This window comes from Paenibacillus violae (genome assembly GCF_032461945.1).
GTDB classification, from domain to species: Bacteria; Bacillota; Bacilli; order Paenibacillales; family NBRC-103111; genus Paenibacillus_E; species Paenibacillus_E violae.
Genome location: NZ_JAWCUD010000003.1, coordinates 173,014 through 230,684, shown reverse-complemented (window position 1 = coordinate 230,684; position 57,671 = coordinate 173,014). Strand labels below are relative to the sequence as shown.

The 57,671-nt window shown below is 45.7% G+C and carries 41 protein-coding genes (2 of these 41 only partly in view); 36 read left to right on the top strand and 5 right to left on the bottom strand.

Features of this window, described 5'->3' with window-relative positions:
- The 6 genes from RQP52_RS12320 to RQP52_RS12295 form a co-directional block, all read left to right on the top strand.
- Positions 1-1,985: the end of an AAA family ATPase gene (locus RQP52_RS12320; protein WP_315952236.1), read on the top strand. 2,488 nt of this gene lie to the left of the window's left edge; only the last 1,985 of its 4,473 coding nucleotides appear in the window; its start codon lies off the left edge, out of view; it ends in the stop codon at positions 1,983-1,985.
- Between the two features lie 200 nt (positions 1,986-2,185).
- Positions 2,186-7,279 (top strand): Ig-like domain repeat protein, encoded by a 5,094-nt coding sequence (locus RQP52_RS12315; RefSeq protein WP_315951788.1) that lies wholly within the window; start codon positions 2,186-2,188, stop codon positions 7,277-7,279.
- Positions 7,280-7,290: 11 nt separating this feature from the next.
- The gene (locus RQP52_RS12310) at positions 7,291-13,692 is read left to right on the top strand and encodes an S-layer homology domain-containing protein (RefSeq protein WP_315951787.1); all 6,402 of its coding nucleotides are present in this window, start codon (positions 7,291-7,293) and stop codon (positions 13,690-13,692) included.
- Positions 13,693-13,841: 149 nt separating this feature from the next.
- On the top strand, positions 13,842-14,009 hold the full coding sequence (locus RQP52_RS12305; protein ID WP_315951786.1) for a hypothetical protein: 168 nt from the start codon (positions 13,842-13,844) through the stop codon (positions 14,007-14,009).
- Positions 13,999-14,145 (top strand): hypothetical protein, encoded by a 147-nt coding sequence (locus RQP52_RS12300; protein ID WP_315951785.1) that lies wholly within the window; start codon positions 13,999-14,001, stop codon positions 14,143-14,145. Before RQP52_RS12305 ends, RQP52_RS12300 begins: the two co-directional genes overlap by 11 nt.
- A gap of 197 nt (positions 14,146-14,342) precedes the next feature.
- Positions 14,343-14,825 carry a hypothetical protein gene (locus RQP52_RS12295; protein WP_315951784.1) on the top strand — a complete coding sequence of 161 codons (483 nt, stop codon included), beginning with the start codon at positions 14,343-14,345 and terminating at the stop codon, positions 14,823-14,825.
- Positions 14,826-14,895: 70 nt separating this feature from the next.
- On the opposite strand, the gene RQP52_RS12290 is transcribed toward RQP52_RS12295, so the two are convergent.
- On the bottom strand, positions 14,896-15,876 hold the full coding sequence (locus RQP52_RS12290) for an aldo/keto reductase (protein ID WP_315951783.1): 981 nt from the start codon (positions 15,874-15,876) through the stop codon (positions 14,896-14,898).
- Between the two features lie 242 nt (positions 15,877-16,118).
- Here RQP52_RS12290 and RQP52_RS12285 point away from each other — a divergent pair, with 242 nt between their 5' ends.
- Genes RQP52_RS12285 through RQP52_RS12275 form a run of 3 tightly spaced genes read left to right on the top strand, consistent with a single transcriptional unit; the run spans position 16,119 to position 18,259 of the window.
- Positions 16,119-16,712 carry a CBO0543 family protein gene (locus tag RQP52_RS12285; RefSeq protein WP_315951782.1) on the top strand — a complete coding sequence of 198 codons (594 nt, stop codon included), beginning with the start codon at positions 16,119-16,121 and terminating at the stop codon, positions 16,710-16,712.
- A gap of 43 nt (positions 16,713-16,755) precedes the next feature.
- Complete coding sequence (locus tag RQP52_RS12280; RefSeq protein ID WP_315951781.1) at positions 16,756-17,763, top strand: DUF3231 family protein; 1,008 nt, start codon at positions 16,756-16,758, stop codon at positions 17,761-17,763.
- A gap of 22 nt (positions 17,764-17,785) precedes the next feature.
- Positions 17,786-18,259, top strand: a complete 474-nt coding sequence (locus RQP52_RS12275) for a hypothetical protein (protein WP_315951780.1) — start codon at positions 17,786-17,788, stop codon at positions 18,257-18,259.
- Between the two features lie 72 nt (positions 18,260-18,331).
- On the opposite strand, the gene RQP52_RS12270 is transcribed toward RQP52_RS12275, so the two are convergent.
- The 3 genes from RQP52_RS12270 to RQP52_RS12260 all read right to left on the bottom strand — a co-directional run bounded on the left by RQP52_RS12270 (position 18,332) and on the right by RQP52_RS12260 (position 20,525).
- Positions 18,332-19,381 (bottom strand): ATP-binding protein, encoded by a 1,050-nt coding sequence (locus RQP52_RS12270; protein WP_315952235.1) that lies wholly within the window; start codon positions 19,379-19,381, stop codon positions 18,332-18,334.
- 33 nt (positions 19,382-19,414) lie between these two features.
- Positions 19,415-19,777, bottom strand: coding sequence for a PAS domain S-box protein (locus RQP52_RS12265; protein WP_315951779.1), 363 nt, complete (start codon positions 19,775-19,777; stop codon positions 19,415-19,417).
- 169 nt (positions 19,778-19,946) lie between these two features.
- Positions 19,947-20,525 (bottom strand): TetR/AcrR family transcriptional regulator, encoded by a 579-nt coding sequence (locus tag RQP52_RS12260; RefSeq protein ID WP_315951778.1) that lies wholly within the window; start codon positions 20,523-20,525, stop codon positions 19,947-19,949.
- A gap of 267 nt (positions 20,526-20,792) precedes the next feature.
- Between RQP52_RS12260 and RQP52_RS12255 the strand changes: the two genes are divergently transcribed.
- From RQP52_RS12255 to RQP52_RS12225, 7 genes are all read left to right on the top strand, one after another.
- Positions 20,793-21,452 carry an HlyD family efflux transporter periplasmic adaptor subunit gene (locus RQP52_RS12255; protein WP_315951776.1) on the top strand — a complete coding sequence of 220 codons (660 nt, stop codon included), beginning with the start codon at positions 20,793-20,795 and terminating at the stop codon, positions 21,450-21,452.
- 20 nt (positions 21,453-21,472) lie between these two features.
- Entirely contained in the window at positions 21,473-22,789 is a 1,317-nt protein-coding gene (locus tag RQP52_RS12250; protein WP_315951774.1) for an efflux RND transporter periplasmic adaptor subunit, read from the top strand.
- An 11-nt stretch (positions 22,790-22,800) separates the two neighbouring features.
- Positions 22,801-24,366 carry a DHA2 family efflux MFS transporter permease subunit gene (locus tag RQP52_RS12245; RefSeq protein WP_315951772.1) on the top strand — a complete coding sequence of 522 codons (1,566 nt, stop codon included), beginning with the start codon at positions 22,801-22,803 and terminating at the stop codon, positions 24,364-24,366.
- Between the two features lie 34 nt (positions 24,367-24,400).
- Positions 24,401-26,698, top strand: a complete 2,298-nt coding sequence (locus tag RQP52_RS12240; RefSeq protein WP_315951770.1) for an S-layer homology domain-containing protein — start codon at positions 24,401-24,403, stop codon at positions 26,696-26,698.
- Between the two features lie 52 nt (positions 26,699-26,750).
- Positions 26,751-26,915: a hypothetical protein gene (locus tag RQP52_RS12235; RefSeq protein ID WP_315951768.1), complete on the top strand. Its 165-nt coding sequence runs from the start codon at positions 26,751-26,753 to the stop codon at positions 26,913-26,915.
- A gap of 448 nt (positions 26,916-27,363) precedes the next feature.
- The gene (locus RQP52_RS12230; protein ID WP_315951766.1) at positions 27,364-27,687 is read left to right on the top strand and encodes a hypothetical protein; all 324 of its coding nucleotides are present in this window, start codon (positions 27,364-27,366) and stop codon (positions 27,685-27,687) included.
- Positions 27,688-27,844: 157 nt separating this feature from the next.
- Positions 27,845-28,336, top strand: a complete 492-nt coding sequence (locus RQP52_RS12225) for a HEAT repeat domain-containing protein (protein WP_315951765.1) — start codon at positions 27,845-27,847, stop codon at positions 28,334-28,336.
- Here the strand turns inward: RQP52_RS12225 and RQP52_RS12220 are convergent.
- Entirely contained in the window at positions 28,330-29,682 is a 1,353-nt protein-coding gene (locus tag RQP52_RS12220) for an MATE family efflux transporter (RefSeq protein ID WP_315951764.1), read from the bottom strand. The two genes, RQP52_RS12225 and RQP52_RS12220, sit on opposite strands and share 7 nt — an antisense overlap.
- A 144-nt stretch (positions 29,683-29,826) precedes the next feature.
- Between RQP52_RS12220 and RQP52_RS12215 the strand changes: the two genes are divergently transcribed.
- The 20 genes from RQP52_RS12215 to RQP52_RS12120 all read left to right on the top strand — a co-directional run.
- Positions 29,827-30,522, top strand: coding sequence for a TetR/AcrR family transcriptional regulator (locus RQP52_RS12215; RefSeq protein ID WP_315951762.1), 696 nt, complete (start codon positions 29,827-29,829; stop codon positions 30,520-30,522).
- Between the two features lie 139 nt (positions 30,523-30,661).
- Positions 30,662-31,426 (top strand): SDR family oxidoreductase, encoded by a 765-nt coding sequence (locus tag RQP52_RS12210; RefSeq protein ID WP_315951760.1) that lies wholly within the window; start codon positions 30,662-30,664, stop codon positions 31,424-31,426.
- A gap of 104 nt (positions 31,427-31,530) precedes the next feature.
- Positions 31,531-31,761 carry a hypothetical protein gene (locus RQP52_RS12205; RefSeq protein WP_315951759.1) on the top strand — a complete coding sequence of 77 codons (231 nt, stop codon included), beginning with the start codon at positions 31,531-31,533 and terminating at the stop codon, positions 31,759-31,761.
- A gap of 197 nt (positions 31,762-31,958) precedes the next feature.
- On the top strand, positions 31,959-32,141 hold the full coding sequence (locus RQP52_RS12200) for an S-layer homology domain-containing protein (RefSeq protein WP_315951758.1): 183 nt from the start codon (positions 31,959-31,961) through the stop codon (positions 32,139-32,141).
- Between the two features lie 445 nt (positions 32,142-32,586).
- A complete protein-coding gene (locus RQP52_RS12195) occupies positions 32,587-34,386 on the top strand; it encodes an exo-alpha-sialidase (protein ID WP_315951757.1) in 1,800 nt (599 codons plus the stop codon).
- A 14-nt stretch (positions 34,387-34,400) separates the two neighbouring features.
- On the top strand, positions 34,401-37,532 hold the full coding sequence (locus RQP52_RS12190) for an exo-alpha-sialidase (protein ID WP_315951756.1): 3,132 nt from the start codon (positions 34,401-34,403) through the stop codon (positions 37,530-37,532).
- A 623-nt stretch (positions 37,533-38,155) separates the two neighbouring features.
- Positions 38,156-39,790, top strand: coding sequence for an extracellular solute-binding protein (locus tag RQP52_RS12185; protein WP_315951755.1), 1,635 nt, complete (start codon positions 38,156-38,158; stop codon positions 39,788-39,790).
- Positions 39,791-39,940: 150 nt separating this feature from the next.
- Positions 39,941-40,795 (top strand): ABC transporter permease, encoded by an 855-nt coding sequence (locus RQP52_RS12180; RefSeq protein ID WP_315951754.1) that lies wholly within the window; start codon positions 39,941-39,943, stop codon positions 40,793-40,795.
- Positions 40,796-40,809: 14 nt separating this feature from the next.
- Positions 40,810-41,685 carry a carbohydrate ABC transporter permease gene (locus RQP52_RS12175; protein ID WP_315951753.1) on the top strand — a complete coding sequence of 292 codons (876 nt, stop codon included), beginning with the start codon at positions 40,810-40,812 and terminating at the stop codon, positions 41,683-41,685.
- 24 nt (positions 41,686-41,709) lie between these two features.
- The gene (locus RQP52_RS12170) at positions 41,710-44,217 is read left to right on the top strand and encodes an alpha-mannosidase (protein ID WP_315951752.1); all 2,508 of its coding nucleotides are present in this window, start codon (positions 41,710-41,712) and stop codon (positions 44,215-44,217) included.
- 5 nt (positions 44,218-44,222) lie between these two features.
- Positions 44,223-45,152, top strand: a complete 930-nt coding sequence (locus RQP52_RS12165; protein WP_315951751.1) for a dihydrodipicolinate synthase family protein — start codon at positions 44,223-44,225, stop codon at positions 45,150-45,152.
- Positions 45,153-45,296: 144 nt separating this feature from the next.
- Positions 45,297-47,633, top strand: coding sequence for a helix-turn-helix transcriptional regulator (locus RQP52_RS12160; RefSeq protein WP_315951750.1), 2,337 nt, complete (start codon positions 45,297-45,299; stop codon positions 47,631-47,633).
- Positions 47,634-47,792: 159 nt separating this feature from the next.
- The gene (locus RQP52_RS12155; RefSeq protein ID WP_315951749.1) at positions 47,793-49,394 is read left to right on the top strand and encodes an extracellular solute-binding protein; all 1,602 of its coding nucleotides are present in this window, start codon (positions 47,793-47,795) and stop codon (positions 49,392-49,394) included.
- 23 nt (positions 49,395-49,417) lie between these two features.
- Entirely contained in the window at positions 49,418-50,053 is a 636-nt protein-coding gene (locus RQP52_RS12150) for a D-sedoheptulose-7-phosphate isomerase (protein ID WP_315951748.1), read from the top strand.
- On the top strand, positions 50,050-51,021 hold the full coding sequence (locus RQP52_RS12145) for an ROK family protein (protein ID WP_315951747.1): 972 nt from the start codon (positions 50,050-50,052) through the stop codon (positions 51,019-51,021). The genes RQP52_RS12150 and RQP52_RS12145 overlap by 4 nt, the downstream gene beginning before the upstream one ends.
- A 68-nt stretch (positions 51,022-51,089) precedes the next feature.
- Positions 51,090-52,778 (top strand): ribulokinase, encoded by a 1,689-nt coding sequence (locus RQP52_RS12140; protein WP_315951746.1) that lies wholly within the window; start codon positions 51,090-51,092, stop codon positions 52,776-52,778.
- A 492-nt stretch (positions 52,779-53,270) separates the two neighbouring features.
- Positions 53,271-53,771 (top strand): NUDIX hydrolase, encoded by a 501-nt coding sequence (locus RQP52_RS12135; protein WP_315951745.1) that lies wholly within the window; start codon positions 53,271-53,273, stop codon positions 53,769-53,771.
- Positions 53,772-53,889: 118 nt separating this feature from the next.
- Complete coding sequence (locus RQP52_RS12130) at positions 53,890-55,416, top strand: copper amine oxidase N-terminal domain-containing protein (protein WP_315951744.1); 1,527 nt, start codon at positions 53,890-53,892, stop codon at positions 55,414-55,416.
- A gap of 862 nt (positions 55,417-56,278) precedes the next feature.
- A complete protein-coding gene (locus RQP52_RS12125) occupies positions 56,279-57,157 on the top strand; it encodes an ABC transporter permease (RefSeq protein WP_315952234.1) in 879 nt (292 codons plus the stop codon).
- Positions 57,157-57,671, top strand: partial view of a carbohydrate ABC transporter permease gene (locus tag RQP52_RS12120; RefSeq protein WP_315951743.1) — the 5' portion only. It continues 355 nt past the right edge of the window; only the first 515 of its 870 coding nucleotides appear in the window; the start codon lies at positions 57,157-57,159; the stop codon falls past the right edge of the window. The genes RQP52_RS12125 and RQP52_RS12120 overlap by 1 nt, the downstream gene beginning before the upstream one ends.

Here is a 57,671-nt window from a genome sequence, read left to right as displayed (position 1 = left end):
TGGATATGAATTTATTCGTCGTGATGATTTGCCGAAGCATACGTTTGATGCTTGAACACCATGCGGCGTACCGATTTCCGGAAATCATTGCGATTTTTGCCTCGTATATTTCCAGTGAGGAAGGGAAGCACAAGGAAGGATGCGAGCTTTCGGAAGCAGCACTGCACCTAGGTGATGCTGCTCATTCGCCATTGAAGGCGAAGCTTTCGTTTATTTATGCGTTATCTCACTTCTGGCGCATGAGCGCTCAGGAAACGTGGCCGTTATTTAAAGAAGCTCATCGGCTAAGTCTCGCGAGCGGCGATATGTATTATGCCGGTTTTTCGCTTCGCGGCATGAAGTTCAGCTTGTTTTTCGGTGGACATCTGGAAGAACTGTACGAATTTTGCCAAGTCCAAGGTGGCGCTTTTCATAAAAAAGATCCTTTCCTCATGAAATCGTTCACGTTATATCAGCAGTTTGCCAAATGTCTAAAGGGAGAGACGGCAGGTCGTCTAACGCTGAGTGATGACGCGTTTGATGAGGTTTCTTTTCTTCATTCGATGAGTCCTGCAGAGACCCGTATAGGACTTGTGTTTGAATATTACATTTGCAAAATTCAACTGCTGTACCTCTTCGGCCGCTATCAAGAAGCTGCAGAGCTTTGGGAACAGACAGAGCACAGCGAGCGATACTACAAGTATCATTCGCATTTGCCCGAGGGCATGTTGTACGGCTTTTTAGCCATGTCCAGTGTGTATTGTGACCAATCGGCGAAGCAACAGGAGTTGGCGGACGGAAAGATTCGAAGTATGCTGGGGCAAATGCGAAAGTGGTCCGAGTTAGGGCCAAGTCACTTCCTGCCTAAGTTATTACTGATGAAGGGAGAAGCAGCCCGTCTGAAAGGGCGATGGGAGCAAGCTTTAACCTGTTACGATGAGGCGATAGACGCGGCGCGTGAGAATGGATATACCCATCTGGAAGCCATTTCATGCGAACTTGCCGGTAAATTACTTTTAGCCATGGGTAAAAAGAAGTTTGCCAAAACATACCTATTGGATGCGTATCATGGTTTTAAGGTATGGGGGGCTATCGAGAAGTGCTTGCAGCTTCGCGAGCAGTATTCCGATTTATTTGAAAGGTCGAGTGAGGAAGGCCGAGTATGGGAGCAAGATTTGAAGCTCACTCGCGCGTCCGCTCAAACGGACTACAAGGATGCGAACGAGGAACCTTCTGTGGAAGTGGAGCGGGATATGTTCAAGAAAGCGGCAGCCCGACTGACACAAGCGTACGGTTTCGAACAGCTGCTTGGTCATTATTTAGTGACGCTTATGGAAAATGCCGGAGCGGCCAAAGGGTTCTGGATCGTTAATAAAGCCGGCGATTTGTGGATCGAAGCCGAGCATGACATTAATCGAAACATTTCCAAGAGCGGCCACTCCGCTTCGCTAGAAAGCTGTTTTGATTTACCGATTTCAGTGATCCGTTTCGTAGCTAGAACCAAGCAGCCGCTTATCCTGGAGGATGCGCATCTGGACGACTTATTCGCTTGGGATCCGTATATTCGCAGTGTTCGTCCGCGTTCAATGATTTGTTTGCCCGTTCAGCAGCTGGACCGATTAGCCGGAATCGTTTATTTGGAAAATGAAGCGGTGACCGGGGCGCAAGCCAGCCAACGTTTGGAGCTGATGCAGATGATGTCTGCCCAACTAGCAGTGCTAAATCGCTTTGCAAGTGAGGGTACCATTGTGAAAACGGAGCCGCTTGTTATGGATACAGGAAAGCCGAAGCTTGACGCCAGTCTGCTCACCCAGTCGCTGACCGAACGTGAGAAGGATGTCATGCAGCTCATGGTGAAAGGCTTATCGAATCCAGAGATTGCGCAAAGACTTGAGCTGGCCGTAGGCACAGTCAAAAACATCACGTTGTCCATCTACGGCAAACTACAAGTAAACCGTCGCACACAGGCGGTTGCCAAGGCGAAAGATTGGAATATTTGGGAGTAACAAAATGTCGGTAACTATAAATGAGCTAGGCAGATTCTTATCTGCTTAGCTTATTTTGTTTTCCAGGGAGTTCTAGTGTGCGTTAGGACTTTTCTCATGTTTTATTTCGGGAAAATGACCTTTGGTACTATCGATATTTGTCGAAATTCGCGTAGAATGTGGGGGTTCCAAATAAGCAGGTTTGATCAAAAGGAGGCTTTATGAGAAAAATTTGGGGGCTCTTCACAAGTATGGTGCTATTGGCAGGTGTCGTCCTACCATTTCCGATAACGGTAAGGGCAGCAACCTTAGCGCCTGCTGGGGCTGTCAAGCAGCCTACAGCTGTCACGATTAGTTCAATCGGGGCCACGGTTTCTCCGGTAAACGGCAAATATTTTTTTACAGCAGGACAGACGATCAAGATGAATGTTCCCTTCGAATCGTCGAACCCCTCTGTGAAATGTGATATGGAATCAACGATTCCCATTTCCATGAACGGTACGCAAGACTGGATTCGTTTGTATAATGCCGTGTTTGAGGGATACTCCTCTCCGGTATATGCCAGAGGGATTACCGCGGATATGCCCTCGGGACTTGTCGATATTCAAAGAGGCCCGGACGGCTGCGGTCCTTCGGATGGTGTGAATATGCCTACGAATATTTGGAACGCAACCTCGAATGGGACGACTTATTTTACGGACGGCACGTCCTTGAATAATGTGGCTTACTTTAAGAGCTTGGTCCAGACGCCCATCTATATCGACAATGCGCTGCCTACTATCACGTTCGGCAATCTGCCGGCAGATACGAACTATAAGAAAACATTAGGAATAACCGTAACCGCCAGTGACTTACCGCTGAACGAAAACGTTAAGCTTACTTATACGTGGACGCAAAACCAGACAGCACCTGCTGCGGCAGACATCAATACGGTTATCACGAGCGGTGCTGCAGCCGTAGATCCTGCAGCACCTGGCATTTATTTCCTTCACGCCAAAGCGGTGGACGTTGTAGGACATGAAGTGATCCAAACCAAAGGCCCCTTTTATTTGGATAACACAGTTCCAACGCTCACTTTCGGCAAACAATCGGATGCCACTTATAAAAAAAGTCATGGTGTGACAGTTACGACCGCAGATACACCGTCAACAGCTAACACGAGTCTCTTCTACGTGTGGTCACAGAGCGCAACGCCACCGGCGGCAGCAGGTATTTCAGGGAGTCTCATTAACGGGGCTGCCCCCATTGATCCGACAGGGACAGGTGCATATTATTTGCATGCAAAAGCGGTCGACCTAGCAGCGAATACGATCATTCAAACAGCGGGACCTTTTAATTACGATAACCAAGCGCCAACCATTGGCATGAATCCGACATCGGGAACAGCCAAGACGAGCCATACACTAACCTATACGGTTGCAGATCCACATTCCGGTATGAAACAAGTCAGCTACGAATGGTTTAAAGACGGGGTTTCTTATTCAACCGGGACGGGGAGCATCAGCGGCGGTACGCTCAACGTACCGAATAGTGTGGAAGGAAGCTACAAGCTGAAGCTAACGGCTACGGACAATTTGAATAACGTGGGCACATTGGAAAGTTCCAATTTTATCATTGACAAGACAGCACCGAGCGTTACATTTACGGCGCAGGGCAATAGCGCGCCAGGCACTGCCCGCCAAGTAGGCGTTACGTTACTGGATGCGAAAGGTACGTTAGGGCAGGCCTTTTACTTATGGGGAACGAGTGTAACGACGCCTGCAGCGAATGATCCCGGTTGGCAGATGTTTTTTGATGGAACCGGCAACAAAACAACTTCAACGACAACGCTCTCTTCTCCCACAGGCGCTAACGGTACGCAATATTTGCATATTAAGACAACAGACAGTGCAGGGAACATTGGATATGCGAAGACAACGCAGGGCTTTGTTCTCGACAATACGAAACCTACAGTAACGTTTACGCTTCCTAGCACGGCAGCCTACAGTAAGACACTGTCGACGGATTTGAATTTGACGGATAACATGACAACAAATCTAGCTAATTTTGTGATTAAATATGCGGTAACAACACAAGCAACGACAGATGGGAACGATTCGGCATGGGCGACGTCAACGATTAGGACCCTTTCCATAACGAATCAAACCGGCATTTTTTACATTCATACCAAGGTTTATGATGAAGCAGGCAACTGGACGCTGGTAACCGGTGGGCCCTATAAGCTGGATAATGAAATGCCAACAGGTGCTATAAGCATCCCGAAAAAGTTTACGAACATTACGACAGTGCCCGTCCAGCTGAGTGCCACGGACTTACAAGGCACGGTAGATAAGATGAGATTCGCGGTGGATAGCGGTATATGGGGGAGTTGGGAGACGTTTACGACTGACAAAACGATCACGATCCCTGCCACACAAGGCAAGCGAACGATAGCGGTTCAGTTTATGGATTCGGCGGGAAACATCTCAACGACATATTCGGATACGGTAACTTTTGATACGACGAAACCTGTATTGACGAATATTACTTATAGCACAACCGCATGGACGAATCAGCCTGTATCTGCGACATTGTCAGCCACCGATAATGCGACACCATCCGCTGACATAACGGTAGATGGACTTACAGGGTTGACCTATATCTTTCAGACCAATGGCACCTATACGTTCAATTTCCGAGATAAGGCAGGCAACGTGAACACGGCTATAGCGACCGTAACTTGGATCGATAAGACCAAACCGGTCATCACGTTAAGCACCAATGGATCATCTCAGCAGAAAACTGTGAGCACGATTGTTTATGCTACGGATTCAGGGGCTCCACAGAGTGAACTGACGTATGCACATGCCTGGTCGACGTCCAATATGGCGGAGCCAACAACGTGGACGCCGTTAGGCGCAGATCATAAAGCGGATAAAAATGAAGTGACCGGTACTTGGTATTTATGGGCGAAAGTAACCGATAAAGCGGGGAATGTGACGACATTTTGCAGTAATCCGTTTCTGCTCGATAACACAAGTCCGGTAGGTACGATATCTTACAAACCTGCCGGCTTGACCGCCAATAATGTGACGGCGACGCTCACCACCAACGAGCCTGTCGTCGTAACGAATACGGAGCTTGGCAAAAAAGAGCATGTATTTACAGATAATGGACAGTTCCAGTTTGAATTTAAGGATGCAGCGGGGAATGTTGGGGTCGCTATGGCCAATGTCGAATGGATTGATCGCAGCTTGCCATCCTCAGATGTCACGCTCACGCCGAGCGATTGGACGAACGGACCTGTCCGCGTCACGATCGATGCGTCAGGAAGTCCTGAGCGTGAATTAATGGATTTGACGATCACGGGTGAAGCGCAAGTCATCAGTCAGACGGTAACGAAGGTTGTTTATGAATTTACGACGAACGGATCCCTCCACTATAAAGTGCGTAATGTGAGTACAGGCATCGTAAGCAATGATGAGGTCTATGTTGACAAAATCGATCAGCAGCCGCCAACAGGGGAGTTGGTCTACACCACGGAAAGGCCGACGAATCAGGATGTTACCGTTACGCTGATTACGTATGATGACAATAACGGGATAGTTACGATTCTCAATAATGGCGGAAGCCCTTGGTATACCTTTACAGAGAACGGGCAATTCACATTTGATTACGAAGATGAGGCAGGCAACATCGGCCATCGGACAGCGGCGGTGAGCTGGATCGATAAGGAGGCGCCTCAGGCAGAGCTCAGTTTCAGCAGATCGACTTGGACCAAAGATAATGTCGATGTAGAAATATCCTTCACGGATCAATCTCCAGTGACCGTAACGAACAATGGGGGCAGCAAGCGGTATACGTTTACAGACAATGGTACGTTCTTGTTTGAATATCGTGATGCTGCTGGCAATGAAGGACAGACGGTCGCTTCTGTTACCTATATCGATCGAGAAGCTCCTGAGGCCATTGTTACCTACAGCCATATAGGGTGGACGAATCAAGATGTCGTGGCAACGTTGACCGCTACAGATAACTCGGGCGTACCTGTACAGATTCTTAGTACGGGGAACAACACGCATACGTTTACGCAAAATGGGTCCTTTACTTTTATGTTCCAAGACGTTGCTGGAAATCAGCGTGAGTTGGTCGCCACCGTTGATCGGATCGACAAGACACCGCCTGTCGTCTCCATTCAATATTCGGAAACGACAAAGACGAGATCTGATGTGCGGGCAACCGTTCTAGCGAATGAGCCCATCACCGTGATCGGCAATAATGGCAGCACGGCTTATGATTTTACAAGCAATGGGACCTATTCATTCGTCGTTGTAGATCGGGCCGGCAATCAAGCTTTCGTTCAGGCGACGGTCAACTATATCGATCGAACACCTCCTACACCACGATTATCTTACAGTACGACAGCAGCAACAAAGGAAGATGTCATCGTAACGGTAGATGCGGATGAGCCGTTCTATGTATTGAACAATAACCGTGCGAAGCAGGTTGTGTTTAAGGATAACGGTACGTTCACCTTCTATTTGCAGGACGTTGTAGGAAATTTAACGGAGATTCAAGCTACGGTAAATAACATTAATAAGACAAAGGCAAAAGTGACCTATACCTATAGTGAAACAGCACCAACGATAAATAATGTGAATGTAACGATAACATCCGATCAAGCACTTACATTCACAGGTATGAGTGGAAATGTAGTCACTTTTACGAGCAATGGCACACGTTGGATTGACGCTGTAGATATGCTGGGGAATAAATATGCGTTACGTATCGATGTAAACAATATTGATCGCGAAGCACCGAAGTTTACCTTTATCGGCGGCGAGCCATTGCTGCTTGAAGTGGGAGCCGTGGTGAAACCACTGGCAGACGTCACAGCGACAGATTATGTGGACGGCGATATGACAGCCAAGATCAGCGTAACTCAAAATACGATCAATTCCCAAGTACCTGGTGAATATTCGGTCGTGTATAAAGTGAAGGATCGTGCAGGCAACGAAGCGGTAGTGACCCGGAAGGCGGTTGTCATCGCACCGACGGAGTTCACCGTTTACGTCAATTCCGTGAAAGTGCAGGATACCGATGTGGTTGTGTACGGCGATGCGATTCAACTTTCGTTGTTCGGCATTCAAGGAGCGAGCTCTGTGAAATGGGCGAGAGGGCCGAAGAGCATCGGAGATTTCAAGGCAAATGCCAGTCTGCTAACAAATGGTATTTTACCTATAACGGAATATGGCTATTACACTTTACTCATTCAAAATCAAGAACGTCAGTTGAAGCTCATTCGTGTGTATATTTTACCAAGACAAGCTTCTTAGGAGTGTGAGCAATGATAAAGGATCGATTTCAGATAGGCAAAAAAATAGCGCTCATTGGAGCTGCGTTTGTCCTGCTCTTTCCGATCGGAAGCGGGTTGGCGTTGGCCGCACAAGAGGAGATGACACCTCTTACAGTTTCCAATACATTCATGGAAGTAAGTGTGAATAAAGAGACCGGAAGGTTCAGTGTCAATACAAAGCAAGGCTCCCCGTTAAAGAGCGGCGACGATAACAAGGCGCTGCTCTTTAAGGAAAAACTGCCGGAGACTTCTTTTACGACGTTTCGCATTAATGGGAAAGATTATATTTTCGGCAACGGGTATGGCTTCCTAGGATCGAATGGAAGCTTTACCTCCTCCCCGGCAAATCAGGGATTGACGAATAAGTCGGTATGGAACATCGAAGGTCTGGACATCACGCAGACGCTAACACTCGTCGACGATCCGACGAATCCTAACGCAGGTAATATGAAAGTTTCGTATCAAGTGAAAAATAAAACCAACCAAAATCAGAGTGTTGGCTCTCGGATTTTGCTGGATACGATGCTGGGGCCGCAAGACGCTTCCCCCATTTCGGTAGCTGGCGGGAATACGTACATTTCCAATGAGAAGGTTATCACGGGACAGCTCCCTTATTATTGGAGTGCGACGGACAATCCAATTAATCCAAAGGTCATGTCATACGGATTTATGCAAGGCTGGGGAAACAAAGCGCCGAATCAGATGATTATTGCTCATTGGAATGGCATTTCCCAAACTAAATGGGACTACACGGTGAATCCGCTGCTCGATTTTACGAACAAGCAGAACGCTTACGGTTCAGCTGATAGTGCAGTCGCGCTTTATTGGGACCCGGCTAACATTGCCCCGGGTAGTGAGGCTGTATTCGAGACGTACTATGGCTTGGGCAGCTTTTTCACATCAAAGAAAGAAGCTACTTACCGGTTGCAAGTTGGTGCGCCTAAGCAGTTGACGCTTAACGATGATCGTAACGGCTACAAGGAAAATGAGTTTGATATACGCGTTGATATTGATAATGCCATTGACCGTTCAGTGAATATGGAAGGCGTGCAGGTCACACTCGGCTTGCCCGATGAGTTGGAGCTCACACCCGGACAGGGAATAACGAAAATTGTAGGCAATATGAAGGTCGGCGAGACACAATCCGTTACATGGCGCGTAAAACCTAAAGTGCAGCTAGCGTATAAAGCAGCGCAATTTCAAGTCATCGCTCAAGCGGCAGGCGGAGAAGAAAGCATTCAAGCTTCTTATGTTGTTCTTCCTGCCTTGACGGGGGAAATCCCCAGCATGCAGCTGATGGAGGTTTTCCCGAGAAAACTGTACACGCTCGATGAGAAACCTGCTCTAACGCTGCAAGGAGCAGGGTTTGAGATTTTGAAAGGATCGTCAGGTTGGAACCTTGATGTTATCCGGGATCGCGATGGAGCAAGTGTAGCGATTCCTGCCTCGGACGTATCTATTCAAGATGATAAGCAAATTACAGCTCGATTGAATTTAACCAGTGACCTGTGGAAGCAGCACAAGCTTGAAGTGGGATCCTACACGGTAAGATTGACGGCAGGCAGCAAAGTATTTGAGAAAAAAATCGAGTTTACGCTGGATAAAAGCTTTAAATCGAAAGATTACGGTATTCTGCTGGTTGTTGGCGATAACATGACGCAAGAGGCGGGGCAAACCTACAGTTTGCTGCCTGTAAAGAGTGAGACCGAGCTAGCGAATTATAAAATGGAATTCGAACGCTCAGGCGGCCGCCAAGTCTCGCTGCTGGAAATCCGAGGTTCCATCCTGGCGAAAAACGGCGATGGCGGGAAAGTTGTTTATGAGATTGATAAAGGTTCGACGATCAACTCAGTCATTCACCACGATACAACAGAGATGTTAACCGCCATCTTCGGAGAGGCTTCGCAAAAGATAACCATTCAGAAGAGTGCCAAAGACAGTACGCATGATCAGGATTATATCAATTTGAAAGGGAATGGGGCTCTTTCGATCCCGAACTTCAAATTTGCCTATGGGCCTTTCAGCGTTGAGTTGGAAGACGGTAAAAAATATGCTCTGGAAGCAAAGGAAGACGAGCAAGAAGAGAAGATTGAAATCAAGTGGGACGTATTAAAAGGTTTATCTATTATTCAACGACTCGCTTGGTTTCAACTCAATATAAAAAATGCTGTCATTGGAACAGAGAGCGTCTCATTCGGTGGCCGGCTTGCCTTGGACTTCGAGCCTGGCCCTAAAAAAGACACGGGGAATGAGGGGGATTCAGGCAATCCGTCGAATCCACCGAATCCACCGAATCCACCGTCGAATCCGCCGACAGATATAACGGAGAATGTAGACGGAGAAGACGATGGGGCAGGGTCCGTGTTGGTCTCGGTCGATTTGGATGAGGCTAAGTTCGGTGTTCGGCAATATGACAATGCCTTTGGTCCGGCAGGAAAATTCGGGTTTCTGGGTTTACGAGCCGAAGGGGAAGCGGGGCTGCCGAAAAATCTAGTCCCGGGACTTGATTTGGGGGTAGACGGTGTTGTTCGGGTAGATACGTTCGAGAAGAAATATGAAATTGAAGCAAATGTGCAATTTAAAGTGGTCGAATTGAACGGAATGCTGACCATACGATTAACCGATACGAATTTTCCGATTATCGATAATTTCCGCTTCGTTGTAGGCGGGGAACCGGGTATTCCGCTGATTCCAATCGCTCCGGTTGCCTATATCACAAAAGGTGGAGGCGGAATTTATAATATCTACGATACGTTAATGGGCAATTATCAGTTTCTGCCTCCGCTTAAATTAGAAATGACTGGCGGCTTGAGCATCGCAAAAGTGTTTAAAGCGGATGATGCCACGGTAGGGCTATCGATGCGAGGTGTTGAGTTTTCCGGCGCATTCGAGGTGCTCGGGATACAGCTTTTGGAAGAAGTATATGGAAGCGTACTGCTCAAGGACTCCTTCTCGCAGTTTGGCGTTGAACTCAAGGCTGGGGCCAAAATTAATATCAAAAATTTGCTTACCGGCGAAGTCTACGTGGTTTTCCGTTACGATCCGGAGCAGCATGGCAAGCTCGGACCGGTTTATTTGGCAGGCGGCGGCAATTTGCAGGTGAAGCTTCCGAGAGGTTTGGTGCTTGCAGCGGCCGAAGGCGAAATTAGCTCGGAGAAAGTGGCAGGAAACGTAGAATTTATTGGTATTCCTTGGGGCTTCGAGTATGAATGGGGCGACAAAAAGCCGTCCATCACGTTGGGCAAGCGTAACTTAATGAGCAGCAGAAGCCTATTGGCTGGAGCGGAGTTACCAAGCAACGAACCAACGAATTCCGATCTGCCAGCTAAGAGTCTCATTGAACAGACGTATTATGATGAGTCAGGAAGTGTTTCTGGAACGATGAGCTTCGGAACGAACATGAAGCCCGTTGCCAGCTCAGGGCCAAGAAGTAATGTGCAGCAGCCAACGAGAAGATTGCTGAAAACTGCCAGTCCGAACGTTTACTCCATTCCGTTTTCTTCGGAGCAAGAGATGGCCTTACTGGACATTACGTACTCAGGGGATCCCACTGAGCTTCAAGTTACGGATCCAGCCGGCAATTCTTACCCGCTTGTCTCCGGTGAAAATTATGACATTCAGGAAATTTCGGCTGAAGAATCTGCTTCCGGAGAGCGTGAGCAAAGCGTTTTGATCTCGATGAAGCATCCCATGGCCGGCACCTGGCGAGTAACGACAGATCGTGAGCTGGAGTGGACACTTGAAAATGTTACCGTACCTCCAACATTCACCAATGTCGACGTTCAACAACCGGATGCCACGAAGCCGCAACAGATAACAGTTCATTGGCAAAGTGATCATACGACGAATGAAAAAGTTTCGTTATTCCTTAGCACCAACAATGAGAACGACCCTGGCAGTCTGCTTGTTCAAGATCTTGACGTTTCGGCCGGTTCTGCGCAAATCGTCTTGCCGGACTCGACGCCTAGCGGCACGTATTATGTGAAGGCAGTTTTGTCACAGGGCGAGACGAACGTAACCAGCAAATACAGCAGTCAACCCTTGCAAATGGTGAATCCGCATCAGCCGGCTTCTCCCAGTCAGGTTCAATTGACCCCAGCAGGCAATGGACTGTTCGAACTTTCCTGGAATGAGCAAGCGGTTGATGGATACACAGTACAAGTGCTGGACGAGAGTGGCAAAGCCATACCTAGCTTGGGTGTCATTGAACTGGCTGGCGAAGTTCACAAGGCTAGAATCGGTGGGACATTAAATAACGAAGCCGGTGAAAAAGTCGGTATGCTGCCGGGCTCCTCTTACAGAGTGTCCATCGGCGCTTACAAATTAGTTGACGGCATCAAAGTCTACAGCGAACCTGCGGTTACGGCTGCAGTCCTTTTACCGCAACCAGAGCCTGCCAATGTACAGCTGTCGGTGCTTCATGCCAATCATGAGCCCGTTACCAATACATTTTCGCAGGATGGTACGACAACCTATATCATGAAAGAAAACAATATGCTTTTGCATATGCATGCGAATCAGACGGTATCGTCCGATATCATTGTAAACAACGTGAAGCAAGAACCGCAATCAGGGGCTGATTGGGAACAATCCATTTCGTTAAATGAAGGGGAGAACGTCATCCAATTATTCTCGACGAATTCGCAAGGCGATATCACAGCTTCCAGCGTTCGTGTGATTTCGGATACGACTGCGCCTGATTTAAAAGTGGAAAGTACACGCACTGCATCTGACCAACAAACGGTAATCGTGAAAGGGATGGCAGAGCCAGGCAGTACGGTAACGATAAATGAGGAGCCAATTGACGTTCAAACGAGTGGTGCCTTTGAGAAATCGATACCTATGGAGGGCTACTTGTCCAAGCCTGTCGTTGTTACTGCGAAAGATATCGCAGGGAATGAAAACATGCTGAATGCCGAAGTTGTAAATAGTCAACTGAGTTCCTTAACCAAAGTGGAGCTGCGTGCGAAAGAGGGTCGGCTGGAAGATGGCGTTCTGCAGGTAGAAGCGGGCAGTGAACAGTCTTTGGAACTTATAGGGACAGACAAAGAAGGCAAATCGTTTAACATTGATCCTAGCAGTGTGAAGTGGAGCGTACTCTTAGGGGAAACGAACGGGAATATGTCGGAGCAAGGGCGTCTACAGGCTGAATATGAAGGAGATATGGTCATCAAAGCTTCCTATTCGGTCGCGGATGATTTTGCTTTTGAGGATACGATCGCTGTAAAAGTAACCAAACCGCGTGGAGCGCCGGAGACTCCTCCTGTTCAATACGATGATTGGTATGTGCCGCCAACGTCCGACACCCCTGAACATGACGCTGGCAGTGGCAGTGAGTCGACGGATTCAAAGGTAGAAGATACGCTCCAGAGAATTTTACAAAGGTTAATTGAGCAGGAGCAGGGCGTTGATTACATTACGTCCGCTATTCTTAAAGACAATCAGGAAAGTGTGGTTAAGATTCGCGATCGTGCCGTCATTCGCATACCGGCTCAGCCGCTTCAGGAAAGCGTAGGACTGGGCATCGGCGCCGTACGGACTCCGAAGAAATATGAGACAGGCCGGTTAAAAGTGATTGGCGAGATTTATGAGTTTAAGTTCGATAAACCGACGGTACTTCATAAGCCTGCAGAACTGACAGTTCGCTATAGTCTGGAAGAACTTCAGGATCCAAGTCGAGCAGCGATATACTGGTACAATGAACAGACGTATAAGTGGGAATATGTCGGTGGTCGCGTAGACCCGGCAGCAGGCACGATAACCGCTTCGTTACCGCATTTTAGTAAATATGCCTTAATGTATAACGGTGATCTGCCGGTGTTCGAGGATATGCCTCCAGCTCATTGGTCCCATGATATGGTGTACAGATTAGCTTCAATGGGAATCGTGAATGGCGTTCCTTCCGGTAATGGTTTAGCCTTTGAACCAGAGCGTTCCATTACGCGGCAAGAGTTTGCCAAAATAGCCGTTGGTGCCGAGGGCACAGCGTCCGTTTCAACCTTACACGAGATCTCACCTGAGTTCGTGGATCAAGAGCTTGTCGCTTCCTGGGCAAAGCCTTATGTCACAGCGGCCATTGAACAAGGATGGCTCGGAGGTACGACGAGAGATGAGAAACGATATCTGGACCCTACGGTACCGATATCCAGAGCGGAAGCCATTGCGATAATCGGCCGCATGATGAAGGTGGATACAGTTGCAGCGGGTGCAGAAAATTCCTTCACCGATACTGTAGCCATCCCTGGCTGGGCAATGCCATATGTGTCAATGCTTGTGAAGTTAGGCGTTATCAGTGGCTACCCGGACGGCTCGCTTCATCCGGAGGCACAGATTACTAGAGAAGAGGCCGCCGCTATGATTAGCAAAATGCTGGATGCCAAGAGAAGCAAATAAATAATTAGTAAAGACAACCCATGCGGTTGTCTTTTGCTTTGAGCAGATAGCGAAGAAATAAATATTGGCTCTATTCAAACTAAGATGTGGTAGTGTACCATGGAACTACACATTTTTCTTGTTGGGAAGTATAAATGGGGGCTAACATCGTGCTAAACAGTATTTGGATGAAAAGACGAAGCGTTATCTTAACCTGGCTATTTTCTTACGTTGCCATTTTGTTTCTGCCGATTCTAATTGGTGTGTTTGTATATCGTGAATCGAACGCGGCTCTGGAAGATGAAATTCATAGGGCATCAAGTGGCGATGGATTTTAAACTGTATAAAACGTTTTATCCTCAAATTACTGACTTCTATGTGTATTACTCATTGGGAGATACCGGCATCATGCCTGGGGTGGTACGAAGCGGCAAGGATGTGTATGAGCAAGTCCATAATAACCCTGATTTTTAGCTATCAGGACTGGCAATCCATGTTAACTTCGAGAAGGTAGTTTTCCGGTAAACGGTTGGAATGGCGATTAACCATCTCCAACTGTTATCGGTTATCACCAATAAAGTAATTTATTTTGTGAAGCGCACATTCGGATCTTGTCTTCTCAACATATGATGACAAGAATAGGGATATCATGAAAAGGATGTGAGAGCAGCATGAAAACTTATCCTCACCCCACAAGAAAGCACGGCCGCGTAAATGTTGGACAGAAAGGACGATTAGCATCGTCGTCAAAGATCGCCGCTCAAGCTGCAGCTAATCTAGGAACACCTGTATGCGTAGTACTCAAGGACGGTTCTGTCTATTATGGTGTTCTGAAAGAAGTGCAGGTTAGTCAAGTTATTCTTCAAGGATTTAAAGGCGACAAGAAGATTCCACGAAAAAAAGTTAGATCTAAAGCGCATATATCCAGTTTTGGTGGTTTAGGTAACATACTTGGGCTTCTTGGCGGCGGAGGACTTGGCGGTTTATTTGGAGGGGGTTCCTCAGGTGGTGGATTACTGGGAGGTCTTGGTCAAGGTGCTGCCAAAAGCGCAGGCGGGTCAGGCGGGTTGTTTAGCAACATAGGCAGCTTTATGAAACTTGGCATGGGTGCCATTTCATTTATTATGCCGTTAATGAAAGGTTTTTCGATCTAAACATATAGCAAGCCCAATGCCCGGGGATTTCCATCCACGGGCTATTTGGCCTTTCATCCTATTTGAAGTTTTAAATCGCTCCAACTACGGGATGGGGAACATACAATTCCTCCAATGACGTAATTTCATCAGGCGTTAACTTCATGGATAAAGCGCCTACGGCTTCTTCGAGCTGAATCACATTCGTAGCGCCGATAATAGGAGCCGAGACGGGCTCCTTCTGCAGCAGCCAAGCAAGCGCGATATGAATACGGGGAACACCGAGTTTTTCTGCTATGGCTGCTACACGTTCCACAATGAAGCGATCCGTATTCGCTGTTGCATCGTACTTCTTTTTTTGCATGTGATCGGTTTCGGAACGAAGCGTGGTAACCGATTCATCACGTACCAGTCTTCCTGAGGCAACTGGACTATATGGAATCACACCGATTTTTTCTGCCTTGCAAAGCGGCATCATCTCTCTCTCCTCTTCACGGTAGATGAGATTCATATGATTTTGCATCGACACAAACCGGGTCCATCCATTTTTCTCGGCTACATGCAGCGCCTTCAGAAATTGCCATGCGTACATGGCGGAAGCACCAATATATCTGGCCTTACCTGCCTTTACAACATCATGCAACGCTTCCATCGTTTCTTCAATGGGGGTATGGTAATCCCAACGGTGAATTTGATATAGATCAACATAATCCGTTCCTAGCCGCTTCAGACTTTTATCGATTTCACTCAAAATCGCCTTACGGGAAAGGCCGGCGCCGTTTGGACCCTGATGCATACGTCCATGCACTTTTGTCGCGAGGACAATTTCATCCCGATTGGCGTAATCCTTCAAAGCTCGTCCGATGATTTCTTCACTGGTTCCATCTGCATACACATTCGCTGTATCGAAAAAAGTGATGCCTAATTCAAGGGCTTTTTTTATAATAGGGCGACTGCGCTCCTCATCAAGTATCCAAGGATGATGCCACCGCTCTGCTGCACCAAAACTCATGCAGCCAAGGCTAAGCCGAGATATATCCAAGCCAGTATTTCCAAGTTTCACATATTCCATGTCATGTTTCGCTCCTTTATTTCAGCGGGATAACCATATTATGCAACAGATGAACAGGGGGGCGTTATCTCATTTATGCCGAATTATTGCCTAATCCTCTCCATGCACTTATGAACGGAATCAGCCTATGCCGCGGATGTTTTATTTGTCCAAAATAACACTTCCCAACGATACATATTTTTGTCTTCCTGTTTAATAATAAAGAACAAGAATTTAAGTTTGAAGCGAATAGGGAGAAAGATATGCCTAATGAAATAGAGGAATTAAACACGAAAGAGAGTCGAATGGAGTTCGATTACTGGCTGCATCAGGACGTTTTTTCGTTCCAGTGGTGGGTTATCGTCATTGCTAATCTGGTGGTTTTTGTGCTGCTGCTCATCTCTATGGATCGTAAAAGGACACTCAGCACCGTATTAGCCTTCATGACGGCATTTATTATTGTCGGGGCGGTCGATCAAGTCGGCAAGTTTTTCGACTTGTGGCGTTACCCGCATCAACTAATTCCATTTACTGAGAACTTAAATGCTGTCGACTTCTTTGTGGTTCCCTCTATTTTTGCCTATTTGTATCAGAGGTTTTCCAGCTGGAAATCATTTCTGATTGCTGGTGTAGTGGCCTCGCTAGTCATTTCGTTTATCGGTGAGCCCATCTTTGTGTCTCTTGGCATGTATCAACTTATGAGATGGTCCTATTGGGAGTCGTTTATCATATTGGTTCCTATTACAATTCTGGTGAAAGGATTCGTTGACCTGACTCAGAGCAACGTGCTCCATATTAACGTCGATCGGGAATTGGTCATCAATTTTAATCCAAGGAACAAGAAGAAAATAAGATGAATAGAGGGCTCCGTAGGACTGCTCTTTAACTGGAGATGAAATAATGACAAAGCAAGCAGACTGCATAAGCTCTTCAGAGCTCGGGACACTTTGGCTTACCTATCAGCAAAAGACACTCATTCTGCGGGTGTTGGATTACTTCATCGCGAAAACGGATGATCATGAAGCAAGAAATATTATGGGTGGCTTATGGCAGGATCTCGATCATTATGTGAATAAAATTATCAGATTGTTTGAAAATCAAGGCATTGTCGTACCTGTTGGTTTTACCAAAGGGGATGTCAATTTAGAGGCGCCGAAACTGTACGACAATGGATTTGATATCATGTTCCTCCGCATTTTGAAAGAAATAAGCATGGGCATGTATACCCTCAATTTAAATATGTCCTACCAAGGTGAGGTGATGGATATTTATGAGGGATTAACCGTCGTTACACAGAATATCTATAAAAGATCGACCGAATATTTGCTAAAAAAAGGGATTCTCACCACACCTCCCAAAGTGACAATGCCTATTGTCAATGAGTTTATTGAGAGCAAAGACTATTTAAGCGGATTCAATCTCTTTGGAGAAAAAAGGGCTTTAAATACAATCGAAGTCGGCATTCTGCATCATGGGATTGAGACAAACAATGTCGGGTTGCAACTCATTTCAGGCTTTGCCCAATGTGCGAATACCCCGGAAGTAAAGGAATATTTTGTGAAGGGTATGGAACTTGCAAAGAAACAAATTCATACTTTCGAAGAAATTCTCCTCCAAAGCAACATTCAGTTCTCGGCCACTTCCGGGAGTACCGTAACAACTTCTACAATGGCCCCGTTTTCAGAGAAACTCATGATGTTTTGCATTCACCTTCTTAATACGTTCGGCATGGTTAGCAGCAGTTTTGGCGCTATTTTCACGCTTCGAAATGATTTGAATTTAAAGGCAGGATTAATCGCCAAGGATATCTATGTCTATACTCACGATGGCATTAAGCTGATGATTAAACATGGTTGGTTGGAGGAACCGCCGCAAATGGAGGACCGCAAACAACTCATCAAGCAGTAAAAAAAATAAAGAAGAGACCCCTATGACAAAAGATGAACTTGAGAAAATTTTATGGAGCATCGCACTGCCAGGATTCCCTCAACTTTTGGATGGCAAGATTGCAAAAGGCGTTCTTTTCATTGGATTAGAAATATTAATCAATGTCCAATCCAATTTTAATACAGCTATCATGTTAAGTTTTCAAGGGAAAATGGAGAAAGCAGCTGAGCTGACCAATTATCAGTGGTTAATGTTTTATCCTTGTCTCTACTTTTTTGCTATGTGGGACGCTTATCGAGACGCGATTGGTGAGAAAAAGCCATTCATGTTCATGCCATTCGCTTTCTCTGCCTACTTGGTTACGGTCGGAGTGATGTATTCCACAACGTTCCGTATAAAAAATGTGCTGCTTGGCCCTATATGGCTTCCTATGATTTGCGCACCCATTGGTTTAGGTGTCGGGCTCATGTTGATGAAAGTAACGAAGCGATTTATACGATCCGAGGATCAGAATTAAGGAATAGTCCAGTGAAAAAGACCGGCTCATGGGTTTGAGGCGGTCTTTTGATTCCTGGATACTGCAGGATAGTTAAGTGGAAAAAGGCAGCGTTATTTCGATGAGAGTGCCTTTATTGACTTCACTTTCAACTTTGATTTTACCGGCGTGATTTTCTATGATTTTTTTGCTTACCATAAAGCCCAGGCCGGTTCCGTTTTCTTTGGTTGTATAAAAAGGTTGACCTAGCTTGGAGAGGGCTTCTTTGGGAATTCCACAGCCTTGGTCAGCTAGCCGAATCATCATCTCTTGATCATTATCACTGCTGACTTCAAGTGTTATTTTACCGCCGTCACGCATGGATTCAATGGAATTTTTGATGAAATTGATAAATACTTGCTTTAGCTGATTTTCATCGCAGTATAGATGCGTAGCCCCGGGCTTGAATTCAGCCAAAAATTCAACATTGTTCAGGATCGCTTGTGAATCCAAAAGCGTCATAACCTGGCTCAGCAACACCCGAATATCTTTTCTCTCAAATTTAATCGATTGCGGCTTCGCCAGTATTAAGAGTTCGCTAAGAATCAATTCGATCCGTTCGATTTCGGAAGTCATGATATCGAAATAGATGGGTTTTTCTCCAAACCCAGATTTCATCAATTGAATGAACCCTTTAATAGAGGTGATCGGATTCCTGATCTCATGGGCGATTCCAGCGGCTAACTGCCCGGCTACTGATAATTTCTCGGAATTTTGCAGATGTTCTTGGGCAATTTTCCACTCCGTAATATCCCTGAAGATGACGGACCAACCGATCTGTTTCCCTTTACCGTCAAGAATAGGCGAAGCGGTTAATAATACGTTCACCAGATTCCCATTTTTATGTAACCGCTTCGTATCTACACCATTTACGGACCGTCCGGTCAGCACTTGCTCACGGCTATGCTTGAACTCCTCTGAACATTCAGGAGGAATGAAGGGGAGGAGATGTAACTCAACGCCAATGACTTCTACCTTCGACCACCCGAAAATATGGACAAATGCTTCATTTACTCGTTGAACAAAACCTTCGTTATTAAAAATTAGAATGGCATCCGCATTATTTTCAATAAACGATTCCAGTTGCTCGGTTTTCGCTTTCAGATCCTCTTCGGCTAACTTTCTTTCCGTAATGTCCTAAATTTGCGTTATAAAATATAAGGGCTGTCCATTTTCGTCCCTCATGCAATTGATAGCCAATAGTACCCATACGGTGTAACCATTTTTGTGGATAAAACGTTTCTCCATTTGGAAGTTATCCATGTTGCCATCTAAAATTTGATCCCTTACATCCCACGTTTTGTCTGTATCATCCATTTGAATGATGTCTTGAATCGTCATGTCAAGAAAGTCTGATTCCGTATAACCAGTAATTCGGCATAAAGATGCATTCACTTGCAGCCATTTTCCTTGCGTTGAGAGTAAGGCTATGCCAATCGGGGAATATTTGAATACTTGAGAGAACAGTTCGGGCTGTGAAACATCCAAATTCTTTGCCATATATCCTCCTAAATCACGTAAGATCCATATTAAAAGAATTGGACAAAGAGCAGCGTTTTTCCTTTCAAAATAATGGCTATATTCCTGAACGAGAAAAGTTTCATTGCGCACAAAAAGCCCCTTACCCTGATGCTGATGGGAGCGAGGCTCTTCGTATATGTTTCAGCTGTTAACTTCGAATTCCCTTGTAAATAAACTCAATAACTTCTTTCTCAATCGGATAGTCGCCGACCTCTTTTTCTCCAATGATCACTTCGAGCATCCCCGTATTGGAGACCGAGATCATGCTCATGCATCCAAGGATAAAGCGCAAAGCATTCGATATGGATTCAAATTGAAAAATACCTTGATCCCGTCCATTCTCGAGAATGCTCTTTAATTTATTTGTAGAGTTTTGAATAAACGTAATGATTTTGTCCGCTCTTGTGCTATTCATAGCTAGTTCTTGTCTAACAATTAATGAAATTTCCCGATCTTGTTGATAAAAAGCCATCATAACCTCTAGATATTTCTGCAAATCTTGCTTGGGATCCCCGGTTTCGGCAGAAAAGGGCAGTTTCTCTAGCGGTTCAAGAATAGCCAGAAATACGTTTTCCTTGCCTCCGAAATGATACGAAACCAACGGCAATGATACACCAGCCTCGTCACAAATCTTTCTGACGCTCGTCCCTTCGTAACCTTGTTCGGAGAACAGCTTTTTGGCAGATATGATAATTTTTTGTTTCACATCGATTTCTTGTTTGTTCATATAGGAATCAACTGCACCTCCGTATAACAGTTGTTAGCAACACCTGTTCTAACGAATTTTATAGGAGAATATCACAATAGTCAAACGCCTGCGACTCCATATAAAGGAGTGCGGGTTATTTCATTTTTGGGGAATCGATTGTCGGAAAAATTTTCATTGACGGCTCTAATCCCGAGGTCATATAATAACGTCCATAGAGTTTAACGTTTGTTAAAAACAAATGTTAAAAACAAGTGTTAAAACGGAAAATAAGAAAGAGGAGAAAACATGAAACGAAAAATTATGTTGTATGTCATTTTAACCGTTATCGTTCTTGGCGGAGGCAGTATTGCCGGGTATTTCTGGTATGAAGGACAGAACTTCATCTCAACCGAGGATTCCCGACTGGCCGGCGACATCTATAAAGTGATGCCACGTATTACGGGGAAAGTGACGTCCCTGCAGATCGATGAAGGTGCGCATGTGCTTGCCGATCAGATTGTCGGACAACAGGATAGTAACAATTTGGCCACGAGCAGCTTGGATCAAGCGGCATTAAGAGCTCCGATAGAAGGCACGGTGATCAAGACTTTGATTAAAACCGGTGAAGTGGCGTCAGTCGGCCAGGCTGTAGCGATGATTGTAGACCCTACTAAGTTATTTGTGTCAGCCAATATAGAGGAAACTGCCATCAATAAGATTCATGAAGGACAGAAAGTTGAAATTAAATTGGATAATTTCCCAGGTAAGGTCTTAACAGGGAAGGTCAAAGAAATAAGCAAAGCCACCTCATCGACCTTCTCGTTGCTGCCTTCAACGAACACAAGCGGGAATTTCACGAAGGTCACTCAGCGTATTCCAATCAAAATATCGATTGAAGACAATCAAGGGCTTAACCTATTGCCGGGAATCAGCACAACCATCAAAATCCACTTGAAGAGCAATTAAACAAAGAGGAGCCAGTTCAAATGAATAGATTAAATCAATTAATAGTTCCCGCTGTTTTTATGCTTGCTACCCTTGCTGTTCTACCTGCATGTGGGGCGATAGAAGCAGAAGAATCAAGTGCGTCGGCCGTTCCTGTTCAAATCATCAAGCTGGGGCAAGGAGCAACTGCGGGCCTGAATGGCAAAATCATTCCTGATCAGAGTATTAATATCGTTTCGAAGGCGTCCGGTAAAGTAGCAGAAGTTCGCGTGCAAGAGGGCAGCAAGGTGAAGAAGGGGGATGTGCTTGTTCAGTTGGAGACGAGCGAGTTGACCCAACAGGTCAAACAAGCCGAATACTCTTCCACCGCAGCTCAAGCAAAGCTTGCTGATACGCAAGCGGGTGCCCGTACCCAAGAGATTACAGGACTCCAGAGTGCTATCCTTGCAGCAGGTGGGGCTTACCAACAGGCAACAGCGGCCGTAGAGCAGGCTAAAGCAGGCTTGGATCTTGCTACGAGCGGTTATAATCGTCTTCGCAATGCGTTCGAGAGCAGCTCCAATGTATCGCAAGATGATTTGGATAAAGGGACGCTCGATTATGAAAAGGCAAAGGCCGGTTACGAGCAGGCTTTAGGCGCACAGAAATCTGCCGAAGCCCAATTGAGAGGGGCCGAAGCCAAGCTGGAGCTTGCTAAAGTCGGTCCGACAGAAAATACGGTTAAAGCACTCCAAGCGGATGTTGAGCGGTTGAATGCTACGCTTGAGCTCGCGAATAGCGGGCTGAGCAATGCGACAATTACGGCACCCATCGATGGAGTTATTGTGAAAAAAGGCATTTCGCCAGGTGAGTTGGCACAGGCCGGGGTGCAGATCCTCTCGCTTGTTAATATGGATCAAGTCCAAGTAGAGCTTAGTGTGATGGATAGCCAGATTACACAAGTGAAAGAAGGCATGGCCGTAGCAGTGAAGGTGCAAAATGTGCCGGATAAAAGTTTTCAAGGTGTGATTTCCTTCGTCAGTCCGGTAGCCAACAGCAACAGCAACACATTTCCTGTGAAGGTAAAAGTCGATAACAAAGACGGCTTGTTATTTGCCGGCATAGTGGCGGAAGTCCAGCTGAATGCTTCACAGATGAGCCGTCTGGAAGTGCCGAAGAGCGCAGTGGTCAAAAAGGATCAAAAAGAATATCTGTTCACCGCAGAGAACAGCACAGCGCATCTCGTTGAAGTGAAAACAGAAGAGAAAAACCAGGATTGGCTTTACGTGATGCCTAACGATAACATCAAAGCCAATCAACAAATCATCGTGAAGCCTGCAGATAATTTAACTGAAGGCACGAAGGTAAAAGCCGAATAGGAGGCGCTACGATGGCCGATGAATCGGTGGTTCCACAACATAAATCAGAAGGCAATGGCCAGATGTGGCTGTCGCTGGTTGCTATTGTTACAGGTACGTTTGTCGCTGTATTGAATAGCAGCTTAATGAACGTAGCCATGAATAAATTCGTTGCCGTATTCGGCTCGGATCTCACGACCATGCAGTGGATTATTACCGGATATACGCTGGCTTCCGCCATGGTCATTCCGATGAGTGGATATTTGGGCGCGAGATTCGGCAATAAGAATTTGTTTATCTACTCCGTAGCCGGGTTTACGATATTTTCTGTCTTATGCGGTTTGGCGTGGAGCGCCAATACCATGATTATATTTCGAATCATTCAAGGGTTTGCCGGCGGCTTCATCATGCCGGTTGGGATGTCGATTATTTTTACCACTTTCCCGAAGGAAAAGACAGGTACGGCCATGGGACTATGGGGGATTGCTGCCATGGTGGCTCCCGCGCTCGGGCCGACTTTCGGAGGGTATTTGATCCAGAATTTCAGCTGGCGGCTTCTGTTCTTCATCAATGTGCCGATCGGGATTCTGGCTGTCGTGCTGGGCAAGATACTTATGAAGGAATCACCTCGCACAACAGGATTAAAATTTGATACACCAGGGGCTATCTTGTCCATGATGTTCTTCGGGAGCTTGCTGCTGGCTTTAAGCAAAGGGCAATCCGAAGGTTGGACTTCATTGTTCATTGTCAGCCTGCTATTTATTGCTCTCTGTAGTTTAATGCTCTTAATCTGGGTGGAGCTAGGAGCCAAGCAGCCTGTTCTGGACTTGAATTTATTCAAAAATGTTAAATTTACGATTAGTGTCATCTCGGGTAGTTTGGTCATGATGGCTATGATGGGCGGAACTTTTTTAGCCCCTGTGTATTTGCAAAGTATTCAAGGGCTTAATGCCATGCAGACGGGGATCCTGTTAATGCCGCAATCGATTGCCATGGCTGTGATGATGGCGATCAGCGGGAAGCTGGTTGAGAAATTCGGGGTTGTTCCCATCTGTATTGCCGGTCTGGCTGTACTGGGGATCACTACGGCGGAATTGCATCTGTTGACGGCTGATACGCCGAATCATTGGCTGAATGCCCTATTAACGATTCGTGGGATTGGCATTGGTGTTTGCCTGATGCCGCTAACCTCTGCCGGCATGAACGCAGTGGCTCCGGAACAAATTAGTAACGCCTCGCCGCTTTCCAATGTTCTCAGGCAGGTGGCGGGTTCGCTAGGCATTGCGATATTTACCGCTATCATGGGCAACCGCCAGATCGTGCATTATCAGCACATTTCGGAAAGTGTAGCTGTGGATTCCGTTATGGCAAATAACACCGTATCCGCACTCACCGGGGAGATTTATGCTTGGGCGGTAGACAGGGCTACGGCTGCTGGTGCAGCGAGTTCTTACCTCGCCGGTTTTATGCAGAAAGAAGCCTATGTCAGGTCTATCGCAGATACCTTTTATATCTCAGCCATACCGGCCTTTATATGTATTCCTTTCGTTCTATTTTTTATAAAGCGAAATAAAAAAACAGTTGAAGTACAAGAATAGCAGCATCAAAGAATTCGTCGGGAGGCACAAGACAATGAAAAAGAGTTTAACGGTTATAATTAGCGCGTGCATGGCCTCTACCTTGTTAACTGGGGCTGCGCTAGGTGCCGCTTCTCCTAAATCCTCTGTAGATTTCAATGATTTGGGTCAATTGGATGCGGGCACGAGGGCTAAATTTGATGCGATGATTGCCGCAAGGATTTTTGATGGTGTGAGCGAGGGTGTGTTTGGTCTGCATGATAAAATGAACCGTGCCCAGTTCGCGAAAGCTGCTGCAATGATTTTCAACTTAAAGGTGGACACCTTGAGCAGCACTTCCAGCTTTCGCGATGTGAGCGCTGCGGATCCAGCCAACGGTTATGCGCTTCCATATATTGAGGCATTGAAAAAAGCAAACCTGACGGATGGGTTTGGCGAAGGCACCTATAATCCTGCTGGTGAGGTAACCAAAGAGCAATTAGCCGCATTCTTGATTCGAGGTTTGAATAAAGAGGCAGAAGTGAAACAGGATGCAGCGTCAAATGATAGCACGGTATCCAGCTGGGCCAAGGGGTATGTTGCTCTGGCTGTGCAAATGAATTTGATGGGGAACCAAACGGACGGTAAGTTCGGCGGAATGACGCCAGCCATTCGAGAACTGTTAGTTACCTCTTCTTATGAAGCGAAACGCCTGTATGTGCCTGTAACACCGGCTGTAGCTGAGATTCCCGTAGAAGATATGAAAGCTTTCAATCTGACAGAAAATACGCAAGCTCAAGTGAAAAGTGTTACCCAAGAAAAATCGGCAGAAGGCTGGAGAGTCGGAGTGGTCGTTACATTAAACAACACTTCCGGTTTTACAAACCGAATTCCCGATTATGAGCTTCGCATCCAAACTGCGGAAGGGACCGTTTATACCCTTCAAGCGAGCGCAAGCAATTCTCGTTCCATACCTCCGCAGGGGAATGTGACCTTAAGCTATATGACTGATATCGGTGTGAACAAGGATATCCAGTTGACGAATCTTCTTTTGGTAGATGTCAATCAAAAAGTGTACCCTAAAGTAGAAACGCAATTAGCGGATGCTGCTATTAGTTCTATCGTATGGCGTGGCCAAGACGCCAAAATAGACGATCCATCCCGATTAGGCGATTGGGGCGCAAGATTCTCCCTTCCTGGTATCCACTCCGATTTGAAATATTCTGCAGTGAAGCTGTCGAAGCAGTTTACGGGTCAAACACCGAGCTATATCGTGGAAATTCAAGCGGAAAACGAAGGAAGCTATGCGGAAACAATACCGGATTTTACCTTGAGCGGGAAATCGGAGGGACAATCCTTCATCGGCAAAAGGGTGGAAGAGACGCCAATTCGTCTTGATGCAGGAGCCAGGAAGTCCATTCATTTTGCGATTACAACCGATATGAATACGACACTGCAAGCCTTCTATGTACTTTCACCTGAGAGTTTCTTGAAACAAGGTCAGACTGTGCCGATTCCCTATTTCACCGGGCGCATAGGATTCCGACTCCCTGCGAACGAAGGTACCGTTACAGGGCCAGCTGCAGGTATCTATGTTTATGGCACGCCGATCGCATTCACACCAAGGAATGATTTCATTAATCCGAATTTAACTATTTCGCTAGAAGAGCTGCATGTAACAGATAATGAAGAAACAGGAAATAAAACGGGCGTGGCTAAATTTAAGCTCTTCAATAAAAGCGACAAACCTATTCCTGTGCCGGCTTTTGGAGCGGAGTTAGCGGGTAAAGATGGCAACGCGTACGCGGGAAAACGCCAGACTGTAAGCGCAACAGATATTGCACCTGGAACAGGAGTCGTCGTTAGCTATGGATTCACCCTTCCAACCACGGAGCAAAGTGAACGATTCCAATTGAATGTACAAGAAGTGCTATCAAATTCTGCCTACAAATCTACAATTGCCAGCTACCCTGTAAGTGTTCAGAATGAGAACGATCATAACAATATCTCGTTATTTCCATTCAAGCTAAACTTGAAAAACTGGACTTTATCGCAGTTGACGGCGATGGGGACCACTGGATTTGCATACACGTATAAACTAAGTTTGGATATGGACATGCAGCGGGAATCCGAAGTGGTCTTAGATAATGCCTTTTCCAAGTTGAAGTTTGAGTTAGTGGACTCGTCAGGGCGTTCCCTGGGATCGAATTCATTTCCTTTTACCGGGGCAAATCGGTTGGTGAGCGGTTCCCAAATGCTGACCTTCAGCAACCTTACGCAAGACCAGGTTCAATCCCATATTTCCGTTAAAGTTTATGAAACCATCACTACGCCGACTGGTGAAGTGGATAGGCTTATTGCGGAATTGAAATAACATGAAAGAGACGTCTTCTAATTGAAGGCGTCTTTTTGTATATAAGCGTACTATGTCAATTAGCTCATGCCAATGGGAAAGCTTCGCTAACCCTAACCTGAACCCGAGTCCGAACCCGAACCCGAACCCGAACCCGAACCCGAACCCGAACCCGAACCCGAACCCGAACCCGAACCCGAACTCGAACTCGAACCCGAACCCTTATTGGTGTTTGTAGGTGGAGTAACTGGATTTTCTACTGTTAAAAGTGTCGCGGAGTATCTATTAGATGAAATAACTGGAAATTGTGCAGTTGTTTCATACGATTCGCCTCATCTCAGACGGAATTTGAGGAATTACCTGTACAATTTCCATTTAATAGGTTGAAAGTAGCGGGAATGAACAAATTAGCAGCACTTTTTCCCGTTAAAATTTCAGGGAATGCGTGTTGAGGGGATGAGTCGTTGTTTTGCGGGAACTACGGTCCGCTATTTTGCCGAAAAAGCACACCTTCCACGTGCAAGTGGAACTATGGGGCGCTATTTTGCAGATTTCACCTGTATAACGCGATATTGCGGACAAATAAGATCCTGTAGTTCCCATTGGGAGGGGGAAAGCTTGTTTTTCTCCAAATAGCGGACGCCAGTTCCCTTGAGTAGACACTTTACCAGGGGAAAACCTGGTACGTGCTGTACCATCATTTGCTGCCGTTTATTTGGCCACTGGTGCGCACGAAATTCATAATCGCTTTCCAAACAGCGGTTGCAATGGAAGCGAGCCTGTCATTTCTGGGTGTAGGGAATCCAAGTACGGTCTCCTTAGGTAAAATGCTTCTGGACGCTTTCTCGCGTACGCAAACTTTTTTGAACGATGCCTGGCAGTGGATGATTGTACCGCCTGCTTTGGTCATTCTTTTTGTCACTGTTGCGCTTGCTCTGATTGAGGAAAAAGCCGTGACAGCGAATTGCAGCGGTATAGAGCTTCCTGGAAAAGAGCGCCTTTTTGGTTAGGGAGTCTGCGAGAACTAGAAAATGAAGCTGCCGAGATGATCGGCAGCTTCATTGCGTTAACAGGCGGAAAATAATCTACTGACCCCCACCTTATCAAGGGTCAGAACTTCTATATATAATAAGAATTAAGTTAACTATTATTTTGTGGAGGGATCTTATGGGAGATTACAGACGGTACATTCCACTGTTAGCAACGAAAGAAGGCTGGCAAGCAGCATACGCCATTTTAGACAATGCCGGGAAATTAGCTTTAGATGATATTCTGGAAGGTCTTGAAAATCAAAACTGGAGAATAAGGAAATGGTGCACGGCTTTGCTAGATCACAATGCTGATCAACGCTGCATAGACCCCCTGGTCGCCCGATTAACTGATTCCTATGCGGATGTCAGGAGGCATGCCGTTCATAGCATTGGCTGTCAATCTTGCAAAGATGAATTGTTATGCTTGGATATCATCGCGTTATTAATCGAACGTGCGACGAAGGATACAAGTATTGCGGTTAGACGCAGTGCTGTTCATATGCTGGGCAATCAACCCTACGACATTCGAGCTTCAGAAGCGCTTGAGAATATGATTAGTAAGGAAAAAGATAGGAAACTAGTATTCAACGCAATGTGGTCATTGAAACAACAAAAACACTTTTACTGAACCAGACTCTCTAAGTCCGGCTGCAATTTATTCCGCAGAACATACAGCATGACGGCACCAACAAGGAACGCGGCAGCATCTGAGATGACGAGCGACCAGACAACTCCGTGGAAACCATTCATTTGATTGGCAATATACAACACAGGAATCAACGTAACCCCTTGAATAATGGACATAATAAATGCGGCGGTACCTTGCGCTGTTGCTTGGAAGATTCCTGTAAACAACGCGGTTATTCCTGTTATGAACAAGGATAAAAACGTCACATGCAGAATGTAACTGCCCATTTGAATTAATTGCGGGTCATTCGTAAAAAGACCGATTAAGTGGTCGGAAATTAGAAAAACGATGATGCCGAAAACGACGGCTAACGCCACAATCGCTTTGATTGTGAATTGAATGGTATGTTTCATGCGTAATTTATTCGCTGCAAAAGAGAAGGCAATCAACGGCACGACACCCTCGCATAAGCCCATCAGAATAACCTCAGGAAATTGCAATAAACGTGATGAAATTCCGAATGAAGCTACAGCCTGCTCACCATATTCGACCAGATAACGGTTAAAGATAAGCGACATTGCCCCCAAGAAAATACTCATAATAAAGACGGGAAATCCGATTTTGAATACATTGCTTAGTATATCTTTAGAAGCCTTGAACCATCTTAAGGAGACAGTTAAGAATTGGCTTTTATATCCGATATGGAAGGCATAGAATACACCCGCAACCAAGTTAGCAATGACGGTAGCAGAAGCTACTCCGATCACGCCCCAATGGAAGACGAAGATGGCTAACGCATCAAGAATAATATTGATGACAACACTGAGAATCATACCGACCATGGACGTGATTGCCGAGCCCTCAGCGCGCACAATATTCTCAAGCGTGAAAAATAAGACGATAAATGGTGAGCCAGCAATCATAAGTGTGACATAGTCTTTCGTGAAGCCGAAGGAGTCAGGCGTAGCTCCCAAACCATGAACGATGGAATCGATGTACGGGAGGCCGACGGCCATCAAAATAAGACCGAGCACTATGCTGCTGTAAAAAGCGAACGAAGACACATGTTTGGCATCATCGTATTTTTTCTCTCCCAGCAAACGGGAAATGAATGCACTGCTGCCCATGCCAATCAAGTTGCCTAAGGCCATGATGGCCGCGAATAACGGCAATGTGAGTGCGAGTGCGGTTAACATGGCCGTATTGTCGAGTGTGCCAAGGAAAAAGGCGTTTAAGATGGAATATATGACACTCATTGACATGCCTAGCATCATTGGTACAGCGAAGTGAGCTACGGCTTTTGCGATGGGGGCTTTTTCAAAATAATGAAGATTTTCTGTATCCATATGCGTCACCACTTTCTCATTTATTTTGGAGGGGATCGATCCAATCTTACAGTGTTAGATTGAACCTTACAGTGTTAGATGTTATCATATGCGTATGCACCTGTAAAGAACAATCTTACACTGTTAGATAAAGGGCGGATATCGATGAAAAAGCAGCAGCCTCAGATTTCGGAAGATAAGATTTTGGAAACCTCGTGGGAGCTTCTTGGAGAAGATGGCATCGAGAAGTTCAGCATGCGACGATTAGCCGACCGTCTTGGGATTCAGGCACCTTCTTTGTACTGGTACTTCAAGAGCAAGCAGAATCTCTTTCAGCGTCTGGCCAATCAGGTATCGAAAATGATCGTGGAGGAGTTCCACTCCGAAGGGGACTGGAAAGAGCAGCTGACCGCGTTTGCGGTTACGGTGCGTCGTGTGCTCTGTCGATACCCCTGCTCAACGCAGCTCATGATGCTGACGATCCCCATCGAGCCGGACATGATCCGTTTCACCAACCGCATGCTGCTCTGCTTGGAGTCGACACCACTGGAACAAGAGCAGAAATTACAAGCGGTTCTTACGCTAGTGAACTATGTCTTCTACTTCGTGCTGGATAATTATCAGCATCAGCGCCTTTTCTCCACGGTCATTAAGGAGCAGGAAGAGCAACTCGGCGGGGAGATGATTCGTCTGCTGGACTCCATGAGTGAGACGGATGCCGGGCAGTTCCGAAGCATGTACAAAAGGGGGCTGTTCGAGCTCATAGGGACCGATAAGTCGTTTGAATTTGGCTTAAAGCTGATTCTGTTGGGAATTGAACAGGTAATAGAAGAGCAAAATGAACGCGGAACGACAGCTTAATAGATGAGCTTAACAAGGCGGCCAATAGGAATTGGCTGCCTTATTTATGTTGAATTCTAAGAATAGGAGAGCAACATTTCATAATTCCCCTTGTGTTATAACTATCGTGTACTTATTTGCCACAGGAGGAGATTAAAAGATGAGTAGATTAAATGGTAAAATCGCTTTGGTTACCGGTGCAAGCCGGGGAATTGGTCGTGCTATTGCAACACGGTTAGCACAAGAAGGAGCCATAGTAGCTGTTCATTATGGCACGAACCAGGCCGCAGCCGAAGAAGTAGTACGAGGTATCGAGCAAAATGGAGGGACTGCATTCACCATTGGCACGAAACTCGGTACGATCGAGAGCATAGAGACCCTTTATAAGACATTGGATGAGTTGTTGCAGGAGCGTACAGGTGACACCCATTTTGATATCTTGGTGAATAACGCAGGGATTGCCCTAGTAGCCCCAATTGAGGATACAACAGAAGAGGCATACGAAGAAATGATGAAAATAAATGTCAAAATGCCATTTTTCCTAACACAACATGCTTTGCCGCGTTTGAGAAATGATGGTCGCATTATTAATTTGTCGTCCTCGATAACAAGAATTTCACTGCCTGCTATTCCTGCTTACAGTATGAGCAAGGGGGCAATCAACTCCTTAACGCTTGCTTTATCCAACCAACTTGGTTCACGTGGAATTACGATTAATGCCATCCAACCTGGATTTGTTGCCACGGATATGAATGCCGCCATGCTGCAAGATCCTGCCTCACAACAATATGGCGCTGATTTTTCTATCTTTGGCAGATGGGGGCAACCAGAGGATGTCGCGGATATAGCAGCTTTTCTGGCTTCTTCCGACAGCCGCTGGGTAACAGGGCAATGGATTGACGCCAGCGGGGGCTCTCATTTGTAAGTGGCAAAATAGGAGAAGAAGAGATTTCATTCGGAAGGAATTAAAAATTTCTGCTAGAATAATATGCATAAACGCGATGAGTTCAACAATTAAAGGAGATAGACATGAAAGAAGAAGACGTTAAGCAGCGTATTAAGGATTACCAGCAGGCAGAAGGCGTGAAATCTCTTACTTGTGGAAACAACAGCAGTCACGATAAACTATATCCTAAGGTGCTTGAACAAGGGGTGGTGCTTCTATGCCCTAATTGCAACTACACGCAGACGTACATCCCGGATCTCTTTTTCGATGACGGGTTTTATGACTGGCTCCGGGGTATGAAAAGTTTGATTTAAATGGAAGCGGGTTGTGTATGTTTTAGGATGAACAGTTGTTGGAGCGTTTATAGATTAAGAAGACCGGAACCGCTGGAGCTGAGGGTTCCGGTTTTTTGTTATGGAAGTTTCAGAAGGCTTAGATAAAGAAAGATCACAAAATATATCAAGGTAATCACTAAATATATCAATGAAAGCGCATTCTTATATTTTGTATGATGGAATTAGTAGATCAAGACCAATTGTCGGACTATGCCCGTAGTGCATTATCAGAAGCCGTTGGAAAGGGATTGGTGCATGGGAAAACAGAAACAACGTTTGCTCCGCAAGATATAGCCACTCGTGCTGAGGCTGCGGTGATGATCAAACAAGTCTTGCAATTTTTAAAGCTGATCAATTAGACGGTATTGAACAATGATGTGCCCGGTTCAACTGAAGTTGAGCCAGGGCACATTTTTTTATTTTCCAGGATGTGCGTAATCATCCCGAAGGAAATGGGACATTTTCAAAAACTTATCGGGCAATCTGACTTTTTGCATCATAGCGGAGAAATGAATCATGGTCCAAATAGCGGAGAAACGGAACTTTGAACGCCAATTTGGCTATTCAAATGGTCAAAAATGGTATGCTATGCTCCTCGTGTAAGACAAACCAATGACATGGGAGGATTTATTCTATGAAATAAAAACGGGCGATGTTGATTTACTTTCATTATTTGTAAACGTATACAATTGTAAAAAAACAAGACTTAAAGGGTAGGTTTTATTAACAATTGAAAGGACGTGACCCTGTTTGAACAAGATGAAGCAAGTGACTCTGTTAGTATCATTATTGTTAATTCTTAGCATGTTTAATACGGTAATTGCGGATGCAGCAGCACCAGAGGGTATTAGTCATGCTAGAATGATGCCTGTCGACAACATTGCCAATCATGGTTCCACGATGGTAGAACTGCCCGATGGCACGCTCTTCTCGGTATGGTTTAACGGCGTTGGAGAAAGAGATGGGAATTTAACGAAACTCATCGGTTCTCGTTCGAAGGATGGCGGGAAAACTTGGACTGAACCCTTTATTGTTTATGATACATGGGATTTTCCGGATAATAACCCGGTTCTTTTCGTCGACAGTCAACAGAGATTGTGGTTGTTCTACGGCGTTATCTACAATGGCCAATGGGTATCTACGCAAACTAAATTTATGTATGCCGATATGGGCAACTATGAATATGCCGTTCGCAATGGCGGAAATGCAAAATGGCACTATCCACAGCCGTTGTACACGAATGTAGGGGAAGGCATGTTTGGCGAAGGAAAGTACTCCAATGGACAGTGGAACTATGGCATCAAGGGTGCTGAAATTAAGTTTGTAAATCCAAGCTCTGTGACGGCTGCAACCTACTTGGACCCGTCTCAATATGTACCGGTCACGACAAGGTTTGGCGGCGCTACCCGTTTTATTACAGACAGCTTCGTTGTCTCGATGAGAAATAAATATGATCAGTACGTTGCCTATTTGAAATCCGCCAAGCCATACGACGATGTTTATGCGGGCAGAACGGATGAAATTATCACGATGCTGACCACGGGAGTCTCCGTAAAAGAGCCCTCCATTATTAAAAATTCAATTGAGCGTTCATCCGGCGCAGACAACGATGTCAATACTTGGGGACCGATTTACCGCAGGCTTGGATGGCAAACCAAAAATAAGCCGATTGAAGTCACGCTTGCAGATGGCGTCACCAAAAGATTAATTTTGCCGTTGTATTCCGATTCATTGGCGAATTCCGTTTGCGCGTACACCGATGATCACGGCATCACCTGGAAGTTTAGTGACCCGATTGTAGGATCAGGAACGATCCAAGGCTCGCTGATTCAAAAGAAAGATGGCACGATTCGCGGTTATTTTAGAAGCGGTAAGTTAGATGGCCGAAACGGGCGCATGGCTTGGCACACGACCTACTCGGAGTCTACCGATTTCGGAGTTACGTGGAGTGTTCCGAGAGTTGATCCTTATTTAAAAAATGACGGCGGCTTTGAACTTTCCAAGCTTCCAAATGGCGACTGGTTGATAGCTACCAATCAAGAAACCTCACGCAGTGTAGTGAAGAAAACGCTGGACGGAAATAGAAATTCTTTCAGTTTATTGCTCTCTACCGATGAAGGAATGAACTGGAAACCGATCATGATTAAGGATGGCATGAATAATGGCGAGAGCTACGAATACCCATCGGTTCTCGTTGATAGAGCCGGAAATGCGTTGATGAATTATACGTACAAAATCCCTGGAGCCGGGGCTACGATTGGTTTCTCCAAAATTGCAGGCAGCGAGCTGGGGAATTTGTTTAATTCGGTTATAACTGCAACTTATGGCGCTGGAAGTTCGCTGAATTTTGATAGTGTTGTAAAGTTGCCGACAATTGAACTGAACGTTGGACAAAGTACACAAATGACCTACAACCTAGCAATAGGCGGACAATCGTTCGATGCAACAATGGATACCCTTACATTGACATCCGATCTGCCTGCTGTAGCCACAATTAACACAAGCGGAACCGTCACGGCCATTCAAGCGGGAACTGCCATGGTAACGGCTGTAAGCAATAAATACGGAACCATATATAAATTTATCGTGAAGGTTACCCAATGAAAGGAGTCATGCAGATGAACAGGAAATTCAAGCTATTAATTTCTATGACGGTTTGTATCGCGATATCTGCAACAAGTCTAATTCCTGCCTTGGCTGCAAGTACGGGAACATTCAACTTTTCCGATCAAGCGGTGAGTATTTTTAAACCTATTAAGGATAATGGGGCTACGGGTGATCACGTACATGGCTCCAGCATTGTAGAATTACCAAGCGGAGAGTTGCTGTGCGTATGGTTTCAAGGGAATGGCGAACGGGATGCGACAACCACACGGATTATGGGAGCACGTTCTACCGATGGTGGAAAAACATGGCTGAAACCGTTCGTAGTCACTGACGCTCAAGATATCGCTGACATTAATCCCGTCGTATACGTTGATTCCGGGGACCGTCTCTGGTTTTTCTGGTATCCGGTCCTTGCGGGCAGATGGCAAACTTCCCAACCTCGCTATGCGTATGCGGAAAAAGGGAGTTATGAGCTTGAAGAGGTCGGCAACAAAGCGCCAAATTGGACTTTTTCAGAAAATGTCGGGATTAAGCTTGGTAAAAATATTGGCGGTGTAGTCAATCCAAGCAGCGCAGACGATAATATTAGTCAGTCGCTCGATGATAGAGCAGGAGCCACTTCTAGACCTTCTTGGGCTACAGCACCTGTTGTCGCGCGTCCAGAGTTGGCCAAAGGTTTCGTGAACACGATAAAGGCTAAGCTTGATGAGCAAAAAGAGTACTTGTTCAAACCGGTTGCAGATGGCGGAGCAGGGATGAGCCGGAAAATTAATGAAGCTGAATTTGATGGTTTAGTCACGCAAACCATGCAGTTAATTGGCGGCGATCCAACCAAATATTTGTATGCTCCGACAGTTGCGGACACCATTACGGAACCTCGTTCCGGCTATCCGTACGCCCGCCGACTCGGCTGGCAAACCAAAGATAAGCCTTTTGCAGTCGATTTAGGCAATGGCAAAGTTCGTCTGCTCCTGCCTCTCTATTCGGACATGTTGGAAATGAGCATTATGGCTTTTACAGAGTATGACCCTTCCAAACCTCTTGCGGACAATTCGGTTCGGTGGGAGATGAGTGAGCCTATCGTAGGTATCGCCAACATTCAGGCCACGATGGCTCAAAGAAAAGATGGCACCATTGTAGCTTATATGCGTGACAACGGACCAAGACCTTATCGTGTGGTGGCTTCCGAGTCCAGAGACAAAGGATTGACATGGTCAACGGTCAAGGATGTGCCGGAACTGCAGGATCCGGGTGTAGGACATGATCTTTTGCAGCTTAAGAATGGCAATTGGGCATTCGTTCACGTAGATACGGAATCAAACCGGAACACATTGGCTGTCGCCCTTTCGGATGATGAAGGAAAAACGTGGAAATACAGAAGGCATCTTGCCCTGGATACAAGAAGCAGCACGGGAAGCTACCATTACCCTGCCATTACGCAAGCACATAACGGAGATATCCTGATCAGCTTCAGCCGGTTCTTCTCGTCGCTTGATATGGACGCTGCCAACCAATCTTTGGGAAGTTATAAAAACATTACATTCTCCAGAATAACGGAGGACTGGATTAAGCAAGGTGACCCTTTAACCGTTATCAGAGAATATGAAAGCATCGATCGTGAAATCGCCGTGCCTGCTTCGTTCAATATCAGTACGGCATCCGATAGTGCGATTAAAGCCCTTTTCCCATCTACAATTAAAGCTTATACCTCCTATAAACAAGGGGCAGAAAATGCGGTTCTTCCTTCCGTCGATTTGCCGGTGGATTGGGATGTTGCTGCTATTAAGGTGAACTATAAGCTTAATTCCTTCATTAGCAACCTTACCGGCGTTGTGAATGAGAGCAAACTGCCGCAGGGGATAACAAGCGATATGCTGCCATTTTTCAAAGCACCGCTCAGGGTATATCTCTACAATGATCCCAATGCGGTTGCGGCTCAAAGTTTGGCGTTAAATAAAGATGACCTTAATCTGTTCAAGGGGCAGTCTGAAGCCTTAATCGCTACAGTACTCCCAAGTCAAACCACGAATAAGACAGTGCTGTGGAGTTCAAGCGATTCCAGTGTTGCAGTAGTGAATAATGACGGTATCGTCACCGCTGTTAATAAAGGAGCAGCTGTCATCACGGCGAGAACACTTGATGGTAACTTTACGAAGGCAGCTAATGTTGAAGTAAGAATACCTGCTGCAAGCGTTACTGTCACACCGGGCGAAATTACGCTAAATAGCGGACAATCAAGTGTTTTGGCAGCAGCAGTATCGCCGGATGACTCAACGGTTCAATCAATCAACTGGAGTTCAAGCGATGAGAATGTTGTTTTAGTGAATGATAAAGGGGAAGTTACAGCCAAGAGTGTTGGTCAAGCCATTATTACGGCAAAAGTCATTGATGGAAGCAACATAGCTTCTGGAACGGCGATCGTCAAAGTACTAGGAAGCAGCGGTGGTGGTAGTGGTAACGGTGGTAACAATGGTAACAGTGGAGGCAGTGGTACTGGCAGCAGCAACTCAACAACTCCACCTTTAGTGCCGCCTGTAACGGAGCAACCTCCTGTTAATCCACCGACGAAGCAGCCGGACACAACGCCAAAGCAAGTATTTAAAGATGTCAATGACAACTATTTATGGGCAAAAGAAGCCATAGAAGCGTTGGCCAGCAAAGGAATCGTTAACGGTACCTCCGAGACGACATTCTCGCCTGAGAAAAATATTTCGAGAGCTGACTTTATGACAATGGTTGTCAGAGCGCTTAATCTGAAGGCGGATATGACCAGTAACTTCGATGATGTGAACAAAAGCGATTATTATTATGAAGCGCTGGCAATAAGTAAAGCTTTGGGGATTGCGGATGGAGTAGGCGGCAATACCTTTAATCCTCAGGGTGAAATTAGCAGACAAGATTTAATGGTGCTTGTTTCCAGAGCTCTTCAAAAAGCAGGAAAGCTGCAGTCTAAAGGCAACCTTGACGAACTGAATTCCTTTAAGGATGCATCCAGCGTTGCGGAATATGCCAAAGAAAGCGTCGCATTACTCGTGGAGGCTGGAATCATTGAGGGCAGTGACAACTTGATCAATCCGGAAGGCAAAGCAACAAGAGCTGAAGTGGCAACTATTGTTTATCGCATTTTTAAATTGCTAAACTAATGGCAAGAGGGTGTCCCCGAGTAAGTTGGGGACATCTTTTTTGTGTTGTGTGGTGTTTACCATGTAAACCTAGCAACCCTATTGGGCAGCGACAGTTCGGTCCGGTTCCAAGGTGGACCACCTTGGGCGCGATCTTGCCAACCAATTCTAACGGACACCACAGCCGTTATTATCGTGAATATGGCCCTGTTTCATATCTAACGGACTCAGGAAGCGTTATTTGCCGATTTCGAGGCGAAATCACGGTAGAAACAAGCAAATAACTGCGCTGGTGTCCGTTAGATTTTCAAAAGGGCTATATTTCGCCGAATAAGAGCTGCTGTGTCCGTTAGACGGTCGGGTGACTGTCCCAACCACCCCGCCTGTCCAGTCTCAACTCCACATTGCCCATCTGCATCTGGAAGCGAACGGTCCGTTAGATTCTCAAATAGGCCAACACTCGCCGAACAAGAGCAGCCAGATCCGCTGCATGTTGACTATTTGCATCATGGCGGAGAAATGAATCATTGCCGGATAAGCGGAAAAACGGCACTTTAAACGCCGAATTGGACGTTCATCTGGGCAAAAATGGTGTGCTATGATCCTCGTGTAAGGCAATCCAATTACATAGGAGGATATATTCGATGAAAGCAAAAAAGGGGATTATGACAGTAACCGGTTCATTGCTTTTGCTATCAAGTGTGCTTAGCGGTTGTGGAAGCAGTTCAACCACTTCGCCAGCTTCAACCAATAATTCTTCGACTCCGGCTCCGGCAACGACAACCGGTGCGGCAAGCACATCGGCAGCAGCCCAGCCGCTATCGCTGACCTGGATGAGGTATGAACACCCTTCTCAAGCGATTGTAGCTAATTCAAAAGCTGTTCAGGAAATTGCCAAGCGCAAAAATGTCAAACTCAATCTCCAAAGTGTTCCTCAGAGCAACTACGATGATAAAAAGAAAACGCTGATCGCAACGAATACCCTGCCGGATATCATGCTCGTCAAACAAGACGATATTCAGAACTTTGCCGACACGGGAACCTTTCTTGATCTGACGCCTTATTTGGACAAAATGCCTAATCTGAAGAAAGTCATTTCCCAACAGCCGGAAATCAATAAAAACAAAATTGACGGGAAGCTGTATGGATTTCCTCTCGTAGCCAATTGGCAGGGGGTTGGCGGCCAGCTTTCGATGATCCGTATGGATGTGCTTGACAAGTTAGGTTTGAAAAAGCCGACAACTTACGATGAACTATATCAAGTGATGAAGAAAATGAAAGAAGCGAATCCGGATTCCTATCCGTTCACAGCCCGTGCCGCCAATGGACTTACAGGGACAGAAAATTTAATCAATCCCATTTCGTTCGCATTTGGTAGCGGATACACAACGTTTAACGGTACGAAGGTATACTACGAGCCAAAAGATAAAACTTACAAATTCGGTCCGGCGATGCCAGAGTTTAAAGAGGCTATTACCTGGTTGAATAAACTGTACAAAGAAAAGCTTCTTGATCCGGATTATGCTACGGCTACATCGCAAATTTGGCAAGAAAAGCTAAACTCGGGTAAATCCTTCTATTTCCAAGATAATAACGGTTTCGCAAGCACATTTAACATCAATCTGCAGAAAAAGGATCCGAATGCGAAGTTTGATATGTTGGATACCATGACGACGCCAAGCGGTGCAAAACGGAACCTGATCTACGCACTTGGTCACTTGTCGGAATCCTACGTTGTTAATGCGAAAGTTAAGAATCCGGAACAGGTTGTTCAATTCATGGATTGGTTCTATTCCCAAGAGGGTATCGAAGTTACCAACTTCGGTGTCAAAGGGGAAGATTTCACCGGTGAAAATGGCGATTACAAATTGACGGACGCTGTTGTGAATAAATACAAGGACAGACAGCCGAGCGCGTTTTATGCGCTGCAATCGGAGTATGGCACAGGCTACCTGGGACTTGGTTTGAATAATGATGATCATGCCGGATTGCCGTTCAATACGAAAGAATGGGTAGATTGGAACAACAAAGCATCCAAAGGTTTGGCTGCAGGCGAGAATGTTCAATTCGTTAATGACCCGCCATTTACCAAGGAAGAACGCGAGAAGCTCAAGCAAATCCGCACACAGCTGGATGCTTACCTGGCTCAAAACATGGATAAATTCATTGTGACAGACGGTGCGCTCAAGGATTGGGATAACTTCGTGAAACAACTCAAATCGAAGGGTGCAGACGATATCGTCAAAATCTATAACGATGCCTTGGCGCGCGTGAAATAAGAAGCCCAAAGTTCAATTCATATTGTGAGAGGGTAGGTTGCTAAGGCATACCTGGCAGCCTGTCCCTTTATTTTCCGGGAAGGAGTGAAGATATTGACGCCAGCTGTTGAGATTAAAAAGAATATCCGCAAGAGCATGCCCTTATATCTCATGTTTTTATTACCGTTTGCCTATTTTGTCATTTTTCATTATGCGCCAATGGTTGGGAATCTGATGGCATTTGAAGATTATTCGATCGTCAAAGGCTTCTTTCACAGCCCATGGGCAGGGACGAAGTATTTCCGCCAATTTCTGACGGATCCGTATTTTTGGCAAGTGGTGCGCAATACTGTACTTATCAATTTGTATTCTCTCATTTTTTATTTCCCATCATCCCTTATTTTCGCCTTATTGCTGAACGAGCTGCAGCAAAAAGTTTTCAAAAAGTTTATTCAAAGCATCACGTATATTCCACATTTTTTATCGACTGTCGTAGTCGTAGGGATGTTGGTTAACTTTCTCTCCATCGACGGACTTATTAATGAAGTCGTGAAGCTTTTTGGCGGGGAAGCGAAGACATTTATGTCTATGCCGCAATGGTTCCGAACGATTTATGTAGGCTCTGAAATCTGGCAAGGGATCGGTTGGAACTCCATTATTTATTTGGCGGCATTGACTACGATCGATCCACAACTCTATGAGGCGGCAACGATGGACGGAGCAAACAGATGGCGTAAATTGCTGCACATAACACTGCCTGGAATTTCAACGGTCGTTACGATTATGCTGCTTTTAACGTTGGGCAAAATGCTTTCCGTCGGATTCGAGAAAATTTTATTACTGTACAGTGGTCCCACGTATGAGACGGCCGACGTTATCCAAACATTTGTTTATCGCCGTGGGTTGATTGACAGTGACTTTAGTTTCGCTGCAGCCGTAGGCATTTTCCAATCGGTGTTGGCTTTTGCGCTTGTCATATCAGCGAATCAGATATCTAAAAAATTGAATGGATCCCGGTTGTTCTAGCAGGAGGAATTGAGATGCGACTTCGTAACTTTTCTGTTTTCGATACGATTAACTTGGTTTTTATGTTGGCTATGATCTTTATTACGCTTTATCCACTTTACTACATGGGAATAATTTCCATTAGTTCGGGGTCATCCGTTAGCAGCGGCGAAGTATTTTGGCGACCTATAGAGATTAATTTTAAAGCCTACAATGTTATTTTTAATGATCCCGCGATTTTACGTTCCTACGGAAATACCATTTTCTATACGGCTGCCGGTGTGCTTATTAACTTGGCGATGACGGCTCTTTGCGCCTATCCTTTGTCCCGTAAGCATATGTATGGACGTTCTGTTCTTGCCTTGTTCGTGGTATTCACCATGTTCTTCGATGGTGGTCTTATCCCGCGGTATATGGTGGTTCATGCGTTAGGAATGGTCAATACGGTATGGGCGATATTAATTCCGACTGCGATCAATGTTTTCAATATGATTCTCATGAGAACATTTTTTGAAGATATTCCAGAAGCGCTGCACGAGTCTGCCATTATGGACGGCGCTGGAGAGTTTCGAGTTTTCACCAAAATTGTGCTGCCGCTTTCTTTGCCTGTTATGGCCACTATGTTTCTTTTTTACGCGGTGGCGCACTGGAACAGCTTTTTTCCTGCCCTTATTTATTTAAATGAGAAAAATCTGTACCCGATGCAAATCATCTTGCGCAATATCGTCATATCGGGAGATATGGCTACACAATCCGCACAGCTTGGGGCAGCAGAGGCAGGGATGGCTGTCATGACGGAAAATATCAAGTATGCCTGCGTGTTCGTTGCGATCTTGCCCGTGCTTGTCATATATCCGTTTGTGCAAAAATACTTTGTACAGGGGGCAATGCTTGGTTCTGTAAAAGGTTAAAGTCTACTCATTTAGGGGGATAACATGGCTGTCGAAACGAAGCTTCATTTAATAGGTAACGCTCATTTGGATCCGGTTTGGCTATGGCGCTGGCAAGAGGGATATGCAGAAATCAAGGCGACTTTTCGTTCTGCGTTGGATCGATTGAATGAATACCCTGATTTTGTGTTTACTTGTGCTTGCGCGGCGTACTACAAATGGGTGGAAGAGAATGCCCCGGGGATGTTTGCCGAAATTAAGCTGCGTGTTGCCGAAGGAAGATGGGTCATCACAGGTGGGTGGTGGATACAACCGGATTGCAATTTGCCGTCGGGTGAATCGTTTGCGCGGCACAGTTTATACGGACAACGATATTTTATGGAAAAATTCGGGGTGATGGCGCGGGTCGGGTACAACGTGGATTCGTTCGGCCACCACGGCATGATGCCGCAGCTATTGAAGTTAGGCGGGATGGATTCCTACGTATTTATGCGTCCAGGCGCCCATGAGAAGACGCTGCCGCACGATTTATTTTGGTGGGAATCGGAAGATGGCAGCCGCGTGATGACGTTCAGGCTAGCCGACAGTTACGGGAATTGGGCGAGCAATGGCATGGAAGATAAGATTCGCAATCACAGAGCTGTGGCAGCTGCAAGCGGGCATGCTTTCATGTCCTTCTACGGAGTTGGCAACCATGGCGGTGGACCGACCATTCATAATCTTGAACTCATCCATGAGCTTCAAGAACGACCTGACATGGACGGCATCCAGTTAAGTTCTCCGAATCGATATTTCTCAGAAATGAAGCAGATGAATCCGGATATTCCCGTCATTAAGGATGAAATGCAGATGCATGCCGTCGGCTGTTATTCCACGCACTCTGAATCCAAAGCCGCGAACCGCAGAGTCGAGCACCAGATGCTTACGGCTGAGAAAATGTCTTCCTTGGCTAATTTGATGCGAGGTTTGCCGTATCCTATGGAAGCGCTTAATCGAGCGTGGGAAAACGTGATGTTTAATCATTTTCACGACATTATGGGCGGCTGCAGTATTAAGGAAGCTTTTGACGATGTTCGGGATTTTTACGGCGAGGCATCCAGTATAGGAGCAAAAGCAATAAACGCCGCCCTTCAAAAGATATCTTGGTCCATTCATACGATGAAACCAGGCGTAAAATCGTTAAGCAAAGAGAAGGACTGGCAGCTCTGGGAGCAAGATGATCTAGGTTCGCCTCTTGTGGTGTTTAACCCTTTATCGTGGGAGGTGGAGGCACCCATTGTCATAAATAAGAAGGTGGCCGGTGTGACAGATGCTGCAGGCATTCCTCTGCCTTTTCAAACGGTCAGGGCCTCACGGACCAATACCAGTGATAAATGGGATACCTTCATTAAGGGGAAAGTTCCGGCTTTTGGCTATCAAGTATTTTGGGTCTATCGGGATAAAGCCTTCTACGTTGTAGAGCCAACGGATGCCGTCAGGGCAGAGGGATGTTTGCTGGAGAATAGTCATATATGCCTTGAACTTGATCCAGCTACGGGGTATATCCGTCGTTGGATTGACAAGCGGAATGGCGGCAGAGACGTACTAGTCGGCGACGGAGCAGTGCCAATTGTCTTGGATGAGAGTCACAGCGATACCTGGGGACACGGTCTTACGCACTATCGCGATGAGCTGGGACAATTCGGAGGCGCTGAATTAAAGGTGCTGGAGCATGGACCGCTGCGAGCGACGATAAGAGTAACTAGCTATTATGGAAATTCTGTACTTCGCCAGGATATCAGCTTACAGCCTGACAGCTCTGATGTGCATGTCAAGGTAAGGCTGGACTGGAGAGAACAGCATAAAATGCTGAAGCTTGCTTTCCCTGTTCATGTGGAGCAGCCTCATGCCGTGTTTGAAATTCCGTATGGATACATCGAACGCCCTGCTAATGGAAATGAAGTGCCTGGACAAATGTGGGTGAATCTATCCGGCGATGAGCCAGGTACAACGGACAGTACGGAGTCAACTACGTTCGGTCTTTCATTAATCAATAATGCAAAATACGGATACGACGTGCAGGACAATGAGCTAAGGATGACAGTGGTACGAAGTCCGATCTATGCCGACCATTTCGGCGAACGAGATGAAGAAGTGGAATTTATGGATCAAGGTGTACAGGAATTTGTATATGTCCTTTCGCCACATAGCGGATCATGGCAAAATAGCGGAGTTGTTCGTAAAGCCTACGAATTGCATAATCCGCTGCTGCAAGTTTGGGAAACGTATCACGATGGGGATTTGCCTCAGATTTCGGAGGGGATTTCCATATCGTCAGACCATGTGATGGCAGTAGCCTTCAAGCCAGCCGAGGACGGGAATGGATGGATTCTCCGCTGCCAGGAGATTTATGGAAGGGAAGTAGAGACGGAATTGAGCATGCCCTCCTTGAACCGCAGTTGGCGAAGCACGTTTGGAAGATGTGAGATTAAAACGTTTTTCCTGCCTTCCCTACTGCATGAGCCGGTTGTGGAAGTGAATTTTATAGAAATGAAACATACGGAGGAGAGATAGAACCAATGAAGATTAACAACCCGAGTGGCGTATGGCCGACAATGATAACTTTGTACAAGGAGTCAGGCGAAATAGATTTTGATGCGATGGGACGTATGGTTGAATGGTTTATTCAAAACAAAGTTGACGGATTATTTGCTGTCTGTCAGTCCAGTGAGATGTTTTTCTTGAGCTTGGAAGAGCGCGTGAAGCTTGCCGCTTTTGTCGTGGAGAAGGCAGCGGGAAGGGTTCCCGTCATTGCGTCGGGACACACCGCTGACTCGATTGAAGATCAAGTTCGAGAAGTGACGGCGATGTCAGAAACAGGTGTAGAGGCGGTAATCCTGATCTCGAACCGATTGGCGGACGAAGATGAGTCGGATGAAGTGTGGAAGGATAATGCTCAGAAGCTGATCGAACGACTGCCGGAGCATATTGCGCTTGGGATCTATGAATGTCCATTTCCTTATAAGCGGCTATTGACGCCATCGACATTGAAGTGGTGTGCGGATACCGGAAGATTTTTCTTCTTAAAGGATACTTCTTGTGATGTGGAGATGATCAAAGAAAAGCTGGAAGTGATCAAAGGAACTTCATTGAAGTTATTCAATGCCAATACCGCTACGCTTTTGGATACATTGAAGCTGGGCGTTGACGGTTACAGCGGGGTTATGGCCAACTTTCATCCGGATCTATATGCTTGGCTTTTGCATCATTGGGAGGAGCGGCCTGAAGAAGCGCAGTATTTGAGCGATTTGCTGAGTGTAGCTTCATTTATTGAACGGCAGTTATATCCAATTAATGCGAAATATTATCAAATGAAGGAAGGTATCAGCTCGAACTATCACTCGCGCGCGAGAAATCATGATGAGTTTACAGCCACGAATAAACTCGAAGTGGATGAGTTGTACCGTCTCTCCAAGAAGTTATCGCAGCAATTTTCTATCCATCATTGACGCATAGGCAGGCAGCACACTATCGTGCTTCCTGCCTATCCTTTTATTTTGCTAGTAGAAGAAGGATTCATGTAGAAAGATTAGAATACTAATAATTGAAACCGCTTACCATAAATAGAGAGCAATTATAATGGGGGAGTAAACTTGAATTGGAGACACCTGAAGCAAACGTTGAATAAAAATAGATTGTTTTTTAAGATCCTTCTTTATTTCCTTTCTTTGCTGATCCCTATTGTCATCCTCGGAGTCATCGCCTATTTGAATGCGGATCAATTAATTAAGAAGGATGTCTCCGGAAAGCTTACGGATAATTTGGCTGCCTCCTCCAAAACCATTGATATCTATTTAGGTATGGCACAATCAACCAACAATAGCTTGCTTCTCAGTGATACCATTCAACAATATTTACGACCTTATCCATTACTGACAGACGAAGAGAAAATTAAGTTGCCTTCGATTGTGAGATCCATTGCGGGGAATCGCAATACGATAAGCCACTTTGTCGACAATATCTTTCTATTTGTGGATGATCAGCGTGTTTATTTTAGTGATGGCATGGTTGACTTCGATGTTTTCTTTGACACTTTCTATAAATTTGATGGTTACAATAAAGATTTCTGGCGACAACAATTACACGAAAGCAGCTTGTTCGAACTTTTGACACCGACGAGAGTGGCTAACCCGAATATGAATACAAATCGTGATGTCATTCCGAGTGTTACGACCCAATATTTGAATGGTCATTTGGCAACGATGGTGACGACCATTTCTATCCCTACAATTGTAGATACGATGCAAAACAACTCCATTTTCTCGACCACCCAATATATCGTCATGGATAAAAATAATCAGATCATTTTGCAAAGCAGCGGTTTGGATGCAAGGGATGTGGAGCTTATTGTTGCTGGTTTTTCGAAGGAAAAAGCAAGTAGCGGAGCCCTTAACATCGGTCAAGAGCAGAACTGGATTGTTCAAACCACCTCCGAATATGGATGGAAGTATTATTCGATTACGCCGGTGAGTTCTTTTAACCAGGAGTCTTCGAGCATTTTTAGTTTGATCATCTGGATCTGTATCAGTTTAATCATCATTGGCATCGCTTTTTCTGCCATATTCAGCGTTCGGCTGTATAACCCGATCAAAAATATCAGAGATATTTTACAAAAAACAGAACGCATTGAGGAAGGCAACCAAGAAACCCCACGCAGCGGCGAACTTCAACGGATTGGGAATAGCGTCAGCCAATTGATCCAGCAGCATAAGGATGCAAATATGAAAATTCATACCTTTTCAGAGGAAATTCTTGAGCAGTTTTTCACGAATCTAATTAAAGGGGTTCGAGGGGGACAGCCCTATGCGGTTAACCAGATTTTAAAAGAAATTGATTTTCATACAGGTACCTATTTATGCTGCTGCTTTGTGTTTATGTTCAGGGATCAATTCTATCATGACATTCTGGAAGCGGATCGCTTATTAATTTTCGAGAAGATGAAAAATGTGCTATGGGGCATTATGAAAAAGTACGTGAATTGTTACTTGGTGGAATATGAGCCCTACTTATATGTTTGCATGGTCAATTTGAAGAGCGAAGCAGACCGTGAACAGCTGGAACAAGCTTTAGAAATGATTAAAATGACCTTTGCTTACGACACCATGTACTGTGAATTAGTTATTGGCTTAGGAAAAAGATACGACAAGATTGAGGACTATTCCAAATCTTATAGTGATGCTATTACGGCTATAGATAAGCGGACAGATTCATCCAAGACGGTCATCGTCGATGCAGCGCATTTGGATATCGATCAGAACTACTATTATTCCTTCCTGGATGAGACCAAAATCGTGAATAAGCTGAAATCAGGCGATCGGGAAGGCTTAAGGGGAGAACTGGAAGGGATTATTGCTTTGAACAAAGCAAGAGGGGTTTCTTATCACTTTCTTGGGGCTTTGCTCGTGGAATTTTTCCATACAGGCAACCGTTATTTGACCGAAAAAGGACTTCGTATGAATGACTTTTTGGAGGCTAATGAGCATGATTTTTTGAGTCAAAAGGAGCTATTGCCGACAGAGTTTGATGCAAGGTTGAAAATGATATTTGAGTTCTACGATAAAATGATCACAGAAACGTTGTATAAACCCGAAAGCAAATCGGGTACGATCGTATCGCTTATTACCGCCTATATTGAGAAGCATTATGAAAAAGATTTATATCTGGAAGTGATCGCAAACGAGATAGGTCTGTCCGCCAAGTATGTGTCCAGGATGTTCAAAGAGACGACGGGGACGAATATTTCGGACTATATCAGCCTGATTCGGATTGCAAAAGCGAAAGAACTGTTGGCCCATACGGATATGAAGATTAGTGATATTGCAGATCAGATCGGCATTTTCAGCCGCACAACCTTTTTGCGTTTATTCAAAAAACATGAAGGCATCTCACCGAATGAATATCGGCATATACACGGCAGTAAGCAGAAATAGCGTGGAAGTGGACGATTCAAGCAGGGTAGAAGAATGAATCATCGAGACTCAAGTGGAAGAATGGTTCATCGTAGGCTGATTTGGTTCTTTTAAAGCGGGGCAAGTCGCTTATACAATAACAATGGCCAGAATAAATCCAGGTTATTGAGGGGGAACACCATGGATTTCAGAAACAGGAGATTGTTAACTGCCTGCTGTTCGCTGGTTGTAGTAGGGAGTTTAGTGACAGGATGTGATCGCTTATCTAATCGTACAGCCAAGCCATTGGTGAGAGTAAGTTCTCAAACATCCGACGATCAGATGACGCTTTCTTGGATGAGGTACGAGCATTCTTCCCAAGCGTTAGATGCCAATTCGGTCGTTGTTCAAGAATTCCAAAAAAGAAAAAACGTCAAGCTTGCCTTACAAAGCGTTCCACAAAGTAATTATGAGGATAAAAAGAAAACCTTAATGGCTACAAATTCCATCCCCGATGTCATGATGGTGAATCAAAATGATCTTACGGATTTCGCGGATACCCACATTTTTCTAGATCTCACACCGTATTTGGATAAAATGCCGAATTTCCACAAGCTCATCGAGCAAAAGCCGGAAATAAATAAAACGAAAGTGGATGGCAAGCTGTACGGTTTTCCTTTAGTAACGAAATGGAGCGTTCAATCTGGTCTGCTGCCGATGATACGCACAGATTTGTTAGCGAAACTTCATTTAAAAGCGCCTACTACGTACGAAGAGCTATATCAGGTACTCAAGAAGTTTAAAGAAGCTTATCCGGCATCTTATCCTTTTACAAGTAGAGCGGCGAATGGCAAAACGGGAACAGAAAATTTGATCAACCCTGTTGCTTTCGGCTTTGGGAGTGGCTATACGAATATTACGGGTACTAAAATTTACTATGAACCGCTGACGCAGCAATATAAATTTGGTCCTTTTGCCCCCGAATTCAAAGAGGCTATCGCCTATCTTCATAAACTTTATAAAGAAAAACTGCTTGATCCAGATTATGCCGTAGCGACCTCTCAAATATGGCAAGAGAAATTAAGCTCAGGCAAGTCATTCTTTTTTCAAGATAACAATGGATTCGGAGCAAATTTTAATAAAGCACTTCAGGTTAAAGAACCGGAAGCCAAATTCGAATTGTTACCTGCTCTGGCGAGTAATAAAGGAGTTAAGCGCAATACCATTTATCAGCTGGATCACCTCGGTGAAATGTACGCGATAAGTGCTAAAGTTAAAAATCCGGAAGAAGTAATTAAGCTGATCGACTGGATGTATGGAGAAGAGGGGACGAATTTAACCAGTTTCGGGGTAGAAAATGTGGATTACACGCTTGTTGGAGGCGAATATCAAATATCGGATGCAACGAAATTGAAGTTCAAAGATAAACAAGATCCTTTCCGCGCGATGCAATCTGCCCTTGGTACCGGCTATCTTGGCTTAGCGTTTCAATCCGATGACCATCCGATCCTGTTATCTTCTGCACCGGAATTGCTGAAGTGGTCGGAAAAGGCAAACCAGGATCTGGCTGACGGGATTAATTACCGAGAGGTCAATGATCCTCCATTTAATAAACAGGAACGGGATCGGCTTAAACAGCTACGCACACAATTAGATGCCTATTTAACTCAAAACATGGATAAATTCATTGTCAGTGAAGGGGCATTAAACGATTGGGATACTTTTATCAAGCAATGCAAAGACAAAGGGGCAACCGAGATTGAAACGATATACAATACGGCACTTGCACGAGTGATGAAGTAACTTGATCAAGGGGGTACTACGGAATGAACGCTATTTTGAGTTCAATGACGACACGTTATCCTGAATTGATAGGCTGTTTACCAGATATCGAATTGGGTTTTGAGCTGTTAAATCATTCGTTTCATCAAGGAAACAAGCTGTTATTGTGCGGTAATGGTGGAAGTGCCGCAGATTGTGAGCATGTTGTAGGCGAGCTGATGAAGGGATTTATCTCCAAAAGACCTTTATCCGCAACCATAAGCGACCGTTTTGAACGTGAATTCCCGGGAGAAGGATTGGATCTTGCCGATAAGCTCCAAGGGGCGCTGCCGGCGATTTCACTCGTTAGTCACTCAGCTTTGATAAGCGCTTATGCTAATGATGTGGATCCAGAAATGATTTTTGCCCAACAAGTGTATGGCTATGGCCGTTCAGGGGATGTATTGATTGCATTTAGTACATCAGGCAACTCCACGAATATCTTGCGGGCTTTGCAGGTTGCCAAGGTGCAAGGTTTGAAAACCATTGGTTTTACAGGGGATAGCGGCGGTAAATTAAAGTCTTTATGTGATGTGACGATATGTGTGCCTTGGGAGAAAACCCTCGACATTCAAGAGAGGCATCTGCCGATCTATCATGCGTTATGCCTGATGTTGGAGGAGGCGTTTTTCCCAAAATGACGCTAGTGGCAGCAGTCGATATTGGTGGAACAAAATGCGCAGTAAGCTTGGCTGTTGTCGAGAAGGATAGCGTCGTATTCGTGGATAAAATAAGCTTTCCGACCCCATCTGGGCCAGAAATGGCAATTGGTGAAATCTGCGCATCTCTTGATACGATGTTATTGCGTTATCCAGATCGGACACCTGAAGCTATAGGTATCAGTTGTGGAGGTCCGCTTAACAGTCAAGCGGGCATCATTCTCTCTCCTCCAAATCTTCCCGGCTGGGATCAGATTGATGTCGTATCTCCTTTGCGTGAACGTTATGGTGTTCCAGTCGGATTACAGAATGATGCGAATGCCTGTGCCTTAGCCGAATGGCGTTTTGGAGCGGGAAAAGGTTGCCGCCATATGGTTTTCCTTACTTTCGGCACAGGCATGGGAGCGGGACTGATCCTTAATGGGCAGCTATATATAGGTGTGAATGATATGGCAGGTGAAGTAGGGCATGTTCGTTTGGAAGCCGATGGCCCCTGGGGATACGGCAAGGCGGGTTCATTTGAGGGCTTCTGCAGTGGCGGCGGTATTGCGAAGCTTGCTCGCACGATGTCGCTTCAAGCCATTCAGGAGGGGAAACCACCTTCTTATTGCCAAACAATGGACGATCTGAGCAGTCTGACTGCGGAAACGGTAGGAAAAGCTGCGGAAGCAGGGGATTCCATGGCGATTCAAGTTTATGAGACGGTAGGTCGCCGCTTGGGGCAAGGGCTTGCTATGTTAATTGATGTGCTTAATCCGGAGAAAATTGTAATTGGCAGTATCTATGGACGACAGCATAAGCTGCTGGAGCCTCTGGTAATGGAAACATTAAGGGAGGAAGCTCTAACGTTCTCCTTAGATGTTTGTGAGATCGTGCCCGCCGGGTTGGGGGAGCAGGTTGGGGATTATGCAGGGGTATCTGTTGCAATGGAGATGTTGAGTAACAGTTAAGCGTGGACAATAAAACCGAATTTTAACTTATTATACTTTAAAAGTATTTGTTGAATGAGGGGGAAATCATGATGGAGAGTGGGGGCAAAAAGTACGCCCTTGGCGTCGATTATGGTACGGAAAGCGGCCGGGCTGTCTTGGTGGATGTGCAGACCGGTGAGGAAATAGCGGCAAATGTAACGGTTTATGCACATGGTGTAATAGATCGTCACCTGCCTGATTCGGAGGTGATGCTCGCGAAGGATTGGGCTCTGCAGCATCCAGGGGATTATCTGGATGTGCTTCGCCAATCGGTGCCCGCAGTGCTTCAGCAAGCCGGAATTCCGCCGGAGTCCGTGATCGGCATCGGTATTGACTTCACCGCTTGCACGGTGCTGCCTGTGAATGCGGATGGCGTTCCATTATGCTTTTTCGAGGAGTACTGGAACGATCCGTACAGCTGGACCAAGCTCTGGAAGCATCATGCGGCGGCCCCGCAGGCGGAACGTATAAACCATTTGGCCAAAGAGAGGGGCGAAGATTTCCTTCCCCGTTACGGAGGCAGCATCTCTTCCGAATGGCTTCTGCCCAAGCTGCTGGAGACGGCCGAACAGTCACCGGCTGTATTCGAGGCGGCCGATCGCTTCGTGGAGGCGGCGGACTGGGTCGTATGGCAGCTTTGCGGCGAGCTGGTCAGGAGCAGCTGCTGTGCAGGCTACAAGGGAATATGGCACAAGCTGGAAGGGTACCCGTCCACGGAGTTCCTGAAGCAGCTGGATCCGCGGTTCGAGAGTTTGTACCATACCAAGCTGGCTGGCGCTGTAGTACCCGTCGGCTCCCGTGCAGGAGGTTTGGAACCACGGATGGCCAAAGAGCTCGGTTTGCTTCCAGGCACAGCCGTTTCTACTGCCATCATCGATGCACATGCGGCCGTACTCGGATGTGGTGTCACTGAGCCAGGCAGTATGGTTCTGGCTATGGGAACTTCGCTCTGCCACATGGTTCTCGGCGATGAAGAACATCTCATTCAAGGGGTTAATGGTGTGGTAGAGGACGGCATAGTGCCAGGCATGTTCGGCTATGAAGCGGGTCAGCCGGCCGTTGGCGACATGTTTGCATGGTTCGTCAACACATCGGTATCCGAAGAGATAACGCGTCAAGCTGCCGCCGACGGAATAGGCGTTCATAACTGGTTGGAGCGTGAAGCCGGTAAGCTAAGTCCGGGTCAGTCCGGTCTGCTCGCGCTCGATTGGTGGAACGGAGGGCGTTCGCCCATCTTGGACGAAGCGTTATCCGGACTCCTTGTCGGGTTGACGTTGAGCACAACACCGGCTGAGATCTATCGCGCGTTGCTGGAGTCAGCAGCTTTCGGGACAAGACGGATCATCGAAACCTTTGAAGATAGCGGAGTGCAGATAGCTTCTCTCTATGCGTGCGGCGGGTTGCCGCAAAAAAATAAGCTGCTGATGCAAATCTTTGCCGATGTTCTGGGGTTGGACATCAAGGTGGCGAAATCGACTCAACCTGTCGCGCTTGGCGCAGCTATCTGCGGAGCGGCCGCAGCGGGCAGCCAAGCAGGCGGCTATGACAGCCTGAGTGACGGTATTCGGGCGATGGGGCAAACGAAAGAGCAGTCCATTCGACCGAATCGTGAGCACAAGGCTGCTTACGACAGGTTATACGCCCAGTATCGTGTGATGCATGAGGCGTTCGGAGTACCTTCCGGTCCAGTAGGGAAGGTAATGCGTGAGCTGAAGCGTATGCGAACTGGGATTTAGAGCGTCAAGTCATGCATGGCCTGACGGCCACGACCAAAAAGTACTCGGCCTGTGAATCTGCTTGTTCCTTTGGAACTGCGGGTGACAGGCCGTTTTTTTTGGTAGGAAATGCTCTGAGTCACAAACCAGCTGACTGTATTCCGAGGGAGCATCTTCTATTTGAACTTTTGGGAGCGCTGCCTAAGATTAACGGGAAATAATACCGCAATTTTAGTGGCGTAATCAGGCTATAGCATGAATAGATGGCATTTCTCCAGTTAATGGGGGCGACTGAGCTTGGAAGCAGGGGTGTTGGGGTGAATTAACGGCGTTTTTTCCAGTTATTTGTACATTTAACTGTGAAATGCTTTGAATAACGGGAGTTTTTCCTGTTAATGGATGCAGATCCATAAAAATCAGGCTGTCAAAGGTCATCTGTGAGGTAAAGGGATTATGAGGGAAACCTAGAAATTAGTATGGAAGAAAAAGATAAGAAAGGTGCTGTGATGGCGTATGTTCTTAGTTAATTCTCGTGCGATCATTGAAAGAATACAAGATGGAACAATCGAAATTGTAGTTCAGACACGAAATAAACCTGGTGAACCTCAAAGGATTGAACTACCTGGCGGGAGAATAGAGCAATACGAATCGTTACTAACAGCACTTATTAGAGAAGTAAAGGAAGAGACTGGCCTTGATATTGTAGAAATTGAAGGTGAAGATACAAAAATTGATACAGTTGGTATCGATCCGAGTTTTGAAGTGGAGTGTCTAAAACCCTTCGGGGCTTATCAGACCCTTAACGGGCCCTTTGATTCGGTTGGAGTCTACTTCCGTTGTAAAGTGCAAGGGGAGTTAGTGCAATCAGGTGATGAAACTAAGAACCCAAGATGGATTGCCGTAGATGAATTAAGACAACAAATGAAGGACGATCCCCATCAATTTTCCAGTGTAGACAGAGCGGGAGTTATATTTTATTTGAAGTATCTGGAGAAACAGAAACTAACGGATTAAAAGACTTTGTAAATCTATTGTCTTTTAACTAGATTCAATAGATAATAATGGTAATTTACTGGATAGTGGAATTTGGGGGAAGAACAACATGCTTGGGATCTGCTTGCGAACAATGATCTTGATTGCTTTTATTTCCTTATGCGCTTTGAACTATGGCACATATACGACTTTCGCTTCAGTAGCGAATGACAAAACCGTCATTAAGCTTAAATTAGATGACATCCAAGCTTCAGTTAACGGCAAGTCGGTTTTACTTGGAATGGCTCCTCATTTGGTGAATAACACGACGATGGTTCCGCTGAGATTTGTAACGGAGGCTCTGGGCGCCGAGGTCATATGGGATGGGAACACGCAAAGTGTGCAATTAACGTTTGCTTCACAGCACATTACCATGAAAATCGGAAGTACATCAGCAAAAGTTAATGACACTGCACTTAATTTGGAACAACCGCCTGTAATAGAAAATGATACGACATTAGTGCCAATTCGGTTTATCGCGGAAAATTTCCATCAGTCCGTTTCTTTCGACGATCAAACACATGAGATTAGCATTGTAAACGTACCCGCGGTATTAACAATCCCAGATAACGTAGCGCCAGCTGCAGAGCGTTTGGAAAAGCCGACAGTTGATAATTTGACGAACATAACCATCACAAGAATTCCTCAGTTCACTGATCGTACTAAGTATGCATTTAGAGCCCCTTACGCTGAAGGCGTAGTTATGACTACGGATGGCCAAAACAATTTGTACCTTTTAGGTGAAAGCTCTCCACAAAGTTTTAACATTCAGAAAATGAGCTTAAATAAAGGCGAAGAATTAGAAATACAATTCTTGGTATCCTTCAGTAAAAAAGAATTTAATTTTGATTATAAGGACCCTAATGGAATCATGAGGGATTTTAATTACGATCAATTCATCCCGAACTCTTTATATTATGATCGCAATTCGGATAAAATCTTTGTCATGGGAAACGACTTTAATCAAGAATTGACGGTATTTTATCAAGTTTATCCTAGCGTGAAACTAATTGCCTACGATAGATCTAGCGACTTGAAAAGTAAATTTGACTTCATACAGCCGTCCGATGATGGGCAAACCTATTATATCAGCAACTCTTTCAAAGGTAGTATCTATACGGCACATGAAGGAGAGGCTCTATCAACTCATACCAATATTGATAGTATACGTACGCACCACTTAACTTCACTCATGGATAAAGGTCATTTGTACGTACTTGATCAGGACAACAAAACGATTCAATTGGTAACTCCTGGTGTAGGTGCGAGCGTAGTTGCAACCCTTAACGTAGGTGATATTAAATCTGCAATAGCGCACGAAGGCAATTTCTACTTAATGGGGGGAAAGCAATTCTACCGTGTTGATGTGAAAGGGAAACTTGAAGAATATGCTGATTTAGACAAGGCCGAATATCATAAGGGTCTTTATAATTTCAAGACCAATACGTTTGATCCTACACCCAATCCAAATGTTTTTGTTCATCCTGAAGAAGAAGAGGATAAAATTGAGCCCAAACGAATTGTGCTTGGTCTTGCCCCGCAACGATTTATCATCGATCCAAAAGGTAACATTATCATTTATGATGATATGTATAAGATTCTCAGAAGAATTAATTTGTATAAGTAAAGATGACAAGGTGATAGGAAACTAGAATAGACGTATACCCAAAAACAAAAGCTGCCGGAATCATCCGGCGGCTTTATTCATAGTTCTGGGGTAAGTGAAGCTTCCCTGCACACCGGCCCATGATACTTGCTGCTACCACTCGGGCGATTCCTCCCTGGAGGGGAACTACAGGGTGCTATTTCATCGAAATAGGCCCATTTTCGCTCGGAGGGGAACTTTGGGCCGTTATTTGTCCGTTTTCCTTAAAGAAAACGGGATTCGGTGATCAAATAACGCCCTGTAGTTCCGCTGAAAGCGGAAACGGGCTGAATTTGCTAGAATAGTGGCCTGTAGTTCCTCAATGGCGCATCGTTGACCAACTTAACGCTAGTATGAGGTTACCCCCTCCGCCAATTGTCTCAGTAACTGAATTTGTAGCGGCGCTGGGTGTTCTCCACCCCAAAAATTCGCTCCTACCTGGCTCTTAACAAGCTAAGCGACGGAGGAGAAGTTAACTCCTCCAACGGTCCCTTCCTCCCCAGGCACTATTTCACCGAAATAGGCCCTTTTTCTCGTTTTAGCAGGATTCGTTGGCAATGAACCGATGCTCCAAAGCATGCACAATTCCTCGAATTGAGACATTTTTGCATTAACACTTTCTTGTTCCCACTCTCAAATCCTGGAAAAATGTGAAAATCGCGGATCGGTTCATCCCATAGAGGATTGAACGATTGTCATGGCATCTCCCTAGCGGGTAAGATTGCGGTACTAGACGTGAAGGAGGCTTGCAACAGTGGCAAAGTTGTATACGGAGGCTAAGCCCGGAATCACACACAGCGATGTGAAGCATGCGAGGTTAGCGCAAAATCGATATCTCCTTAATATGCGAAAGCATTGGATGCTTTATCTCATGATCATCCCCGGGCTCGTGTATTACCTTATTTTTAAATACGTGCCGCTCATGGGGAGTGTCATCGCCTTTCAGAACTATCAAATTTTCAAAGGCATGCTGGGAAGCTCTTGGGTAGGATTGGATAATTTCAAATTCATCTTCACGTATCAAGATTTCTATCATGTTTTAAGAAACACGGCGACGATCGCCACGTATCACCTCGTGTTCGGATTTCCTGCACCTATTATTCTAGCGCTGCTGTTTAATGAGGTGAGGCTGATGCTGGTTAAAAGAGTCGTACAGAGCATGTTCTATCTTCCGCACTTCTTATCGTGGGTCGTTGTCGGAGGCATCGTCTTTGAACTATTGTCCACACAAGGCGTGGCAAACATGGTCCGGGGATGGTTCGGTCTCGAGCCGATCTTGTTTATGCAGCAGCAGAGTTATTTTCGTACCATTGTCGTCTTGTCAGGCATTTGGAAGGAAGTCGGATGGGGCACAATTATCTACCTTGCCGCAATTACCGGTATCAATCCGAACTTGTATGAGGCGGCTGTGATGGACGGGGCGAATCGTTGGAAGCAGACGCTTCATATTACACTCCCGATCCTGTTTCCTACGATTCTGGTGCTATTCCTATTGAACATCGGCAATTTCCTTGAGCTCGGTTTTGACCAGATTTATAACCTGTTGACGCCTATGACGTATTCCGTGGGTGATATTATTGAGACGTACGTGTACCGGGCAGGGGTTTTGCAGGGCCAGTACAGTGTTACGACAGCTATTGGATTATTCCAGTCCGTCATTGGTTTCGCGCTGCTGTGGATCTTTAACCGAATGGCCAGAAAGACAGAACAGGGGTTGTGGTAATGAAACAGACGTATGGAGAAAAGGTTTTCCAAGTAGTCAACTATTTGTTCCTAGCCGCAGCTGCAGGCACGATGTTGATGCCGCTTGTCCATCTCTTGGCGGTGTCGCTCAGTTCACCCATCGCGGCTGACTCGAAGACGGTATTCTTACTGCCGGTAGAATTTACCTGGGCATCGTGGGGACATATCCTGCAAAATAAGGGATTATGGAGCGCATTCGGCGTAACGCTATACATAACAGTTGTCGGGACGCTGCTGAGCATGCTGTTCTCTGTATTGACAGCGTTTCCGTTGTCCCGCAAGGAATTTCTCATTCGCAAGCCGTTCATGCTGGCTGTGATCATTACGATGATTTTTAATGCGCCGATGATCCCATTTTTCCTGACGGTTCGGGAGCTGGGCATGATGAACTCCCTATGGTCGCTTATTTTGCCAGGGTTAATTGGAACGTTTAACATGATTATTATACGAACGTTTTTTATGGGGATCCCGGCGGAGCTCGATGATTCAGCACG

Excerpts from the sequence above, each read along its gene's own strand:
- RQP52_RS12180 (WP_315951754.1), top strand. The coding sequence starts at position 39,941 with ATGTTTTTATTACCGTTTGCCTATTTTGTCATTTTTCATTATGCGCCA.
- RQP52_RS12145 (WP_315951747.1), top strand. The coding sequence starts at position 50,050 with ATGACGCTAGTGGCAGCAGTCGATATTGGTGGAACAAAATGCGCAGTA.
- RQP52_RS12125 (WP_315952234.1), top strand. The coding sequence starts at position 56,279 with ATGCGAAAGCATTGGATGCTTTATCTCATGATCATCCCCGGGCTCGTG.
- RQP52_RS12155 (WP_315951749.1), top strand. The coding sequence starts at position 47,793 with ATGGATTTCAGAAACAGGAGATTGTTAACTGCCTGCTGTTCGCTGGTT.
- RQP52_RS12295 (WP_315951784.1), top strand. The coding sequence starts at position 14,343 with ATGAAAACTTATCCTCACCCCACAAGAAAGCACGGCCGCGTAAATGTT.
- RQP52_RS12235 (WP_315951768.1), top strand. The coding sequence starts at position 26,751 with ATGTCAATTAGCTCATGCCAATGGGAAAGCTTCGCTAACCCTAACCTG.
- RQP52_RS12210 (WP_315951760.1), top strand. The coding sequence starts at position 30,662 with ATGAGTAGATTAAATGGTAAAATCGCTTTGGTTACCGGTGCAAGCCGG.
- RQP52_RS12285 (WP_315951782.1), top strand. The coding sequence starts at position 16,119 with ATGCCTAATGAAATAGAGGAATTAAACACGAAAGAGAGTCGAATGGAG.
- RQP52_RS12255 (WP_315951776.1), top strand. The coding sequence starts at position 20,793 with ATGAAACGAAAAATTATGTTGTATGTCATTTTAACCGTTATCGTTCTT.
- RQP52_RS12185 (WP_315951755.1), top strand. The coding sequence starts at position 38,156 with ATGAAAGCAAAAAAGGGGATTATGACAGTAACCGGTTCATTGCTTTTG.
- RQP52_RS12205 (WP_315951759.1), top strand. The coding sequence starts at position 31,531 with ATGAAAGAAGAAGACGTTAAGCAGCGTATTAAGGATTACCAGCAGGCA.
- RQP52_RS12315 (WP_315951788.1), top strand. The coding sequence starts at position 2,186 with ATGAGAAAAATTTGGGGGCTCTTCACAAGTATGGTGCTATTGGCAGGT.
- RQP52_RS12290 (WP_315951783.1), bottom strand. The coding sequence starts at position 15,876 with ATGGAATATGTGAAACTTGGAAATACTGGCTTGGATATATCTCGGCTT.
- RQP52_RS12170 (WP_315951752.1), top strand. The coding sequence starts at position 41,710 with ATGGCTGTCGAAACGAAGCTTCATTTAATAGGTAACGCTCATTTGGAT.
- RQP52_RS12135 (WP_315951745.1), top strand. The coding sequence starts at position 53,271 with ATGTTCTTAGTTAATTCTCGTGCGATCATTGAAAGAATACAAGATGGA.
- RQP52_RS12220 (WP_315951764.1), bottom strand. The coding sequence starts at position 29,682 with ATGGATACAGAAAATCTTCATTATTTTGAAAAAGCCCCCATCGCAAAA.
- RQP52_RS12215 (WP_315951762.1), top strand. The coding sequence starts at position 29,827 with ATGAAAAAGCAGCAGCCTCAGATTTCGGAAGATAAGATTTTGGAAACC.
- RQP52_RS12150 (WP_315951748.1), top strand. The coding sequence starts at position 49,418 with ATGAACGCTATTTTGAGTTCAATGACGACACGTTATCCTGAATTGATA.
- RQP52_RS12200 (WP_315951758.1), top strand. The coding sequence starts at position 31,959 with ATGGAATTAGTAGATCAAGACCAATTGTCGGACTATGCCCGTAGTGCA.
- RQP52_RS12140 (WP_315951746.1), top strand. The coding sequence starts at position 51,090 with ATGATGGAGAGTGGGGGCAAAAAGTACGCCCTTGGCGTCGATTATGGT.
- RQP52_RS12260 (WP_315951778.1), bottom strand. The coding sequence starts at position 20,525 with ATGAACAAACAAGAAATCGATGTGAAACAAAAAATTATCATATCTGCC.
- RQP52_RS12250 (WP_315951774.1), top strand. The coding sequence starts at position 21,473 with ATGAATAGATTAAATCAATTAATAGTTCCCGCTGTTTTTATGCTTGCT.
- RQP52_RS12195 (WP_315951757.1), top strand. The coding sequence starts at position 32,587 with ATGTTTAATACGGTAATTGCGGATGCAGCAGCACCAGAGGGTATTAGT.
- RQP52_RS12165 (WP_315951751.1), top strand. The coding sequence starts at position 44,223 with ATGAAGATTAACAACCCGAGTGGCGTATGGCCGACAATGATAACTTTG.
- RQP52_RS12280 (WP_315951781.1), top strand. The coding sequence starts at position 16,756 with ATGACAAAGCAAGCAGACTGCATAAGCTCTTCAGAGCTCGGGACACTT.
- RQP52_RS12300 (WP_315951785.1), top strand. The coding sequence starts at position 13,999 with ATGGATTTTAAACTGTATAAAACGTTTTATCCTCAAATTACTGACTTC.
- RQP52_RS12275 (WP_315951780.1), top strand. The coding sequence starts at position 17,786 with ATGACAAAAGATGAACTTGAGAAAATTTTATGGAGCATCGCACTGCCA.
- RQP52_RS12240 (WP_315951770.1), top strand. The coding sequence starts at position 24,401 with ATGAAAAAGAGTTTAACGGTTATAATTAGCGCGTGCATGGCCTCTACC.
- RQP52_RS12190 (WP_315951756.1), top strand. The coding sequence starts at position 34,401 with ATGAACAGGAAATTCAAGCTATTAATTTCTATGACGGTTTGTATCGCG.
- RQP52_RS12245 (WP_315951772.1), top strand. The coding sequence starts at position 22,801 with ATGGCCGATGAATCGGTGGTTCCACAACATAAATCAGAAGGCAATGGC.
- RQP52_RS12175 (WP_315951753.1), top strand. The coding sequence starts at position 40,810 with ATGCGACTTCGTAACTTTTCTGTTTTCGATACGATTAACTTGGTTTTT.
- RQP52_RS12225 (WP_315951765.1), top strand. The coding sequence starts at position 27,845 with ATGGGAGATTACAGACGGTACATTCCACTGTTAGCAACGAAAGAAGGC.
- RQP52_RS12265 (WP_315951779.1), bottom strand. The coding sequence starts at position 19,777 with ATGGCAAAGAATTTGGATGTTTCACAGCCCGAACTGTTCTCTCAAGTA.
- RQP52_RS12310 (WP_315951787.1), top strand. The coding sequence starts at position 7,291 with ATGATAAAGGATCGATTTCAGATAGGCAAAAAAATAGCGCTCATTGGA.